The 56,573-nt window shown below is 71.5% G+C and carries 56 protein-coding genes (2 of these 56 cut by a window edge); 35 read left to right on the top strand and 21 right to left on the bottom strand.

Features of this window, described 5'->3' with window-relative positions; translation table 11 throughout:
• The 5 genes in view from ACFYO8_RS10500 to ACFYO8_RS10480 are tightly spaced (at most 15 nt apart) and all read right to left on the bottom strand, a layout consistent with a single transcriptional unit that may run on beyond the window.
• On the bottom strand, nucleotides 1-40 hold the start of the coding sequence (locus ACFYO8_RS10500) for an endonuclease/exonuclease/phosphatase family protein (protein ID WP_387257087.1). 773 nt of this gene lie to the left of the window's left edge; 40 of the gene's 813 nt are visible here — the first part of the coding sequence; its start codon is at nucleotides 38-40; its stop codon lies beyond the left edge, outside the window.
• Nucleotides 41-55: 15 nt separating this feature from the next.
• Nucleotides 56-655: a dTMP kinase gene (gene tmk / locus ACFYO8_RS10495; protein WP_387257085.1), complete on the bottom strand. Its 600-nt coding sequence runs from the start codon at nucleotides 653-655 to the stop codon at nucleotides 56-58.
• Complete coding sequence (locus ACFYO8_RS10490; RefSeq protein WP_387257084.1) at nucleotides 652-1,755, bottom strand: radical SAM protein; 1,104 nt, start codon at nucleotides 1,753-1,755, stop codon at nucleotides 652-654. The genes tmk and ACFYO8_RS10490 overlap by 4 nt, the downstream gene beginning before the upstream one ends.
• Complete coding sequence (locus ACFYO8_RS10485; protein ID WP_387257083.1) at nucleotides 1,752-2,723, bottom strand: phosphotransferase; 972 nt, start codon at nucleotides 2,721-2,723, stop codon at nucleotides 1,752-1,754. Before ACFYO8_RS10485 ends, ACFYO8_RS10490 begins: the two co-directional genes overlap by 4 nt.
• Nucleotides 2,720-3,307, bottom strand: coding sequence for a metal-dependent phosphohydrolase (locus ACFYO8_RS10480; RefSeq protein WP_387257081.1), 588 nt, complete (start codon nucleotides 3,305-3,307; stop codon nucleotides 2,720-2,722). Before ACFYO8_RS10480 ends, ACFYO8_RS10485 begins: the two co-directional genes overlap by 4 nt.
• Nucleotides 3,308-3,343: 36 nt before the next feature.
• Here ACFYO8_RS10480 and ACFYO8_RS10475 point away from each other — a divergent pair, with 36 nt between their 5' ends.
• On the top strand, nucleotides 3,344-3,790 hold the full coding sequence (locus tag ACFYO8_RS10475) for a hypothetical protein (RefSeq protein ID WP_387257079.1): 447 nt from the start codon (nucleotides 3,344-3,346) through the stop codon (nucleotides 3,788-3,790).
• Here ACFYO8_RS10475 and ACFYO8_RS10470 read toward each other — a convergent pair.
• On the bottom strand, nucleotides 3,780-4,391 hold the full coding sequence (locus tag ACFYO8_RS10470) for a hypothetical protein (protein WP_387257077.1): 612 nt from the start codon (nucleotides 4,389-4,391) through the stop codon (nucleotides 3,780-3,782). The two genes, ACFYO8_RS10475 and ACFYO8_RS10470, sit on opposite strands and share 11 nt — an antisense overlap.
• Before the next feature lie 468 nt (nucleotides 4,392-4,859).
• On the opposite strand from ACFYO8_RS10470, the gene ACFYO8_RS10465 reads away from it, so the two are divergent.
• The 5 genes from ACFYO8_RS10465 to ACFYO8_RS10445 all read left to right on the top strand — a co-directional run bounded on the left by ACFYO8_RS10465 (nucleotide 4,860) and on the right by ACFYO8_RS10445 (nucleotide 10,078).
• Nucleotides 4,860-6,266, top strand: a complete 1,407-nt coding sequence (locus ACFYO8_RS10465) for an APC family permease (protein WP_387257075.1) — start codon at nucleotides 4,860-4,862, stop codon at nucleotides 6,264-6,266.
• Nucleotides 6,263-7,276: an acetamidase/formamidase family protein gene (locus tag ACFYO8_RS10460; protein WP_387257074.1), complete on the top strand. Its 1,014-nt coding sequence runs from the start codon at nucleotides 6,263-6,265 to the stop codon at nucleotides 7,274-7,276. The genes ACFYO8_RS10465 and ACFYO8_RS10460 overlap by 4 nt, the downstream gene beginning before the upstream one ends.
• 14 nt (nucleotides 7,277-7,290) lie before the next feature.
• Nucleotides 7,291-7,977: a GPP34 family phosphoprotein gene (locus tag ACFYO8_RS10455; RefSeq protein ID WP_387257072.1), complete on the top strand. Its 687-nt coding sequence runs from the start codon at nucleotides 7,291-7,293 to the stop codon at nucleotides 7,975-7,977.
• A 33-nt stretch (nucleotides 7,978-8,010) separates the two neighbouring features.
• A complete protein-coding gene (locus ACFYO8_RS10450; protein ID WP_387257071.1) occupies nucleotides 8,011-8,679 on the top strand; it encodes a GNAT family N-acetyltransferase in 669 nt (222 codons plus the stop codon).
• Nucleotides 8,680-8,965: 286 nt separating this feature from the next.
• Nucleotides 8,966-10,078 (top strand): tetratricopeptide repeat protein, encoded by a 1,113-nt coding sequence (locus ACFYO8_RS10445; RefSeq protein ID WP_387257069.1) that lies wholly within the window; start codon nucleotides 8,966-8,968, stop codon nucleotides 10,076-10,078.
• A gap of 257 nt (nucleotides 10,079-10,335) precedes the next feature.
• Here the strand turns inward: ACFYO8_RS10445 and ACFYO8_RS10440 are convergent, their stop codons facing one another.
• Nucleotides 10,336-11,160 carry a class I SAM-dependent methyltransferase gene (locus ACFYO8_RS10440; protein WP_387257067.1) on the bottom strand — a complete coding sequence of 275 codons (825 nt, stop codon included), beginning with the start codon at nucleotides 11,158-11,160 and terminating at the stop codon, nucleotides 10,336-10,338.
• Nucleotides 11,161-11,241: 81 nt separating this feature from the next.
• Nucleotides 11,242-12,702 (bottom strand): tyrosine recombinase XerC, encoded by a 1,461-nt coding sequence (gene xerC, locus ACFYO8_RS10435; protein WP_387257065.1) that lies wholly within the window; start codon nucleotides 12,700-12,702, stop codon nucleotides 11,242-11,244.
• A gap of 215 nt (nucleotides 12,703-12,917) precedes the next feature.
• Between xerC and ACFYO8_RS10430 the strand changes: the two genes are divergently transcribed.
• Nucleotides 12,918-14,303 (top strand): hypothetical protein, encoded by a 1,386-nt coding sequence (locus ACFYO8_RS10430; protein WP_387257063.1) that lies wholly within the window; start codon nucleotides 12,918-12,920, stop codon nucleotides 14,301-14,303.
• Between the two features lie 64 nt (nucleotides 14,304-14,367).
• On the opposite strand, the gene ACFYO8_RS10425 is transcribed toward ACFYO8_RS10430, so the two are convergent.
• The 5 genes from ACFYO8_RS10425 to ACFYO8_RS10405 form a co-directional block, all read right to left on the bottom strand.
• A complete protein-coding gene (locus ACFYO8_RS10425) occupies nucleotides 14,368-14,736 on the bottom strand; it encodes a DNA-binding protein (RefSeq protein WP_387257062.1) in 369 nt (122 codons plus the stop codon).
• Nucleotides 14,737-14,975: 239 nt separating this feature from the next.
• Nucleotides 14,976-15,368: a hypothetical protein gene (locus ACFYO8_RS10420; RefSeq protein WP_387257060.1), complete on the bottom strand. Its 393-nt coding sequence runs from the start codon at nucleotides 15,366-15,368 to the stop codon at nucleotides 14,976-14,978.
• A 316-nt stretch (nucleotides 15,369-15,684) separates the two neighbouring features.
• Complete coding sequence (locus tag ACFYO8_RS10415) at nucleotides 15,685-16,233, bottom strand: DNA cytosine methyltransferase (RefSeq protein ID WP_387257059.1); 549 nt, start codon at nucleotides 16,231-16,233, stop codon at nucleotides 15,685-15,687.
• Between the two features lie 108 nt (nucleotides 16,234-16,341).
• Nucleotides 16,342-17,346: a TRM11 family SAM-dependent methyltransferase gene (locus ACFYO8_RS10410; protein ID WP_387257058.1), complete on the bottom strand. Its 1,005-nt coding sequence runs from the start codon at nucleotides 17,344-17,346 to the stop codon at nucleotides 16,342-16,344.
• Nucleotides 17,330-18,250, bottom strand: a complete 921-nt coding sequence (locus ACFYO8_RS10405; RefSeq protein WP_387257056.1) for a hypothetical protein — start codon at nucleotides 18,248-18,250, stop codon at nucleotides 17,330-17,332. The genes ACFYO8_RS10410 and ACFYO8_RS10405 overlap by 17 nt, the downstream gene beginning before the upstream one ends.
• 840 nt (nucleotides 18,251-19,090) lie before the next feature.
• On the opposite strand from ACFYO8_RS10405, the gene ACFYO8_RS10400 reads away from it, so the two are divergent.
• The 28 genes from ACFYO8_RS10400 to ACFYO8_RS10265 all read left to right on the top strand — a co-directional run bounded on the left by ACFYO8_RS10400 (nucleotide 19,091) and on the right by ACFYO8_RS10265 (nucleotide 48,276).
• Nucleotides 19,091-19,975: a hypothetical protein gene (locus ACFYO8_RS10400; RefSeq protein ID WP_387257054.1), complete on the top strand. Its 885-nt coding sequence runs from the start codon at nucleotides 19,091-19,093 to the stop codon at nucleotides 19,973-19,975.
• A gap of 647 nt (nucleotides 19,976-20,622) precedes the next feature.
• On the top strand, nucleotides 20,623-21,039 hold the full coding sequence (locus tag ACFYO8_RS10395; protein ID WP_353899587.1) for a pilin: 417 nt from the start codon (nucleotides 20,623-20,625) through the stop codon (nucleotides 21,037-21,039).
• A gap of 2 nt (nucleotides 21,040-21,041) precedes the next feature.
• Entirely contained in the window at nucleotides 21,042-21,956 is a 915-nt protein-coding gene (locus tag ACFYO8_RS10390; protein WP_365062731.1) for a conjugal transfer protein TrbL family protein, read from the top strand.
• Nucleotides 21,953-22,915: a PrgI family protein gene (locus ACFYO8_RS10385; RefSeq protein ID WP_387257052.1), complete on the top strand. Its 963-nt coding sequence runs from the start codon at nucleotides 21,953-21,955 to the stop codon at nucleotides 22,913-22,915. The genes ACFYO8_RS10390 and ACFYO8_RS10385 overlap by 4 nt, the downstream gene beginning before the upstream one ends.
• A complete protein-coding gene (locus tag ACFYO8_RS10380) occupies nucleotides 22,915-24,735 on the top strand; it encodes a VirB4 family type IV secretion system protein (RefSeq protein ID WP_387257199.1) in 1,821 nt (606 codons plus the stop codon). The genes ACFYO8_RS10385 and ACFYO8_RS10380 overlap by 1 nt, the downstream gene beginning before the upstream one ends.
• On the top strand, nucleotides 24,732-27,242 hold the full coding sequence (locus tag ACFYO8_RS10375; protein ID WP_387257051.1) for a type IV secretory system conjugative DNA transfer family protein: 2,511 nt from the start codon (nucleotides 24,732-24,734) through the stop codon (nucleotides 27,240-27,242). Before ACFYO8_RS10380 ends, ACFYO8_RS10375 begins: the two co-directional genes overlap by 4 nt.
• A 321-nt stretch (nucleotides 27,243-27,563) precedes the next feature.
• Nucleotides 27,564-28,448, top strand: a complete 885-nt coding sequence (locus ACFYO8_RS10370) for a replication-relaxation family protein (protein ID WP_387257197.1) — start codon at nucleotides 27,564-27,566, stop codon at nucleotides 28,446-28,448.
• A 497-nt stretch (nucleotides 28,449-28,945) separates the two neighbouring features.
• Nucleotides 28,946-29,758 (top strand): hypothetical protein, encoded by an 813-nt coding sequence (locus ACFYO8_RS10365; protein WP_387257049.1) that lies wholly within the window; start codon nucleotides 28,946-28,948, stop codon nucleotides 29,756-29,758.
• Between the two features lie 422 nt (nucleotides 29,759-30,180).
• The gene (locus tag ACFYO8_RS10360; RefSeq protein ID WP_387257047.1) at nucleotides 30,181-31,026 is read left to right on the top strand and encodes a hypothetical protein; all 846 of its coding nucleotides are present in this window, start codon (nucleotides 30,181-30,183) and stop codon (nucleotides 31,024-31,026) included.
• The gene (locus tag ACFYO8_RS10355) at nucleotides 31,023-31,340 is read left to right on the top strand and encodes a hypothetical protein (protein WP_387257046.1); all 318 of its coding nucleotides are present in this window, start codon (nucleotides 31,023-31,025) and stop codon (nucleotides 31,338-31,340) included. Before ACFYO8_RS10360 ends, ACFYO8_RS10355 begins: the two co-directional genes overlap by 4 nt.
• 262 nt (nucleotides 31,341-31,602) lie before the next feature.
• Entirely contained in the window at nucleotides 31,603-32,739 is a 1,137-nt protein-coding gene (locus ACFYO8_RS10350; protein ID WP_387257044.1) for an FAD-dependent monooxygenase, read from the top strand.
• 31 nt (nucleotides 32,740-32,770) lie between these two features.
• Nucleotides 32,771-33,121 (top strand): Lsr2 family protein, encoded by a 351-nt coding sequence (locus tag ACFYO8_RS10345; protein WP_387257043.1) that lies wholly within the window; start codon nucleotides 32,771-32,773, stop codon nucleotides 33,119-33,121.
• A 180-nt stretch (nucleotides 33,122-33,301) separates the two neighbouring features.
• Nucleotides 33,302-34,303: a MarR family transcriptional regulator gene (locus ACFYO8_RS10340; protein ID WP_387257041.1), complete on the top strand. Its 1,002-nt coding sequence runs from the start codon at nucleotides 33,302-33,304 to the stop codon at nucleotides 34,301-34,303.
• Nucleotides 34,304-34,397: 94 nt separating this feature from the next.
• Nucleotides 34,398-35,045: a diguanylate cyclase domain-containing protein gene (locus ACFYO8_RS10335; protein ID WP_387257039.1), complete on the top strand. Its 648-nt coding sequence runs from the start codon at nucleotides 34,398-34,400 to the stop codon at nucleotides 35,043-35,045.
• Between the two features lie 139 nt (nucleotides 35,046-35,184).
• Nucleotides 35,185-35,631 carry a hypothetical protein gene (locus ACFYO8_RS10330; protein WP_387257037.1) on the top strand — a complete coding sequence of 149 codons (447 nt, stop codon included), beginning with the start codon at nucleotides 35,185-35,187 and terminating at the stop codon, nucleotides 35,629-35,631.
• 196 nt (nucleotides 35,632-35,827) lie between these two features.
• Nucleotides 35,828-36,274, top strand: coding sequence for a hypothetical protein (locus ACFYO8_RS10325; RefSeq protein ID WP_387257035.1), 447 nt, complete (start codon nucleotides 35,828-35,830; stop codon nucleotides 36,272-36,274).
• A 21-nt stretch (nucleotides 36,275-36,295) separates the two neighbouring features.
• Nucleotides 36,296-37,336, top strand: a complete 1,041-nt coding sequence (locus tag ACFYO8_RS10320) for a hypothetical protein (protein WP_387257034.1) — start codon at nucleotides 36,296-36,298, stop codon at nucleotides 37,334-37,336.
• Between the two features lie 103 nt (nucleotides 37,337-37,439).
• The gene (locus ACFYO8_RS10315; protein ID WP_387257033.1) at nucleotides 37,440-38,510 is read left to right on the top strand and encodes a peptidoglycan DD-metalloendopeptidase family protein; all 1,071 of its coding nucleotides are present in this window, start codon (nucleotides 37,440-37,442) and stop codon (nucleotides 38,508-38,510) included.
• Nucleotides 38,511-38,624: 114 nt separating this feature from the next.
• Nucleotides 38,625-39,287: a hypothetical protein gene (locus ACFYO8_RS10310; RefSeq protein WP_387257031.1), complete on the top strand. Its 663-nt coding sequence runs from the start codon at nucleotides 38,625-38,627 to the stop codon at nucleotides 39,285-39,287.
• A gap of 77 nt (nucleotides 39,288-39,364) precedes the next feature.
• A complete protein-coding gene (locus ACFYO8_RS10305) occupies nucleotides 39,365-40,456 on the top strand; it encodes a DUF4314 domain-containing protein (RefSeq protein WP_387257029.1) in 1,092 nt (363 codons plus the stop codon).
• A gap of 109 nt (nucleotides 40,457-40,565) precedes the next feature.
• Nucleotides 40,566-41,039 carry a hypothetical protein gene (locus tag ACFYO8_RS10300; RefSeq protein WP_387257028.1) on the top strand — a complete coding sequence of 158 codons (474 nt, stop codon included), beginning with the start codon at nucleotides 40,566-40,568 and terminating at the stop codon, nucleotides 41,037-41,039.
• A gap of 348 nt (nucleotides 41,040-41,387) precedes the next feature.
• Complete coding sequence (locus tag ACFYO8_RS10295) at nucleotides 41,388-42,554, top strand: AAA family ATPase (RefSeq protein ID WP_387257026.1); 1,167 nt, start codon at nucleotides 41,388-41,390, stop codon at nucleotides 42,552-42,554.
• Nucleotides 42,555-42,591: 37 nt separating this feature from the next.
• Nucleotides 42,592-44,229 carry a VWA domain-containing protein gene (locus tag ACFYO8_RS10290; protein ID WP_387257025.1) on the top strand — a complete coding sequence of 546 codons (1,638 nt, stop codon included), beginning with the start codon at nucleotides 42,592-42,594 and terminating at the stop codon, nucleotides 44,227-44,229.
• 294 nt (nucleotides 44,230-44,523) lie between these two features.
• Nucleotides 44,524-45,135, top strand: coding sequence for a hypothetical protein (locus ACFYO8_RS10285; protein WP_387257023.1), 612 nt, complete (start codon nucleotides 44,524-44,526; stop codon nucleotides 45,133-45,135).
• Nucleotides 45,132-45,674, top strand: coding sequence for a hypothetical protein (locus tag ACFYO8_RS10280; protein ID WP_387257022.1), 543 nt, complete (start codon nucleotides 45,132-45,134; stop codon nucleotides 45,672-45,674). Before ACFYO8_RS10285 ends, ACFYO8_RS10280 begins: the two co-directional genes overlap by 4 nt.
• 97 nt (nucleotides 45,675-45,771) lie before the next feature.
• On the top strand, nucleotides 45,772-46,164 hold the full coding sequence (locus ACFYO8_RS10275) for a hypothetical protein (protein WP_387257020.1): 393 nt from the start codon (nucleotides 45,772-45,774) through the stop codon (nucleotides 46,162-46,164).
• Nucleotides 46,157-46,618 (top strand): DUF4262 domain-containing protein, encoded by a 462-nt coding sequence (locus ACFYO8_RS10270; protein WP_355093595.1) that lies wholly within the window; start codon nucleotides 46,157-46,159, stop codon nucleotides 46,616-46,618. The genes ACFYO8_RS10275 and ACFYO8_RS10270 overlap by 8 nt, the downstream gene beginning before the upstream one ends.
• 920 nt (nucleotides 46,619-47,538) lie before the next feature.
• Complete coding sequence (locus ACFYO8_RS10265) at nucleotides 47,539-48,276, top strand: hypothetical protein (RefSeq protein ID WP_387257019.1); 738 nt, start codon at nucleotides 47,539-47,541, stop codon at nucleotides 48,274-48,276.
• A gap of 222 nt (nucleotides 48,277-48,498) precedes the next feature.
• Here the strand turns inward: ACFYO8_RS10265 and ACFYO8_RS10260 are convergent, their stop codons facing one another.
• The 8 genes from ACFYO8_RS10260 to ACFYO8_RS10225 all read right to left on the bottom strand — a co-directional run.
• The gene (locus tag ACFYO8_RS10260; protein ID WP_387257195.1) at nucleotides 48,499-49,890 is read right to left on the bottom strand and encodes an IS1380 family transposase; all 1,392 of its coding nucleotides are present in this window, start codon (nucleotides 49,888-49,890) and stop codon (nucleotides 48,499-48,501) included.
• Between the two features lie 215 nt (nucleotides 49,891-50,105).
• On the bottom strand, nucleotides 50,106-51,299 hold the full coding sequence (locus ACFYO8_RS10255) for a DUF2637 domain-containing protein (RefSeq protein WP_387257017.1): 1,194 nt from the start codon (nucleotides 51,297-51,299) through the stop codon (nucleotides 50,106-50,108).
• On the bottom strand, nucleotides 51,296-54,658 hold the full coding sequence (locus tag ACFYO8_RS10250) for a BTAD domain-containing putative transcriptional regulator (RefSeq protein ID WP_387257016.1): 3,363 nt from the start codon (nucleotides 54,656-54,658) through the stop codon (nucleotides 51,296-51,298). The genes ACFYO8_RS10255 and ACFYO8_RS10250 overlap by 4 nt, the downstream gene beginning before the upstream one ends.
• Nucleotides 54,659-54,690: 32 nt before the next feature.
• The gene (locus ACFYO8_RS10245; RefSeq protein ID WP_269740062.1) at nucleotides 54,691-55,137 is read right to left on the bottom strand and encodes a pilus assembly protein TadG-related protein; all 447 of its coding nucleotides are present in this window, start codon (nucleotides 55,135-55,137) and stop codon (nucleotides 54,691-54,693) included.
• Nucleotides 55,134-55,517: a TadE family protein gene (locus tag ACFYO8_RS10240; RefSeq protein WP_387257194.1), complete on the bottom strand. Its 384-nt coding sequence runs from the start codon at nucleotides 55,515-55,517 to the stop codon at nucleotides 55,134-55,136. Before ACFYO8_RS10240 ends, ACFYO8_RS10245 begins: the two co-directional genes overlap by 4 nt.
• 80 nt (nucleotides 55,518-55,597) lie before the next feature.
• A complete protein-coding gene (locus ACFYO8_RS10235; RefSeq protein WP_387257015.1) occupies nucleotides 55,598-56,050 on the bottom strand; it encodes a TadE/TadG family type IV pilus assembly protein in 453 nt (150 codons plus the stop codon).
• 2 nt (nucleotides 56,051-56,052) lie between these two features.
• Entirely contained in the window at nucleotides 56,053-56,241 is a 189-nt protein-coding gene (locus ACFYO8_RS10230) for a hypothetical protein (protein ID WP_041799409.1), read from the bottom strand.
• A gap of 45 nt (nucleotides 56,242-56,286) precedes the next feature.
• Nucleotides 56,287-56,573, bottom strand: the end of a protein-coding gene (locus tag ACFYO8_RS10225; RefSeq protein WP_387257013.1) for a type II secretion system F family protein. 586 nt of this gene lie beyond the right edge of the window; only the last 287 of its 873 coding nucleotides appear in the window; its start codon lies off the right edge, out of view — the gene reads right to left on this strand; it ends in the stop codon at nucleotides 56,287-56,289.

Raw genomic sequence — 56,573 nt, 5'->3', positions numbered from 1 at the left:
GCGCGGCGGCCTGCACGTTGAGCGTCAGGATGGACAGCACGGTGAGCCTCGCTGGTCAAGGGCCGTCGGCGGCTAGCAGGGCGAGAATAGTGTCCACGACCTGTTCGGGGTTGAGGCCGTGGCAGGCGACGACGTGTTGGCGCCACTGCTGCCGGTGCAGGTGGGTGGCGGCGTCGCGGTAGAGGGCGAGTTCTTTCTCGGGTGAGCCGGCCAGTTCCAGCCTGGTCAGGTGCGCCCTGGCTGCCAGTCGGGTGCGGATGACCTCTGGGTGGTCTTCGAGGTAGATGACGGTGGCGGGCAGGACGTAGCGGTTGTAGGACCAGATCTCGCCGAGGTCGAGGCCGTCGATGCGTTGCAGCACCAGCGAGGAGGCGACGTACCGGTCGGAGACGACATGCAATCCGTCGTCGAGCCGGGGGATGATCTCCGTTTCGATGTGCGCGGCGCGGTCGGCGGCCAGAGCGAGGGCCAGTGCCTTGCCGTGCAGGAAGGATTCCTGGCGGCGCAGGAGCTGGCCCAGGGGCGTGCGGGTGGGCTCGCCGGTCAGGTGGACCCCGGCCGGTCCGAGTTCGGCGAGGCGGTCGGCCAGGAGACGGGCGACGGTGCTCTTGCCGACTCCGTTGGGGCCCTCCACGGCGATGAACAGGCTGCTCACCCCTTGGCCAGGGACAGCGGGAGCAGTCGACGACCGGATGGGTCGGTGACGGGGCACTGCTCGGTATCGACGTCGCCGATGCGGCCACCGGTGGCGATGACCGCGGCAGGGCAGCCCTTGCCGCACTGTCCGGCCAGGGCGCAGGAGCCGCAGGTCGGGTTGGCGCCGAGCCGGTAGCGGCCATGGAAGTCGTAGGCGTCGAGGCCGGTGACAACCTCACTATCGAGGATGTTGCCGGTGAGGAACTCGGTATCACGGTACGCGGAGCCGGGCGTGCGAGCGGCGAAGACCAGGTAGGGGCAGACGGCGACCTGCCCGTCGACGAAGACGTAGATCAGTTTTCCCGCGTCGCATCCGCCCAGCGGCAGGTCCTCGTTGGGAAACCGGATTCGCACGAGGTCGACTTGGCCGGCGAAGCGGTCGGTCACCGCCGTGATGGCGTCCATCGCCGCCGTGGTGGCAGCGAGCTTACTGCGGCTCTTCACCCCTCGCCCGAAGGAGGACAGCGGATTCATCAGCACGTACTCGGCGCCGACGGCGACGGCGAAGGTGCACAGGTCAGCGAACTCCTCCGGCACGGTCAGCGCGTTGGGCGTGGACAGCAGGCCCTTGAGCAGGCCGGCCTCGGCAAACTTGCGGGTGGTGGCGACGGTGGTGGCGAACGACGACCGGTCGCCGCGGAACTTGCCGTGGCTGTCGGGCCGGAACCCGTCAAAGGACACGTTGACGTGAACGTTGTCCAAGGCGGCCAAGGCGGCTATATCGGCGTCGCGCGTCAGCGTCGCGTTGGTGCAGATGCCCACCGGCAGTCCCTGATCGGCCACCGCCTGACACATGGCGATCAGGTCGGGGTGGACAAAGGGCTCGCCCCCGGTGAGCGTGAGGCGTTCGACTCGGGCGTCGAGCAGCCGGGGCAACACTCGGGTGGTGAAGTCAATCAGGGACAGGTCAGACCCGACTGCGGTCGAGGAGACGAAGCAGTGGGCGCAGTGCAGGTTGCACCGTTCGGTGATCTGCACCAACGCCTTGCGTCCATCCCCGCCGACGGAGGTACGGAAGTAGCAGGACGAGGCGTGGGTGTCCACGATGAGGCGCTTCATGTGGGTCTTCCCGCGGTAGTGAGATGAACTCCGGACGCGCCAGACGGGGCGGCGTCGAGCAGTTGCGCGGCAGCGTGCAGTTGGCGGTGCACGACCTGGGCGTGAGAGCCATCGGTGTGGGGCTGGTGGTGGCCTGCGGCGGCAGTGGTCAGAAACCACCAGGCTGCCCACATGCGGTGCCATCCCAGCGCCCACTGAGCTGCCGGCAGGCCACCGCGGTCGGAGTGGGCGTCGGCGCTGCCGCCAGCCGCGACGTAGGCGCAGATCAGGCGGGTGAGTTGAGCGGGGTCTGCGGCGTTGCGGGTGCCGAACCAAGTGGCGAGGTCGAGCAGGCCGGGCCCGGTGAAGGCTTTCGCCCAGTCGACGAGACGGCATTCCGTGCGGCTGACGTGCAGCGAGCTGCGATGGAACTCGCCGTGACACCAGCCGAAGGGCTCTCGTTCGGCGCCGTCGGCACGCCGGCACGCCACGGCTTCCAGCCACCGCAGCAGGTCCTCGATCGTGCCCGTGTTGAGGAAACGGCCCTGGAGGTGTAGCGCGGCGAGTGCGGCGAGCGCCTGCTCTGGGAGGCGCGCAAGGGTCTGCTGGCCGAACACGGGCAAGGTCGGCATCGGGGGGATGGTGTGGATCGCATGGGCGGCGGCTGCAGCCTCGGCCGTGGTGGGTGGGCGGATGGGGTCGCCGAGGTCGTCCATCAGCATGCCCAGCGCCTGCGGACGAAGCGTGTAGCCGTGCAGGTGGGGCACCGCCGCGCCGTTTTCGTTGAGGGCTCGCAGCACGGCGGCTTCGCCGGTGAACGGTGATGTGGCGAGTTTGCAGATCACGCTGCTGCCATCGCTCAGGTACAGCCGCTGCACCGTCGACAGTTCCCACTCCTGGATCATTTGCTTGCCGGCCTGGTCGTGGCGAGCGGCGGTGAGCAGGTCACGGCGGAGCTGGTCCTCCAACGCGGCATCTATGGCGATCACGGTTTGCTCGCCGTCGGGATGCCGGTGGCGGCTCGCTCGAGCAGCGTCAGCGCGGTGTCGAGGCGTGCCGACATCCCCGCCGGCAGCCGGGGGTGGGCTGCCTGGTGGAAGGCCCGGAAGTGCGGCAGCAGCGTGAGCAGCGCCGGGCGCGTTCGGAGGAAGTCGGTGACGTCGCCGCTGGCATGTGCCCGTCGGAGCAGTGACGTCAACGCGACGATCTTGTCGGCGGTCGAGGCCAGCAGTACCGGCCGGTCGTCGACGCGGATAGGTGGGTCCGGCATGTCGAGGGCCTGGTGCTCGGCCTGCAGGGCGGCGATGATCCGCGGTACCTGCGAGCCGTAGGCGACGGCGAGGACCTGGTAGATGTCCGGCGTGCGGGGCGCGAAGTCGGGGATGTCGTGCAGCAGCGCTGCAGCTATCAGATCCGGCGCCGGGTTCGGTACATGCTCGCCGATGGTCACCGCGACCCGGACCGCGTGGGCCAAGGCGGGACGGTCGTCGATGACCTGTCCGGCGCACCATCGCTGGGCGTCGCGTAGGGCGCGGTCGACGGTGGCGGCCCGGGGAGGGGATAAGACGGTCATGGCCTGATACCTCCTGGTTGCCGTAGCATCGGCGCCATGTCCGGGCCGCTACCGCAGTGGTGTGAGCAGACGTGCGTGGTGTGTCCCGCCCAGCAGCTCGGGCCGGGCCAGTTCGACGTCGTCGACCGGCCCGGACCCGAGTTCGCCTACAACCCGGACATCGGATGGCGAGTCACCGCCGAGGGCGTCGCGGTGTGTGTGCACCCGTACCGGGTCGGACTGCCACCAGGCCAATACGCCTCACGCGGCGAACCTGTCCCCGACCAGACCTCACGACCAGCGCCGACGCCCGCCTCCCTAGTGCTGCCTGCCGACCTGGTGGATCTGGAAGGATGGCTCGTCGCCGTGCTGCGCGACGCCCCGGAAGAGCAGATCTTCGGTGCCGTCGCCCGCGCCGAGCGCCTCGCCGCAGAGAGGTTCGACCCGAAGCAGGTGGTGGCAGCGATGCGGCGGGTGCTGTCGGTGGAGCTGGCTAACCGCTGACCCCGACCGGCGCGGTCGCCGGGTCCGGTCGGTCGAAGTCGAAGTCGTGGCTGCGTCCGTCACGTCCCAGGCCCGCGGCCTGGTAATGGGCGTTGAGCTGATCCAGCCGACGGGTCACCTCGGCGGAGTCCAGCCAGTACCGCAACGGCTGCGGCCCCCAGCCGGCGGCGGCGTAGTACGCGTCGGTCAGGCAGCCGCGGGCGTAGGTGAACTCCTCCAACTCCGTGGCGTGCGGGAAGGTGACCCCGAGGTCGCGCTGCATCCGGGACATCAGAGTGAACTGCGCCAGCACGGCATGGATCATCTCGTCGACCGGTGCCGGCACCAGCAGCTCCGCGGCCTCCTCGTCGCCGCCGGACAGCTCGAACACCGCGGCCTTGAGCGCCAGGACCCGCATCGCCTCGGTCAGCAGCGGGCCCGCGTCCCGGTCCAGGGACCACCGGCTGATCGCCGGGTAGCCGGTGAACGTCGCCCAGCAGCTGGAGTACTTCATCGACGAGTTGTGTAGCCGCTCGGACGACGGGTGCTGCGTGATCAGATCGAGGATCTCGGCGGCTCGCCGACCGACCTCAGCGGGTTCGGGCAGAGTTTGTGGGGCCATCGCACATTCCTCCTGCGGGAGCGTTGGGCACAGGCAGGCCTATCCAGTCAGCGGCCGGATCGCCCGTCACCGCTGTCCTCGTGCCGTCGACGCACGGTGATGCCCCATTAAGGGCCGGGTGCACGGATGTCGGTAAGCCGTTGCTGTGACTTCTGACAAGCTCCGACATTGACCGGCCCAGACCGTGAATGGCCCGACGGCCGAAAGCCGTGATGCAGCGTGTCAGTACGCGATATGCGCCGCCTGCGGCAGGGCGCGATAGCCGCCATCCAAGAAGACTGATGTCGGCGGATTGTCAGACGTCGACGGTAGGGCTTACCGACATCGACCGACTTCGCCTTTAGTCACCCTCGTCGCCGGTGGCGCGTGCCGCGTCCCGGACTGAACACGTCACGGCCCAAATGCCGGCATGCGGTGCCTCGATGAAGCACGTGCCGACGACTCATTGATCAACTGAAAGGATCCCGCATGTTGGATCAGCACGATCTAGAGCGTTACGGCTATCGGCAGGAGTTGAGCCGCCAACTACGGTTCCGGGACCTGGTCGCGTACGGCCTGGTGTACATGGTGCCGATCGCGCCGATGGCGATCTTCGGAAGCGTGTACGCCGGCTCCGGTGGAATGGTGGCTCTGGCGTACGTAGTCGGTGTGGTGGCGCTGGTGTTCACCGCGTTCTCGTACGCACAGATGGTGAAGGCGTTCCCCATGAGCGGCAGCGTCTACAACTACGCCGGCCGGGGTATCAGCGCGCCGGTCGGGTTCCTGGCTGGCTGGGTGATCCTGCTCGACTACGTCCTCGTACCGGGCCTGCTGTATCTGGTGGCGTCGGTGGCGATGCACTCCACCGTGCCTGCCGTGCCGGTGTGGGTGTGGTTGCTCGGGTTCGTCGCGGTCAACACGGTTGTCAACTCGGTGGGGATCCGGATGACCGCATTGGTGACCCGGGTGATGCTCGTCGGCGAGTTGGTCGTCCTGGCGATCTTCCTCGCTGTCGCCGGTTGGGCTCTCGCCTCAGGCAGGGGCCGGTTCAGTTGGGACGCGTTCTACAACTCCGAAACGTTCACCTGGTCCCTCGTGGCGGGTGCCGTGTCGATCGCGGTGTTGTCCTTCCTCGGCTTCGACGGGATCAGCATGCTGGCCGAGGAGACCAAGGGCGGCTCCCGCCAGATCGGCCGGGCGATGGCCGCCGTCCTCGTCCTGGCCGGCGTGCTGTTCATCGCCCAGACCTGGCTGGCCGCGATGCTCGTCCCCGAGCCGGCCTCGCTGCTCAGTGACGGTGATCCGAACGGCACCGCCTTCTACGATGCCGCGCAGGCCGCTGGCGGAGGTTGGCTGGCAACGTTGTGCGCGGTCGCGACCGCGATCGCGTGGGGGCTGCCGAACTCGATGGTCGCGCAGGTCGCCACGTCCCGGCTGTTGTACGCGATGGCCCGGGACCGGCAACTGCCCGCCTTCTTGGCGAAGGTGTCGATCCGCCGCAACGTGCCGATCAACGCGACCCTGCTCACCGGCGCCGTATCCCTGGCACTGGGCCTGTACATGGCCACCCGCGCCGATGGGATCACGCTGCTGTCGTCGCTGATCAACTTCGGGGCGATGGTCGCGTTCCTGGTCCTGCACGTCTCCGTGGTCGTGCACCACCTCATCCGCCAGCGCAGCCGCAACTGGTGGGCACACCTCGTCATGCCCGGTATCGGCTTCGCGATCCTCGCCTACGTGGTGGTCAACGCGAACATCGCCGCGCAGCGTCTCGGTCTGGCCTGGCTCGCCCTCGGCATGGTCGTGCTCGCCGGCCTGTACCTGTCCGGCCGCCGGCCCGCCCTGTCGGGTCTGGCGCCCGTGCAGCCGCAGGCCCGCCACGTCGAGCGGGTGTGACGACCATGGAGACGATCACCTACCGGCCAGCCCGCGACGAGCTGGCCTACACCTTCGGCGGCCGGATGCCGGTGGCCCATGTCCGCTCCGGCGACGTGTTGCGGGTGCACACCGAGGACTGCTTCGGCGGATTGGTGCGCGGCCCGGCGGACCTGCCGTCGCAGGTGTGCCGCATGCCGTACCTGAACCCGGTGTCCGGGCCGTTCTTCGTCGAGGACGCCGAGCCAGGCGACACCCTCGCCGTCCACCTCGCCTCGATCGTTCCGGCCCGCGACTGGGGAGTCTCCTCGACGTTCCCGCACTTCGGGGCACTGACCTCCACCTCACATACGGCGACCCTGCAGCCGCCTCTCGAGGAGCGGGTGTGGGTGTACGACATCGACCGGCAGGCCGGTACGGTCCGCTTCCACGCCACCGACAGCGACCACACCGTGGACCTGCCGCTGGACCCGATGATCGGCACCATCGGGGTGGCGCCGGGCGGTTTCGAGGCGCGTTCGACCATCGTGCCCGACAGCCATGGCGGGAACCTCGACACACCGGAGCTGCGCGCCGGGACCACCCTCTACCTCGGGGTGAACGTGCACGGGGCGATGCTCGCCCTCGGCGACGGCCACGCCCGCCAGGGCGAGGGCGAGGCCTGCGGCGTCGGGGTGGAGATCGCCACAACCACCACCCTGATCATCGAGGTCATCAAAGGCGTCCCGACGGTGTGGCCCCGCCTGGAGACCGACACGTCGATCATGTCAGTTGGCTGCGCCCGTCCCCTGGAAGACGCCTACCGGATCGCGCACCGCGACCTGGTCGGCTGGGTGGGTGAGCTCACCGGCCTGGAGCAGCTCGACGCCTACCAGCTGCTGTCGCAGGCGGGACGGGCGCCGATCGGCAACGTCTGCGACCCGAACTACACACTCCTCGCCGCCGTCGACAAGGTGCTGCTTCCGCAGCCGCAAGCCGCCTACGACGGGGTGCACGCCCGCCTCCGGCAGCACACCGACGGGCCGAGGTAGAGGGCGGGACCCACATGGCCTCCTCCATCCCCCAGTTGCCGTTGCGGGACGAGTTGTTCCTGCTCGGTCACGACGATGACACCGGCCAGCCGCACATCCACCGCCAGGCCCTCGCCCTCGGCCTGGCTGGTGCGGTGCTGATCGACCTGTTCCTGGCCGGGCGGATCGCTCTCGACACCACCGACGACGGCACCGGGCCGGGCGGGGAGCAGCGGCTGTGGCTGCACCTGGACCGGCCGGTCGGTGACCTGATCGCCGACACCGCCCTGGCCTCCATCCGCTACGCCCACCCGACCCCGCCGCTGCGGAGGTGGCTGCGCGGGTTCGCCGACGACCTGTACGACCGCACCCGCGCCGGCCTGCACGCCGGCGGGATCCTGCGCCACGACGTGCGCCGCCGCCTCGGCGGGCTCGCCCGCACCGACCGCTACCTGCCCACCGACCTGAAGTGGCCGGTCGTCGCCCGCGCCCGGCTGCACTACATCGCCGCCGGCCGTGACCAGCCCGACAACCACACCGCCGCCCTCGGCGGCCTCGTCGCGACCCTCGGCCTGACCAACCACCTGTACCTCGCCGACGACATCGCCGCCCTCACCGCGCAGCTACGCACCATCGCCACGCAGCACCACCGGCAGGTACGCGACATCACCGCCGCGGTCGACGCCGCCGTCGGTGACCTCGCCACCGCCACCTACCGGTAAGCCCGCCCCACCCGCTGCCCTTGGAGGCATCCCATGGACGTCATTCCGCGTATCCGTGCCGCCCGATGGGCGGACAAGGAACCGGTCGCCGCGCTGATCGCCGACGCCCTGCACTCCGGCCCGCTCGCCCAGTGGCTAGTGCCCGACCCGACCTGCCGGCGGCGGATCCTGACCGACGTGGCGGTCATCTGGGTGGAACACGCCATGTTCTTCGGCGACATCCAGATCACCGACAACCTGAGCGCCGCCGCGATGGGGTTTCACCGCTACCGCAACATCCCGCCACCGTCGAACTACCGCAGCCGCCTGGCCGACGCCGCCGGCCCGCACGCGCGGCAGTTCGAACTCCTCGACCACCTACTCATCCAGGTCCGACCCACCGAACCCCACTACCACCTCGCAGTCTTCGCCGTCCTTCCCACCGTCCGGCGGCGCGGCATCGGCGCGGCGATGCTCACCCACCACGCGAGCCGCCTCGACCGCATCGACATGCCCTCCTGGACCGAAACCACGCCCGACAGCCAGGACGTGTACCGCCGGTACGGCTACCTCCCGAGACCCGCACTCACCCTGCCCGACGGGCCGGTCCTCGCCCCGATGCGCCGCAACCCTCACCCGATCCGCGGCGCCTGGCCCGTGAACACCGCCAAGCCGGCGACCGTCACCGCCCCGGCACGCGCGCAGTCCGACGCCCAACGCTAGGCCCTGGGTTTCGGCGGCCAAGTCGCAGCTCGCACCACATCTCCCTGTCGCCGCCCCGCGTCGCCGCCCACCATCTGCGCTGGGCCCACATCGGGGCGTTCAAGCCGGTCGCCCGCCCGTAGAGGGAGGGCAGCGGCGACCGACGTGGCCGGCGACGACAGCCCCCACTGTCGTCGCCGGCCACACCCTCCGCTCACATGCGCCGTCTGCGGGTCGTATGAACTGCACAAACCCGGCGCTGCTCCCGCCACCTGAACGCATACATGAACCCTAGGAAGGAGTGCCGATGCCGACGCGGACGACAGTCCTCCCCGCGTGGACACCCGCCTTCGTCGCCGAGGTCGTCGCCGCGACCATCGAACACGCCGCCGTCCACGGTCTGCACCAAGCGCCACGGGGCGTTGCCCGCAGCCACCACCTGTCGCCGGCGACGGTTGAGGAATGGGTCTCGCGGGCCCGCGCCGTGCAGGCCGCGCCCGTGCCACCCGGCCTCCTGGCCTGCCACACCTGCGCGCGATCCATGATCCTCATCCAGCTGCCCGGCAGCGGCAGGGTCTACCTGTGCGCGCCGTCCTGCGGGCGCACACCGGTGTCGGCCGAGGAGATCCGCGACGCCGTCGCCGCAGTGATCCTGCACCGTACCCCCCACCTCGTCCCAACCGGCAAGACGACTCAGGCCGCCTCCTACGCGCTCGGCCCCATCCAACGCGTCACCGTCGGCGCGACCGGCACAGACCTGCACATCACCTGGAGAGCCGTCTCCCTACAAGTCACCGGCCCGATGATGGCCATGGCCCAGCGTCTACACCTAGCCCAGCGCCACGCCGACAACAAGCCCGAGCGTGCCATCGACGTCCTGCACAGCGGGCTCCTGCACATCGACCCCACCAGCGGCAGGCTCGCCCTGGACACCGCGACCGCCCGCGCCGCCGCGCTCCTGGCCACCCTCACCCTTACCAGCGGCGACCCAGCCGCCGCGCTCCCCTGGGCCCAGTGGGGACACCGCAGCCTGCGCCACCTCCTCCGAGACCCCACCAACCCGGAAGTCCGCGCCGCCCTGCGCGTCCTGGCCGCCGCGCACCGCGCCGCCGGGAACCTCACCGCCGCCGCCGACTGCTACAGCGACCTCATCCGCCACCACACCCAAGCCGACGGACCATACGCACTACCGACCCTCGCCACCCAAGCCACCCTCGCCGTCGTCCTGTACGAACACGGCCGCCAGGAACCGGCGCAGCAACTCCTCGCCCGCACCATCGCCGACCACCGCCGTGTCCATCCCCACCACCCCGCCATCGCGCGCATGGCAGCCGCCCTGTACCGCATGCACACCACAGCTACCGGCCCGCCGGGTCATCCCACGCGCATCGCATCGCCCGCCACGCCCGGCGCCAGCTAGACCGCCCGCACCTGACCACCCACCACCGGGACAACTTGCCTGGGCGCACTCGCGCCGAGCAGCAACACCACCCGGACGCGGGATCACCGCTGTTCGGTCCGCAGCCAGCCCAGAACGGTCCGTGCCAGCGAGAACGCTTCGGCTCAGCTCCTCGAACGGCTCGGGGAGGTTTCCCGCTTCGGCAGAGCCCCGGCTAGCTCAGGCCCTGTTGAAGGGGCATAGATCGCTGGCGCCCTTCGGGCGCCCGCTGCCCGATTTCACGGACTGGCTGGAAGGGCATCGTGGTTTCGGCGCGGCGCCGTGTACAGCGCGGTGACGTAATTGTCGATCGCCGTCGCGCCGGGCTGGCGGGCGACCACCTCGGCGACGCCGTCGAGGAACGCCTCCCGCTGGTCAGTGCTCAACTCGCGTACGTTCGGGAAGGTCCCCCACAGCCCCCGCGCGTCGTGCGGGGTCAGTCGGTGCTCCCAGCGGATCATCTCGACCTGGACGGGGTCGAACCAGTCACCTGCCCGCAGTTCCGCCGTGCGCTCGGCGACCCGCAGCGGCGCTGGCACACCGGCAGGGCCGCGCCCTTGCCCCGGTAGCCATCGTCGGTACACCGCGTCCAGCTCCGCGCGCCAGGGCGGGCTACGGTCGGGATCACCGAAGACCGTCCACCACACCGCCAGCCCTCCGCCCGGCCGCACCAGGCGGGCCAGCCGTCGCACCGCCGCGCCCGCGTTCAGCCAGTGGAAGGCGGTGGCGCAGACGGCCAGGTCGAAGGTGTCGTCGGGCAGCGGCACGGTGGTGAAGTCGCCCTCGACGACGGTCACGTCGCGGCCGGTCAGGTTCGTTCGCAGCCGGGCCGCCAGCCGGCCACCGAGTTCCACCGCCAGCACCGACGCACCGGCGTCCACGAGGGGGCGGGTCACTTGACCGGTTCCAGGTCCGATCTCCAGGACGCGCGCACCCGGTCGCAGCCCGCGCTCGGCAAGCACCTCGTACACCCGCGGCGGGTATCCCGGCCGAGCCGCCTGGTAGTTGTCCGGGTCCTCGTCGAAGCTGCCCCGCCGGCTCAGCAACTGGTCGTCACCGCTCACGTCGCGAGCGTATTCCCTCGGGCGACCGGGGCCGGCCCGGCCGCACGCGGTCGTCCGCTGCCGCTTCGCCGAGAGTGGGTTTCACCCTGCCTTGCGGCGTTTCTGGTTGATCTTCTTCGCGACAGCATCGGCGGCGTCCTGGTGCAGTTGTTTGGTGACGCTCTGGTAGGTGTCGCGGGTCAGGGTTGTGGTGGAGTGGCCGAGTTGCTCGGAGAGGACCTTGATGTCGATGCCGGCGTCGAGGGCGATGGTGGCGGCGCTGTGGCGCAGGTCGTGCAGCCGGATCGGGGGCAGCCCGGCCTTACGGACAAGCTTGCGGAACCGTTGGGTGACGGCGTTCGGGTGCCACGGCTTTCCGTCGGGGCGGACGAAGAACAGGCCGGTGTCGGGCCATGTGTCGCCGGCGGCGAGTTGCCAGGCGGCGCGGCGGGCCTTGTAGGCGGTGAGGACTTTGGTCGTGTCCGTGTCGAGGGCGACGTCGCGGTTTCCGGCCCTGCTCTTCGGTGGTTTCTGCACGGCGGTGTAGCCGTGGGTGGCGATCTGGTTGTTGATGGTGGTCTCGCGGCGGTGCAGCCGCACCTCGCTGTCCCGCAGGCCGCACGCCTCGCCACGGCGGGGTCCGCGGTAGGCCATGTAGTGCCACATGGGGTGCAGGTCGGGGGCATGAACGGCGGCGTAGTCGAGGAACTGCACGACCTGGGAGTCGGTCCAGACCATCACCGGTCCGGGGACCTCGCCGGTGGCCTTCCACCGTTGCACGCGTTCGTCCTCCCACACGATTGGTAGGGGCCGGTCGGCGGGGACCTTGACCAGGGCGGCGGGGTTGGCGCCGACGATGAGTTCGTCGGCGAGGGCATCGTTGATCGCTTTGCGCAGACAGGCGCGGATGCGCTGGCGTGTGCTGGCACCAGTGGGTCGCACGCCGGTGACCGACGCGCGGATGACTGGGTCGCTGCTCGCCTTCGCGGCGGCGATCTCGTCGTTGCGGCGCTCGATGGCGGCGAACATGGCGCGGATGTGGGTGGCGCGCAGCTTGTCCAGCGGGATGTCGCCCAGGTGTGGGATCAAGTGGACCCGCGCGATCGATTCGTAGCCGCGCTGCGTGTTCGCGTCGATCGTGAGGTGGGTCAGCCATCCGGTGAGGTACTCGGCGACGGTGGGCATGTCGGCGAGCGTGCCGTCGCCGCGCAGCCGCTGGCGGATGCGGTCGACCTCGGGCAGCGGGCGTTTGGCGCGTACGGCGGTTTGCAGGAGGTCGGCGATCTCGGTACGGCGGCGCCGGTCACCGTTGGCGAGGGCGAGCAGGTCGCGGGCGTGGTCGAGTTCGTCGGCGGCGGCACGGCGGGTGGGGAAGCTGGAGCGGCGTAGCTGCCGGCGCCCGCCGTCGGTGGTGGGTGGTAGTTCGAGCTGGTAGGCCCAGTGGCCGTGGTCGGAGCTCCAGGCGCGGTTCGCGCGGCGTAGTTTCGGGCAGTCGTTTCCCAGTGGCTTGCCGGTGTCGGGGTGGCGGCAGCCGCAGCGCTTGAAGATGCTTCCGTCTGGCATCGGTGGTGGTGCTCCCGTTCGTCTGGGTGGTGGGGCATCGGTTTGGTTGATCGACATCCACGCGTGACCGGCGGCCACGATCAAGTCGCCGCGGTTCCAGGTCCGGTGGTTGGTCCATGCGCTGGGGCCGGTGACCGGCGAAAGTCAGATGCGCCCTGCTGGGGGAGTCTGGGATCCTGTCCGGTTCGCGTGAGATCGGGCATGGAGGACGGCCAATGGTGGCGGCAGATGACGTGGCGAGGGGCCGGGTACGGCGTCCGCAGCTGCACGCGGTAGTGGGCCAGTTGATGGCGGCGGTGCTCGGCGACTTGGCCGCTTGCGACGGCGTGCCGGTGTTCGCGACCGTTCCCGACTTCGGCGAGTGGCACCGCCACGGGCAGCAGTCGTTCGTCGCGATCCGCCGCGACGTCTGGCAGATGCCGGGCCGGGTCACCGACTACCGGTTCTTGGACACCTTCGCCGAGATGGAGGCGGTGCGGGCCGTCGTGGCCGCCGATGAGGTGCTGCGCGAGCGGGTGGACTGCCTCGTCGGCGTGGAGTTCGCCCTCACGCTCCGGCAACTGGGGTGGACGCTGGTTAAGCACGTCCTGGAACCCATGGTTGCCGCCGTCGGGGGTTACCGGTTCGACCAGGACGCCTTCGACGCCGCGTACAGCAGGTTGGAGGACGGTTTGCTGGCCACGCGGGCGCGGCTGGTCGAGGTGGTCCCGCTCAACGCCTTCACCCCCACCGCAGGCATCGAGGCGGTCACGTTGCCCGACGGCCTGGTGCTGCAAGCGATGAGCGACCGGCAGGTGAGCGCCGCGATCGGCTACCTCGCGGTGCCGATCGCCTTCGCGGGCGGCCCGACCTCGGTGACCGTGTCGCGGTTCCACCAGTGGGCCCTGACCCGCTGCACCTCGTACCCGGTGTGCTCGGCCATGGACGTACCCGCCCAACCGACGGCGCCGGATTCTGGCGCGCTGGTCGAGCCAGCCAGCCGTCTCGTGGCTGCGCTTCGGCTGGTGTGCGGCGGGTCCGTCACCGCGACTCGGGCGATCAGCTGCCCACCGGACGACGACTTTCCCCAGGGACTGGGGCCGACGGCGTCACTGTCGGCGCTGCCCGCCTTCGACGAGGAACGACCGACGATCCTTGGGCGAGAGCAGGTTGAGGCGGTGCGCGAGGTGTACGGCCTCCTCGCGCATCCCGCGGTCCGGGAGAACCGGGGTCTGCAGACCGCGCTGCGCCGGCTGGTCCTGGCGGGGGCCGACCGGGTGCCGACCGACCGGCTCATCGACCTGATGGTCTGCGCCGAAGTGCTGTTCATCAAACTGCCGGGCCTGCCAGCGGATCCCCGCAAGCAGGACAAGATCGTTGACGGAGCGAACGTGCTCCTGGCGGACGACCCTGTCCTGCAGGCGCCGCCCGAGCGGCTCGAGGCCCTCCTGCGTCTGGGATACCGGCTCCGCAACGACGAGATGCACGGCGACGACCCGAGCAGGCGGGAACTGCGCACCCTCACCGGCCAGCCGACAGATGGCCTGTCAGCGGTCGTGGATGACATCGAGCGGGTGTTGCGTCGCGCCTTGGTCCGGCTCCTCTCCCGCGCCGTCGAGTAGTAGTCGGCGGCTGCACCGGCACGGCATACGGAGCCGCGCACTGGGCGTCCTACCCGCGGCGAGGTCACGGCGGAGGGCTGCAGCCCGTGGTGTCCCTGTCCCCGCCCGAATACCCGCCGTCCTCGTCGGCGCCCGCCCCGCCGGTGTCACCAGCTGTCGGTACCGGCGGGGACTCGAGGTGCAGTTTCCGCAGGATCGGGGCGGTCGGCACGCGGTAGTACGTACCGGCTCGGAACAGTGGCACCGGGAAGGCGTCGCGGGCGGCCAGCTTGTAGGCCGCCGAGCGGGAGATGCCGAGGATGGCGGCGGCGGTGGCGAGGTCCGTGGTCGCCCCAAGCGCCAGGATGCGCTCCATGGTCCAGGTACAAGCTGCGTCGTCGCTGTCGGGGTTGGCGGCAGGGGTGAGGTTGCGGGTTCGTCGTGCTGATCGCATGGGCTTGACTCCTAATCTCGGACCGCCAGCCGCAGGGGCGGTGAGGTCCTGGGTTTCAGATAAGGGCTGGCTCTCCGCAGGCGGCACCGCCGTCACGTCGGACTGGCGGTGCCGCCTGCGGAGAGAGGCCGTGGAGGCACGGAGCACGCCGATGCCGGTTAGCGGGAACTCACTGGCACCCTGGCCTCAACCGGCGCCCCATCACTGGCCACGTCGGTAGGCCAAGGAACCTTCTCCCGCTACCACCTGTGTGGGCACAGCAGCAGCCGCAGGGCGGCGACGGCCTGTTGGGGCACGACCCCGTTGCCGAGGACCCGCAGCGCGCGCGTGCGCGGCAGCCCCAGGTCGGGGCCGGTGACATGGCCTGGGTCGAGGCCCATGAGCCACTCCACGAACCGGGGCGCGAGGACGGGCTTGCCGTGCCGGCCGGTCTGCGTGGGTGCCGGTGCGGGCCGGCCGAGCAACAGCTCCCAGCGGGCGACTGCGTCGGCGTAGCCGCCCCACCGCTGCTCGTCGGGCTGCCCGAGCCCAGCAACGGTGGTGCGCAGGTCCGCGCCACCGTCGCCATGCCGCCCGGGACCGCACCCGTCGGACACGCGCGGGGTGGGCAGGAGCCGGGTCGGGACCCGCACCGCCGCGGAAGGGAGAGTCAGGTCGCCGTGTGAGCCGCGCTGCCCAGGGCAACCTTTCTCGCCGTCGGTGGCCCGCGGGGTGGGCAGCAGCACCTGCGACAGCGGGGGCCGGAACCCGGCCCCCGCACGTCGCCCGGGCGTCCCGGTGTCACTCGCCCTAGGGGTGGGCAGCAGACGCGCGCCGTCGGCCCGCGCATGCCGGTGCTCAACGTCGCGTGCGCTGCGCCTCGCGGTGGAGGTGGATAGGAGGCCGTGGGTCGAGCCTGACGGTTCGATGAGGTCGGGCAGCCCGTATGGAAGGCCGGGTCCTTTGCCGTCACGGGCGCACGGTGTCGGCAGCGTCCGCACCTCCTCCCACTCGTCCGGTGGGTGCGGCCAGCAGGAACAGCCGGTCGCGGCGGTGGGCGGCGCCGATGTCGGACGCGCGTAGGCACGTCCAGCTCGTGTCGTACCCGATCGCGGCCAGGTCAGCTTCGACGACGTCGAAACCTCGCCGCAGGAGCGCGGCGACGTTCTCCACGAACACGAGCGGCGGTCGAAGCACGCGAACGGCGTCGGCGACGGCACTCCACAGGCTGGAGTGCACTCCGGTGATACCGGCGCGCTTGCCGGCGTTGGAGATGTCCTGGCACGGGAACCCGGCCGTGAGGACGTCGACGGGTGCGACGCGGGTCCAGTCGACGGTGCGGATGTCACCGAGGTTGGGGATGCCGGGCCAGTGGTGGGCGCAGACGGTGGCGGCGTGCCGGTCAGTTTCGGCGTACCAGGTGAGATGACCGCCGAGCACCAGCTCGACGGCCATGTCGAGGCCGCCGTAGCCGGTGCACAGCGATCCGATGCGCGGTGCGGGTCGGTGGTCAATCACGCACCTCCACCGCGCCGAGCCTCGGAGTCTCACCGCGCGCGGCCGACCGCAGGAGGCAGCAGCTGTGCACTCCCGCCGCGCGGCTCGGGTGGCGGTGGGCATGCGCACTCACGCGACCACCCCTCCCCCGAGGCTGTCCCCCAGGCTTCCTGAACCCGAGTCGGTCTGGCTCTTGATGAACACGAGGACGTCCTCGTGGGCGATCAGGTGCATGGGGGTGCCGGCGGCCCGCGCCTTACGGACCGCCTGCAATTGGAAGAACGACGGCCGGGCGACGAGCCCGCCGTCGCGGACGGCGGCGAGCAGCGCCACGCACCGGTCGACGGGGGTGAGGCCCGCCCGGATACCGGCGCCGATGACCGCGCTGGGTAGGTCGACGAGTTCGCCGTGCTTGCGCCACGGTCGGGCGGTCACCACGACGACCCCACCGGGCTTGAGGAGGGTGTGGCAGCCGGCGAGGATCTGGGCGAACCCGTCGGCGAGGCCGGTGAGGTCCCGGTAGGCGAGGTTCCCGCGGTCGGTGCCGTCGTTGTAGGCGTTGTCGAACTTGGCCACGCCGTCGGCGCCGGGCCGGACAAGGCCGTGCACGGTCGGCCCGTACGGCGGCGAGGTCACCACCAGCGAGACCTGCCCGGTCAGGGCCGCCGGCACCAACGACAGGATGCTGGTGGCGTCGCCGCGGATCACACCGGCCCGGCCGGTCGCACCCTGGGTGTGGGCGTGCTTGATGTTGGCGTCGGCGATGTCGGACCAGCGCGACTCGTACTCCACCCCGATCGCGTCCCGGCCGGCGTGGATCGCCTCGACCAGCGTGGTGCCGATCCCACACATCGGGTCCAGCACCAAGTCTCCGGGTGTGGTGTAGGCGGCGACGGCGTGCGCGGCGATCGCCGGGAGCATCCGCGCCGGGTGCTGCACCGACTCACGGACGTACCGGCCGCGGCGCTGGACTGGTCCGGTGGCCTGCGCGGTCGCCCACACCGACAGGCCCTCCGGGCCGGGAGCAGCCCGATGCCGTCCGACGGAGTGGGTGCTCGTGGCGGCAGTCGTCGTGTTCTGCTCGTCGGGCTCGTTGGCGGTGGTGTGCGCGCGGTGCTTAGCCACGGCGACCACCGCTCTCACGCCCATCGGCCCGGCGCGGGGCCGGGCGCTGGGTCTGGCTGAACACCATCAGGTCCGCGTGGACCCGCAGGTGCGCCACCCGCCACCGGTCGCTCACGGCGGTGGTGAGGGCGAGCAGTTCCTCGTCGGTGACGTGGTAGACGAACGCGTCCCCGTCGGTGTCGGCGGTGACCGCGACAAGGTGCTGCAGGTAGCCCAGCCCGACGCCAGCGGCGGCCTGGACCACGCCGGAGAAGTCCTCCGGGCCGGCGGTGGTGCCGGCCGGGACGGTGACGACGAGGATCAGGCAGCCGCCCGGCTGCAGCAGCTGGGCGCAGGCGGCCAGCAGCCACGCCAACCGGACCCGGTTGGTAGCGGCGTTGAGGTCGAGGGGCCAGCAGGCGACCACGAGACTGGTTGCCTGCTGCAGGGAGCCGCCGGACGGCAGGCCGGCGCCCGTGTCGGCCGGTGGGTGCGGGTCCGGGTCGGTGAGGTCGTCCCCGAACCAGGCGCCCATCTCCGACAGGTCCTCCTCCTCGTCCGCGTCGCCGGTGATCCCGCTGGCGAGCGGGACGGGAGTGGCCGGGCCGATGATCAGGCTGGACGCGTCGGTGAACCACGCCGGGTGGTGCCGGCGGGCCCCGGCCGCACAGGCGGAGGTGAGGGCGTGGTCGGTGGTGAGGTCGACGACCGCCTCACCGGGGCGGCTGTAGGCGGCGATGAGGCGGTCGGCGAGGCGGGTGCCGATGCTGCGTCCGGCGTCGCCCGGGGTCCGGGCGGTGCGCCAGACGGTGAGCGGTACCGGCGGGTCGCCGGCGACCAGGTCGGCCGGGGTCGGGTCAACATCGGCGTCAGGGCCGGTGTCGACGGTGGGATCGGGATGCGGGTTGTGGTGCTGCGGCGTGTGCTCGCTCATGTGGTGTCGGCTCCGCGCCGCGCCGTGCTGCGCTGACACCCTCAAACCGGTGTTTGTCAGCTGTGGCGAACACCTGCCGATCTCACGGGAATCTCACGAATGTCTGACAGCCGCTTCCTGTCCGCTCGGCTGGCCTCCAGAACGCGGGATGATCCGGCTGTCGCCGGCTCGACCGGGCCGGGGTCGGCGTCGTGAGATCGTCAGAGCGATCGGCCACCCCCGGCTGTCTGACACGCACGGTCACGACCACCTCGACCATGACAGCGACTTGCATCGATGACACGGGGGCGCTGGCCGGTCTTGTCAGATCGCCGTCCGATGTCCCGGACGGCGACGGCGTCACCGAGGACGCCGGTGCTGGATTGTCATCGGAGGCGGCGACCGTGTCAGACCGTCCCCACGCCGGACGAACACTGTCAGACGGCGCGCCACCGCGGCGCGCAGGGTTGACGATGACATTCGGCTGCAGTGTCAGCCTGTCGCGATCTGACACCGTGCCGCCCGCGGGGCGCTGTTAGACGCTGTGAGACCGGCTGGGCCCCCGTTGTCAGACCCCTCGGCCGGTGTCGTGTCCCTCGCGGCCTTGTCCCGCGCCCTTCGCCTCCTGTCGTGTCAACGAGCAGGTCAACGCGGCTTTGTCAGAACGGTGACGCGCGCCAGCGCCGGTCGTCAGTCAGCGGGTGGCCGGTGGCGGCTGGTGCTGTCGAGCCGAGGATTCATGCCTGCTGGCCTGCGTTGTCAGGGGCCGGTGAGACCGAGGTGGCGCAATGGCGGTCAGGCGCGCCGGCCGTACACCTCCGGCCGTCATCGACATTCGTCTCTGACATAGGAGTTCGTGACATGACCGCGTCCGCCAAGGACTGGCCCGACTCGCCGCTGGACGCCGTGGACACCGCGTTCGCCGGTCTGACCTGTGACCCCGATCCGTTGTCCCTGGACCTCGACCCGCTGGCCGATCAGCTCGGCGACGACAGCGGTCTGCCCGGCCGTGTCATCGCCCTTCCGGCGTTGCGGCAATGGCTGCTGGAGAACCCCCACGCCTACACGGCCCGTGACGTCGTGTGGCGGGAGCTGGTCCGCCGCGCCCGTCTCGACGGTCCCGCCTGGGTCATCGCCGCGGTCGCCCTGGCGATGCCCGCGCTGCGCCGCTACGCCGGACGGCTGCACACCGGCTGGGCCGGTGACGCTCACGATCTAGACGCCGAGATCCTCACCGGCTTCCTGGGCGCCCTACGTGACCGGGTCGACCTGGCCAAGCCTGCGCCGTACGCGGCGCTGTGCATGGCCGCATGGCGGGCCGGCCACGAGCTGCGGCAACGTGACGGCGCCGAGGCCGTTCCGGTGGACGACCTCGAGCACGTCACCGGCTCGCGCACCCCGAAGCGGCCCTACGGGCATCCGGACCTCCTCGTACGCCGGGCCGTCGAGTTGGGCATCGTCGACGAGTGCGACGAGCAGCCCTACATTGACGTGCGGCTGGGCCACCGGGCCATCGAACCCATCGCCGCCCGCCTCGGCCTGGAGGTCGCCACGCTGCGGCGGCGCGTCGAGCGCATCGACGTCCGCATCGCCGACGCGCTCGCCGCCGGGATGCTCACCGAGGCGACCTCACCCCGGGCGCGGAAAGACCTCAGCGCGGCGGCCGAGCGACGGCAGCACATCCGGGCCGCCCGCGGCGGCAGCGCACGGCATCCTGTGGCGCAGGTGACGCTGGCAGCCGCCTGACCGCCGACCATCCCGCAGGCTCTCCGGACGCGGGCCCGACCATCCGGTCGGGCCCGCGACCGCGTACGGCGAACCCCTCGCGCCGCACCACTTCGACCGGCTCCCACCCTGGTGCGGGAAGGGCCGTCGTACTCACTTTCGGGCGGTCCGTCGGATCTATCACGGATCTGACAGCGGCGCCCACGAGGAGTTGAGGCGGCGGCTGTGAGACCCCGGCGCCGATGCCGACGGCGAGGTCCGCCAGCAGCGGCATGATCGTCGGACGGGCCGCTGACCAGGGTTGTCAGAGGTACGTGAGGCCGTGTCGGAGCGCTGTGGGATCGGCAGGTGTTCGCCACAGCTCACAAACGCCGGTTTGAGGGTGCGGAACTCCTCCGACGCCACCACGGCGTCACGCAGGGGGTTGATTCCGCCCGCCGCCGGGCCGGGAGGCCGGGTCGGCATGGGACCGGGTACCTCGGGTGCCGCGCCACGTTGATGCGCTGACACCTCATCGATCATCGCCAACCCGAACGGGAGGACGAGCTCCTCCCGAGGTTCACCACGGTTCCCGGCCGACGTGCGTCTTCCGAGCCCGGCGGCGGTTCTCCGCCCACCGTTTCGACGAATCGCCCCGGCTGCGAGCCGGGGCGGGAGGTGCAGCCATCATGTTCCGCCCGCTGTTGGCACGTTCACGTGCCCTGACCATCGCCCTCTCCCACGCACTGATGACGACCCGCGCGCTTCGCCTCGTCGCCCGGGTCGCCGCGCCCGCCGCGGCGGCGGCTGTGGTGACGCTGGCCGTGCCGGCCGCCGCCTACGCCGACCCCGGCGGCCCGGTCGTCCTGGCCGCCAACGACCTGCCCACCGTCATCGCCAACCTGCAGACCTGGGTGATGGGCATCCTGGCCGCAGTCGCCACCCTGTTCCTGGTCCTGGCCGGCGTGTACTGGGCCACCGCCGGCGGCGACCCGGCCCAGGTCGACAAGGCCAAGGGCGCACTGAAGAACGCCCTGATCGGCTACGGCCTGGCCGTACTCGCGCCCATCCTGCTGGAGGTCGTCCAGGGAATCGTCGGAGGCTGACGATGGCCTGGGCGCTCAACCAGATCCTGGACTGGTTCGCCGGCCTGCTGCTGGACTGTCTGAACGGGCTCATCACCGCGATCACCCACGCGCTGCTGATCACCCCGGACGTGACCAGCCTGCCGCAGGTGCAGGCGCTGACCGGGCGGTCGATCTGGGTCGTCGACACAGTATTCGTCCTGGTGTTCGTCGCCGCCGGTGTCCTCACCATGGTCGCCGGCGGCGACGAACGCGCCCGTTACACCGCCAAGGATCTGCTGCCGCGGTGCGTCGTCGGGTTCGTCACCGCCCACTTCTCCCAACTGATCGCCGGCACGCTCATCGAGTACGCCAACGCGTTCACCGCCGCACTGACCGCGCAGGACTTCAACGGCGACGGGGCGTTGAACGCCGTCAGGACCCACCTGATGGCCGCGCGTGACCAGACCGCCGGTCTGCTGTTCGTCGTCTGCCTGGCGATCATCGTGTTCCTGCTCGCCGCCACCGCCTGCAGTGTGATCGTCCGCTTCGCGGTCGCGTTGGTGCTCACCGCGGTCGCGCCGATCGCGCTGGCGTGTCACGCCCTGCCGCAGACCGACGGCGTGGCCCGCATGTGGTGGCGGTCGTACGTCGCCATGCTGGCGACCCCGGTGGTGCAGGCATTCGTACTGTTCGCCGGACAGTGGATGCTGCTGGACACCAGCACCATGCTGCCGCTGCTCGGCCTGCCGGTCGAACCGGGTGGCGTGCTCAACCTGTTCGTCGTGATGGTCCTGCTGTGGACCACGCTCAAGGTGCCGGGGCTGATGCGCCGCTACGCCACCAGCGGCGCAGGCGGGCGTGGCGGCAACGTGCTCGGCGCGGTCGTGCGGGTCGTCGTGGTGCAGCAGCTCACCCGCGGGCTGCGCATCCCCGGCCTGGGGGCGGTGCGACGATGAGCCGCGACCGGCGTGACGAACAGGCCGTCACCGCCCGCATGCCCGCCGACGTGGACGCGCCGGACAAGGTGCTCTACGGGCTGACGTTCCGGCAACTCGCGATCCTCGCCGTCGCCGCCGTCATCTTTTACGGCGCTTGGCGCGCCCTCCACGCGATCGTGCCCGCGCCGGTGCTACTCGGCGCCGCTGTCGTCCTCGGCGGCCTGGTGTTCGGCCTCACTGTCGGCCGCCGCGACGGACTGCCTATGGACGTGTGGCTGGCCTCCGCAGTCCGCCACTCCCGGGCGCCACGCGCTCTGTCCACCACCGACACCACCGCGAAGACACCCGACTGGGTGCAGGCCCCGGCGTCGAAGGTGATGCTGCCGGCGCCACTGAAACTGCCCGCCGACGCCATCGACGACCACGGGGAGATCAGCCTCGGCGGTGTGAAGGCGGCGATGGTCGCGGCAACCAGCGTCAACCTCGCGTTGCGCACCGCCGACGAACAGGCCGCCCTGGTCGACATCTTCGGCCGATGGCTCAACAGCCTGTCCACGCCGACGCAGATCGTGGTGTCGGCGCAGCCGGTCGACCTGCACTCCGCCGCCCGCACCCTCGCCCAGGCGGCGGACGCCATGCCGCACCCAGCTCTCGCCGACGCGGCAGCCGACCACGCACGGTTCCTCGACGACCTCGCCGAACGGCGGGACCCGCTACGCCGGCAGGTCCTCATCGTGACCCGCACCAACTCCGGTGAGCGCGGTGAGCACGCCGCTCGACGTCGCGCCGACCAGACGGTTCGGTCCCTGTCCGGGCTGGGCGTCACCACCCGCGCCCTGGACGGCCACGCCACCACCGCCGCCCTGGCCGCCGCGGCCGACCCCTACCGGCCGCCTCGCCCCGGCGGCCTCGCCGCACCCGACACCACCATCACCGCGCCTCCGGCGAAGAGGCCACGCACCAGGAGGACATCGTGATCACCGTCAAGCGCCGACGCACCCCGAACGACGACAGCACCAGCCCGCCGTCCGCGGGACTCGCGGCGACGGTAGCTCCGGCCTCGGTGGAGGTGACGCCGCGGTTCCTGCGAGTCGGAGACGGCTACGCCGCCACCCTGGTGGTCACCGGCTACCCGGCCGAGGTCAGGCCGGCGTGGCTGGAGCCACTGCTGTCCTGGCCCGGCCGGCTGGACCTGGCCCTGCACATCGACCCGATCCCCGCGCCGGTGGCGGCATCGCGGCTGCGCAACCAGCGGGCCCGGTTCGAATCCAGCCGGCGGGCCGACGAGCAGAAGGGCAAGCTGGCCGACCCGTACGTGGAGGCCGCCGCCGACGACGCCGCCGATCTGGCCGAACGCCTTGCTCGCGGGGCGGCGAAGCTGTTCCGCGTCGGCCTGTACCTGACGGTGCACGCCCGCACCGAGGCCGAACTCCTCGACGCGTGCGCGCAGGTGAAGGCCGCCGCCGGGTCCACCCTGATCGAGGTGCAGCCCGCGACGTGGCGGCACCTGCCCGGCTGGACCACCACCCTGCCGCTTGCCACCGACAGCCTGCAGATGCGCCGCACCATGGACACCCAGGCACTGGCCGCCGCGTTCCCTCTCGCGTCGGCGGACCTACCGGCACCGCTGCCCGGCGACCCGGCCACCACCGGTGGGGTGCTGTACGGGGTCAACCCGGACTCCCAGGGCATCGTCTGGTGGGACCGGTGGGCGCAGGAGAACCACAACAGCGTGATCCTCGCCCGCTCCGGCGCCGGAAAGTCCTACTTCGTCAAGCTCGACGTGCTCCGCAACCTGTACCAGGGAGTGCAGGTCTCCGTGGTTGACCCCGAGGACGAATACCTCCGGTTGGCCGACGCGGTCGGCGGCACCATCGTGCGGCTCGGCGCACCCGGCGTGAAGATCAACCCCCTGGACCTGCCGGCGGGGGACACCCGCCCGGACGTGCTCACCCGCCGCGGCCTGTTCCTCCACACGTTGATCAGCGTGTTGGTGGGGCAGCTGCCGCCGCCCGCAGAGCGCGCCGCCCTGGACCGGGCGATCCTCGCCGTCTATCGGCAGGCGGGCATCACAGCCGACCCGGCCACCCACCACCGGCCCGCGCCGCTGCTGAAGGATCTGGCCGCGACACTGCGGGCCGACGACAACGCCGCCGCCCACGAGTTGGCCGCCCGGCTGGCACCGTGGGTGGCCGGCTCGTTCTCCGACCTGTTCGACTCACCGACCACGACCCGCCCGGGCGGGCATCTGGTCGTCTGGAGCCTGCGGCACCTGCCGGACGAACTGCGCACCGTCGGCACGCTCCTCGCCCTGGATGAAATCTGGCGGCAGGTCGACCTCCCGCGGCAGTACCGCTCCACCTCCTCGCCGCAGGCGCGGCGGCTGGTCGTGGTGGACGAGGCATGGCTGCTGATGCGCGACGGTGAAGGCGCCCGGTTCCTGTTCAAGATGAGCAAGGCCGGCCGGAAACGCAACGCAGGCCTGTCGGTCATCACCCAGGACGTCGCCGACGTGCTCGGCACCGACCTCGGCCACGCCGTCGTGTCCAACGCGGCCACGCAGGTGCTGCTGAAGCAGGCTCCGCAGGCCATCGACCAGGTCGCCGACGCGTTCGGGCTGACCGCCGGGGAACGCCGGATGCTGCTGTCCGCCCGAGTCGGGCACGGCCTGCTGATATCCGGCACGAACCGGACGGCGTTCGAGTCGATCTCCTCCCAGGCCGAACACCTTCTCGCGACCACGAAGCCGGCCGACCTAGCCGACCTCGACCCCGACGATGGGGAGGAGGACCTGTGACGCCACTGCATGCCCTGTCGCCGACGCCCAGTCCTTCCGGGCCGGGCGCCGGGGTCATTGCCCCGCCGAGCGCGCCCACTCGGTGGGTTCTGTACGTCGCGGATTGGGCGGTGGACCGGCCGTGGCTGCTCGGCGTCGCCGCTGCCCTGCTGGTCGCCTATGTCGCCGGGCGGAACCTGGTCGACGGGTGGCGGCACCGCCGCCACGCCGACGGCGCCCGCCTCGTCACGGTCGCCCCACCGCCGGAGGTCGACCCGCACAGCGCCGCCGCGCTGTGGGCGAACCTGCACGGCACCCTCACCCCATCCCGCCGACGCCGACTGCTGTACGGCAGCCCGCACGTGGTGTGGCACTACACCTGGACCGGCCGCCAGCTCCTCATCAGCATCTGGGTACCCGGCACAGTGCCGCACGGGGCGGTCGAGGCCGCCGTCCGGGCCGCCTGGCCCGGCGCCGCCTGCACCACCGACGACCAGGCATCACCGCCGATCCCACTGGACGTGCCGGCCGCCGTCGGCGGGCACCTGCTGCCGACCGCAGCCGAGTGGCTGCCTTTCGAAACCGACCACGACAACGACCCGCTCCGAGCACTCATGTCGGCCGGGTCGCAGCTCAAACCGGACGAGTACGCCTGCGTGCAGGTCCTCGCCCGCCCCGCCACCCCCCGCCGCGCCGCACGGGCCCGCCGCGCCGCCGGCCGGCTACGCGACGGTAAGACGGCTGTCCCGGCCATCAACCCCGCCGCGCCGCTGCTGTGGGTCCTCGATGGGTTCCTGTCCGGCCGCACCACAACCACCCGCAGCGGCGGCGGCCAGCCGGCCGGCCGCCGGGACCCCGGCGTGGAGCGCGACGTGCGGGCGATCCTCGACAAGACCACCCACCCGCTGTGGACCATCGGCATCCGCTACGCCATCGCGAAGAACAACCACCGCAACGGCTCCCGGCCGGAGGCCAGGCTGCGCGGTGTCGCGGACGCGGTCGCCTCGTCGTTCGCCGTCTACGCCGGCCGTAACCGGCTCGCCCACCGGGCCCGGATGGCGCAACCGGTGGCCGTGCTGGCCACACGGCGGCTCGGAGCGGGGTTCCTGGCCTCCACCCCCGAACTGGCCGTCCTCGCCGCCCTGCCGCGGGATCTGGCCGTACCGGGCTTGGATCGGGCGCGGGCGAAGTCCATGCCCGCCCCAGTAGCGGTGCCGACCGGCGGCCGCGGGATGAAGGTCCTCGGCGACGCCGAAGTGGGTGGCCACGCGGTGGCCCTGTCCGTCGCCGATGCGAGGTATCACATGCATGTGGTCGGATCGACGGGCTCCGGGAAGACGACCCTGCTGGTCAACATGGCCGTCGAGGACATCAAAGCCGGCCGGGGCACCGTGGTCATCGACCCGCACGGCGACATGGTCCTGGACATCCTCGACCGGCTCCCCGCCAGCGTCGCCGGCCGGGTGGTGCTGTTCGACCCCGACCAGCCCAACCCGCCCACCCTCAACCCGCTGTCCGGCGACGACCCCGACCTGGTCGTCGACAACCTCGTCAGCATCTTCGGGAACATCTTCGCGAAGGCGTGGGGGCCGCGGATGGACGACGTCATGCGGGTGGCCTGCCTGACCCTGCTGCGGCACGCCAACGTCACCCTCCAACACATCCCACCCCTGCTCAACAGCGCCCAGTTCCGGTCGGCGATGACCGTCGGCCTGGACGACCCGGCCGGCCTGTCCGGGTTCTGGCAGTGGTACGACGACCTCAACCCCGCCCTGCGCTCCCAGGTCATCGGCCCCGTCCTCGCGAGGCTGCGGGCGTTCCTGCTGCGGGACTTCGTCAAGCGCACCATGCGCTACCCGCGCTCCAGCTTCGACATGGGCAAGGTCCTCGACGGCGGCGCCCTCCTCGTCAGAATCCCGAAGGGCCAGCTCGGCGAGGACACCAGCAAGCTCCTCGGCTCCCTCGTGCTGGCGCAGGTGTGGCAGGCGGCCACCGCCCGCGCCGCCGTGCCGGCCGACAGACGCCGGGACGCCACGCTGATCATCGACGAGTGTCAGAACTTCCTGACCCTGGCCAACAGCCTCGACTCGATGCTGGCGGAGGCGCGGAAGTACCGGCTGTCGATGGTCCTCGCCCACCAGGACCTGGCCCAGTTCCCGAAGGACCTTCTCGCGGCGGCGTCAGCGAACGCCCGTAACAAGCTGTACTTCTCCGTCGCACCGGAGGACGCCCGCGTCCTCGCGAGGCACACCTTGCCCGAACTCGACGAGCACGACCTGACCCACCTGGACGCCTACACCGCCGCCGGGCGGCTCGTCGTCGGTGGGCGGCAGACACCGGCGTTCACCCTCAAGACCCGACCGCCGAAGCCGGTCGTGGGCGAGGCGACGGCAATCCGGCAGGCCGCCACGGAGGCGGTGCCGGCGCAGGACACCAGCGCGATCGACGACCTCGTCGACCGGTTCTCGACCCGCCCCGACGACAACCGCCGGTCCTGGGGCAAGAGCGGTCCGAAGGCGAACGCCTGAACGCCGCAGGGCGGTTGACGTGAGATCGACAGACCGGGTCGGCCGGGGGCGACCGGGTCTACTGCGTCCCGGTCACCCCTTCCGTGAGGGCTTCACCAGCCCTTCACCACCGATCACCACACCGCACCGACAGATTCCGGCTCTCCGGGTCTGTCAGTGCCGCTCACCGGCGGTCACCAGCCTCTGGTGACCACCTCACCGAACTCAGACACCCTCCCCTCGGAGGGAACTCCTCTTCCGCTTGGAGCATCCACCGTGCCCACCAACAACTCCGTCTCCCGGTCGTCGTCCGGTTCTCGTTCGTCCTCTCGTCTCGCTCGTCTGGACCGGCTCCGTCGACTCACCACCCGCGATCATCAACTTCTGCGGCTGCTCGCCGAGCACTACGTGCTCTCCACCGACCAGATCACGGCGGCGCTGTTCCCGTCCCGTCGCTCTGCCCGGCTCCGCCTCGCCCAGCTGCACCAGATGGAGGCGGTCAGCCGGTTCGTGGACGTCACCACCGGCACCGGCCAGCACCTCTACACCCTCGGCCCACTCGGTGCTGTGGTCCACCCGACCCAGTTCAACGACCCGAACCAGGCCGGTGCCCGAGCGCCTCGGACCAGCATCGAACGGACTGAACGCATCATCGGCAGCCGCCGCTTGGCCCACCTGCTCGGCACCAACCAGCTGTTCATCGACCTGATCGGCTACGCCCGCACCGACGAGCACGCCCGGCTGGCGCGGTGGTGGTCCGAACAGCACACCACCGCCGCCTTCGCCGCCGCCTCGTACGCCGCCGGCAGCGGCACCGGGGTCCAGCCCGACGGGCACGGCATCTGGCACGCAGGCGGGCGCACCGTCGGGTTCTTCCTCGAACACGACAACGGCACCGAACCCCTCGGCACCGTGCTGCGCAAGCTGCGCGCGTACGAGCAGCTCGCCCGCTACGGGCCCCGCTACCCGGTGCTGCTGCGCGTCCCCGGCCGCCGACGCGAGCAGCACCTCCTCGACGCCCTCGCCGGAGTGCCCACCGCCATGCCCGTCGCCACCGGCATCCACAGCGAACACCCCGCCGGACCCGCCTGGACCCTCACCACCGACCCAGGCCCACGCCGCTGGCTGCACGAACTGCCCTCCGACCACGGCCCGGACAACCCGACCACCAACCCGCACCGCTTCACCGACACCGACCTCAGCGGCCCCGCCGACCCGGAGCCCTGACGCCCACCTTCACCACACGCGGAGGGAGGTCGTCCACCGTCGTGGGCGACTGTGAGACCGACCAGATCTCACAGCCTCCCCGTTCCTCACCCGCGGAATCGAGCGGTCGTCTGACAGTACAGGTCAACCGCACTACTGACGATCATGACGGCGGCCGGCGCTGACAGATCCGGCCGCTACCTTCATCGGCACCACCTTCACCCATATATCGCTCCACCCGGTCCGGTCCCACCTCGGGAACCACCGCCGCACCCAACGGTGCGCTCCGCCCACCCGCCTCCGGGCCGGTCGGCGCCCGCGCCGCGCGGCGACCCCCAGGTCGCACCGCACCACCCGCACCACCAGCACCAACCCGCACCGCCAGCACCAGCCCGCTCCACCAGCAGCGACTCTGCTGCACCCATTCCCTGTTCGTCCCGTGAGTCGACCCATGTACCCGGTGGGCCGACCACTTCCGCGCGCCCAACAACGCGCCCAAACCGAAGGAGGAACCCCTCATGACCGCAACCAACGGTGCCGCGACTCCGCTGAGCCGCTACGGCACCCGCGTGCCAACGGTGACGCCCCGCCCGGGCCGCAAGCCCGCCCCCGCGGCCACCACCGCCAGCACCACGGCGCCCACCAGCCCGGTGGTCACGCCGACCGCGACGATCAACAACCTGATCGTCTGCCTGCCCGACGGCCTCCCGTCGCAGGCCCTTACCGCCACCCAGCTCGACCGGCACTTCGGCGTGTCCGGCACCCTGCAGTCCCGGTTCTGGGCCATCCCAGACATGTGGCTGTGGCAGCGGCGCGACCTGGTCGCACCGCGCAAGGGACGTCCGGTGTACTGCGCCGGCGGACCGGTCAAGCTGCTCGACCTGAACGCCATGCGCCACGCCGCCGGCGTCGGCGCCGGCATCCGCCACCAACTGTGGCAGCAGGTCGTGCACGGCACCCGGCCGGCCACCCCGTGGCCGACCCTGCTGGCCCGCCACCTGGCGGAACCCGCCAAATACCCGCGCGAGCGGGCCGAGGCGGACTTCAACAACCAGCCCCGCGTCAATGCGATGCGGATGCACAACGCGGCCAGCTACGGCGCCGCCCACCTCAGCCCTGGTGAGCTGGAGATGTTCCAGGCAGGCCCGATGGCCTACCAGCACTACAGCGCCACCACCGCCGTGTGCGGCGACGCCCTGCTCACCCCGGACGGGCACAAGTTCGCACCCGCGAGCGACGCCCTCACCCACCGGGTGACCTACCTCGAGCAGGCGAACCGGTACCTCGACACCATCGAGGCCGACCAGCGACTGCTCGCCGTCGCCCTGTAGCACCACCGGATCCGGAACCGGTCGGGCACCGCCACCCATCCCTTCTTCCCTGGGGATCGGCGGCGGCCCGACCGGCTCCACCCCATTGCACCCACGCCGCGCCGGCCACCAGCAGCAGACGCGAGCTCTACAGCCGCGTCCCTTGAGCGTCCCGGCCCCTGCGACGCACACACCCGCCGCGACGAGTGCGGCCACACCCCCCACACGACATTGACCACCACCTGAACCACGCCCGCCTGGGACTACATCCGACCCGCTCCAGCGGGCGATCCGCCGTACCCACGGGGGGCCAAGCGGCGTGGCGTGGACCCACTGCCGGCCCCCGTGCGGCAACCGCCCGGCGCCCCGGGCTGGGGCCCCCGCAAGCCCGGCCAGCGAACGGCCGACCTTTCCCTCTTCCCCCATCAGGAGGTTCCTTCGCCATGTCCGACCGACTGTGGTTCCGCGTCGACGACGTCCTACCCCTCGCCGAACACGCCGCCGCCACCAACGCGCACCTGCGCACCCGGCAGCAGTACCGGGCCGGTGTCCCGGACCAGGCCGCACTCATCTGGTCCCACGACACCGACGGTGACTGGCTGTCCTGCAACGGGATCCCCCGCTGGTACGACGCCGACGGCACCGACCACCGGGCCCTCGCCGAAACCTGGACCCACACCGCCACCGGCGCCACCGGCAACCCGGTCCCCGCCGACGACGGGCACGGATTCCTGCCCCTGCACACCGACCACGTCGACGGCCGGCGGGACCTGCTCGACCTGCTCCGCTACGCCCGCCACCACGGGATGCACTGGTTCGGACTGCACCCGGACCCGGCGAGCGACGACACCAACGACCGCTACCGCATCTCCCGCCACCGCGGCGACATCGCCCCGCCGCTGTCCACCTGGACCCCGGCGAGCGTGACCTGCGACGTGGTCGGCGGCGGCGCCTACCGCGCCATGGTCGCCCCGGGCTACACCACCCTCTCCCGCGCCGGGGTGCTGTGCCGCTTCCCTCTGTTCGCGGTGCAACGTATGGCCACCCACCTCGACGGCCTCTACCCCGGTGACATGCCGGTCGAGCACCCCCGGCTGCGGTTCGACGGCGACGAGGTCGTCGTCGAGTGGGAGCACGACGACGGCCTGGACGGCCGCTGGATCGAGGACGACCGGGTCACCGCCGACGCCAACGGCTGCTACGCCATCGGCGCCTACCAGTGGCCGTGGACCCTCGTCGCGTCCGAGACGACCTTCCGCGCCGCCGACCCGAAGGACCGGTCGCGGTGATCGTCGACGAGGCGTTCCAGCTGGGCGGCCCCGGCTGCTACGAGCTGACCCGCGTGCACCATACCGACGGGTACGTCCTGCGGGTGCGGGTCTACCGGGACAGCTACGCCAAGCAGAGCACGGCGGTCGCCGAGGTCCTCACCCCGCTGTTCACCTGGACCATCATCGCCAGCAGCCCCGGTCACAGCTGGCACCGCACCACCCCGACCACCGCGCCGAACGCGACGCCGTTGATCCCGGTCGCCGACGAGTTGCTGCAGCGGGCGCGGCGGATACTTCCCGTGCCGCCGCCGGCCGCCATACCCGGCCGGTAACCCCGCCAAGGGCCGCACCCTTTCGCGCTGCCCTGCCCGCCTGGTCGCCCTTCGCGCACCAGCCGGCGCAGCCCGGCCCCCGGGTCCTCGAAACGTCCATCCGACCGCCGCACCACGGCGGCTGACCTGCGCGTCCACGGCCCACCGCCGTTGACGCGCTTTCTCACTGGCACGACCTGGCCGATGCCCGGCCACCCGCGCACTCGCGCACACCCGGGCACGGCCGTGCCCGGGTTCCCACCCCTGTCAGAAGGGAACCCTCATGACATCCACCAGCAGGCCCCGCATCGCCGTCGTCGGTGGCAGCATCACCGGCCCCGTCGCCGCGCTGCTGTTGCTGCACGCCGGATTCGACGACGTCACCGTCTACGAGGCGGCGCCGGCGTCCGCGCCCCTGGGCGGCGGCCTCATCGGCCTGGAACACCCCGCCCTCGACGTCCTCGACCGCCTCGACATCAGCCAGCACGAGTTCGTCGCCCACGATTCCGAGGCCATCGTCCAGATGACCATCCGCGACCGCCACCCCGCCGAGACGATCAGGCGCACCTACCCGGGCCGCAACACCACCTGGACGCTGCTGCACCAGGCACTGACGCGCCGCCTACCCGCCGGTGTCCTGCACACCGGAATGAAGGTCACCGCCCTGGCCGAACAGACCGGCCAGCCGGAACTGCGGTTCCGCGACGGCCACACCGAGGCCGCCGACCTGGTCGTATTCGCCGACGGCCGATCCTCCACCGGCCGCCGGCTCCTCGACCCCGACCGGACCCTGCGGTACGCCGGCTACGTCGCCCACCGCGGCATCGCTCCAGTCACTCCCGAGCCCGGGCTGCGGGACTTCCTGCGGCTGCAGCCCTGCCCGGGCGCGCAGTTCAACCTCGCCCCGATACCCGGCGGCTGCGACTGGACCTTCTACCTCAACTGCACCAGCACCCAGTACGCGCAGCGGTTCGGCGCCGATCCCACCCGCCGGGTCTTCGCCCTACCCCGGCACGTCAGCCCCGCCGCCCGCCACCACGTCGACACCCACGCCGACCTGCTTCTGCCGGCCGACCACGCCACCGTCGTCCACGCCACCACCACCCGCATGGCAGTGCCGGTCCTCGACATCACCCCACCGCACCGCATGGTGTGGCCTGTTGGCGCCGGCCACGCCGTGCTGCTCGGCGACGCCCTCGCCCCCGTCCGCCCGCACACCGCCCGTGGCGCCAACAACGGCATCGAGCAGGCCGCCGGTCTCGTCGCCGCCCTCACCCAACACCGCAAGTACCGGGCTGACCTCACCGCCGCCCTGCACGGCTGGCAACGCCGTCATCTGCCCGACGCCGTCGCCGCCGTGCACCGCGGGCCCGTCGTCGGCCACCAGCTCGGCCTCGGCACCCAAGAACTCGCCCAGTAACCCATCCCGAGAGAAAGGAGGTGGCCCCCTCGTGGCCACCAAGACCACCGCGATCGTCGTCGACGACCTCGACGGCTCCACCGACGACGTCGGCACCTACCAGTTCGCCTTCAACGGCGTCACCTACGAGATCGACCTGTCCGCCGGCAACTTCGACCGGATGGCCGCGGCGTTCGGCCCGTTCATCACGGCCGGGCGGCGCCTGCCGAAACAGCCCCGGGCACCACGGCGGCAGCGCGGCACCACGACCGGCCGCACCCAGAGCCAGGAGATCCGCACCTGGTGGTGGACCGCGAACTGGGAGGAGCTGAATCTGCCCCGGCCACGAACCGGGGGCGTCATCCCCGCCGCGGTGCGCGACGCCTACCACGCCGCGCACTGACCCCGGGTCACCAATGTGCCGCCCGGCGAGCGATCACCGGGCGGCACACCTGTGCGCGTCGGCGCAGTCCCGCACTCCGGGCAGACGACTTGCTCAATACCCGAATCGAAGCGTGCATCAGTGCACAACGCCTCACTCACCAGCCCCTGCCGACGGCAGGAGAAAGGGGGCCACGCGCCCATGAGCAGCACCCCAACCAACACGACCACCGATACGGCCGCGACAGCGCCACTGGCACCCAGCGTCGCGAAGGTCCTCGCCGCGCTGCACCGGCTCGGCGAGGCCACCGCCGCCGCCATCGCCACCGAAGCTGGCCTCGGCTACTCGACCACCACCCCGAAACTGCGCACCCTGGAAACCGCGAAACTGGCCGAGCCCACCCGAAGCAACACCGGACGCAGCCTGTGGCGGCTGACCGACACCGGCCGCTCTCACGCCGAACAGTGCGGCGGTCACGGCCAGCCCGCACCGGAGCCCGCCGCCCGCGACACCGACACACCCGACAACGCCGCAGAACACGGGCCGCACGGCGACGACCCGCAGGAAACCGGAGAGGCCGCCGGGCAGGACCACGGCCAGCGGCCAGCGGCCGAGGTTCCCGCCGACGGGCAACTGGACGCCGCCCAGGAGCAGGCATCGCCGGCTGCTGGTGACGTCGAGGTCGCACCCGACGAGGCCGCTGAAGCCGAGGACACCGAGACCGACCACGGCGACGATGACGCCCGCTCGACTGCCGGACCTGAGGTGCCGGTCATGGCCGACGACACCGACCCGGCCACCGGAACGCCGAGCGCAGCGATCGATGCGGACGCCGGACCGGCCGCGCCGGACATTCCCCCTGCCGGCGGGGCCACCGACAGCACCACGGGCGACCCCGCTACGGAAGCACCCGCCGCACCGCCAGCCACGGAGGCGCCGGGCGAGGAGGCACAGTCCTCTACCCGGCGGGCGTCGGGCACCCTGCGCGGCGCGATCCTCGACATTCTCGAGGCCAACCCCGGCCAGCAGTACAAGGTCAGCGAACTGTGCAAGCTGGTCGACCGGGCTAACGAGGGATCCGGCGCGAAGAAGGCCAGCGCGGGCGCGGTCCACAACGCCGCCGTGAAGCTCGTCGGGACCGGGCGGGCGGTCCTGGCCGCCGAGAAGCCCGCCACCTTCGCCCTCGCCGACACCACCGCCTGAACGACCCCGCCAGCCGGTAGCCCGGAGGCGGGCGTCGAACTTCCCGGAACCACGCCCGCCCCCGGTGCTCCTTCAGTGACAAGGAGCTCCCGAAGTGTCTCCCATCCTGACCTCGATCGTCACCGCCGCCGGTGGAGTCCTCGCCGGTCTCGCCCTCGCCGCAGCGCTGCTGTGGCGCCAGCAGCAGGCGCTGACCCGCGCCCGCTACGCCGCCGACCACGACGACACCACCGGTTTGCCCAACCGGCGGGCCCTGCTCGCCGCCCTCACCAGCGCCACACGCGCAGATGCCCCGTTCGGGCTCGTCCTGCTCGACCTCGACGGCTTCAAAGCCGTCAACGACACCCTCGGCCACGAGGCTGGCAACGACGTCCTCACCGAGGTCGGCCGACGGCTGGCCGCCCTACGAGGGCCGGTGCGGCTCGCCGCGCGGTTGTCGGGCGACGAGTTCGCCCTGCTGGTCGACGGCGGCCCCGACGACGTCGCCGCCGCCGCCCGCGCCGCCTGGCGGGCGGTCGGCCGCCACCCCGTCGACCTCGGCGACCACGCGCTGGTCGTACGCGCCAGCGTCGGGTACACCAGCGCCGCCCTCGGCGTCGGCCCGCGCACCCTGCTGTACCAGGCGGACACCGCCATGTACCAGGCCAAACAAACCGGATCCGGGGTGCACGGAGCCACCGCCACCACCGGCCACACCGGACCGCCGCCAGGTACCCGCCTACGGGACCTGCGCCGCCGCTGACCGCTCACGGACACACCAAGAGGACCTCGCGCCCGCCGACGTGCGTGAGGTCCTCACCGTGCCCGCTTCCATCCGCCCAGCCCTGCTTTCCCCGTCCTCGGCGACGGTCGCCGAGACGCAGATAAGGAGCGCATCCGCCATGAGCAGCCCTCACACGTACTCCATCGGCGACCGGGTGACCATCGACCCGGCGGTGGCCCGCGCCAGCACCCGGGGCGTCACCTACCGCGTCACCCGGCTGCTGCCGGTCAACGTCGTCGTCGAACCCGTCGACGGTGGCCGACCGGTAAAGGTCAACCCCACCTACCTGCGGCCCGCCTCCCCGGCGGACACCACCACCGGCCGTGAGCTGACCATGGTCCACGAGGCGCCGCTGCATCCGGGCACCCTCGTCACCGTCGCCGGCGCGGGCTGGAAGCAGCCTCCGGGCGAGCTGTACGTGGTGCTGCGCGACACCGGGACCGGCCGCGTCTCCCTCGTCCCGCTCGGCGGCAACAACGGCCGCTACTGGCGCGGCGTCTCCCGCCACCTGCTCACCACCATCGACCCCACCCGCGTACGCCTCGACCCCGAACAGACCACCTGAACCACGGACTCCACGCTGCCGTGCCGGGCGGGCAGAACCTTGCCCGCCCGACATGACTTGACCTTCATCGAGAGATGAGCGTCGATCATCGCTGGTCGTTGTCCGTCGTCCGGACATCAGCATTTCCAAGGGCTCCGACGCGAGTCGGGCGGCGACCGCGCATGCCCGCGATCCGCCGACCGAAGGGCCACCCGCCATGGCACACCCCGCACAGCCCGAGGGCCGCAACCGGCGCCCCAGCGACCGCACCGCCGTACCGGACGACGTCACCGACAGGCTCCTGTGGGCCCTCGCGGTCGACGTCGCCGCCGCCCACCAACCCGGACCCGACGGCACCTGCACCAACCTGCAGTGCCGCGGGCAGCATGGCCCCTGCTGGGCGCTGCGCACCGCGCACCGCGCCGAACAACACGCCCGCCGCGCCCCTGCCACCCTCACCCCGGCGCCCCCGCCGCCGTCGCCGCGCCCGGTCGGGGTCGTACGGGGACGCGCCCCCGTGCCCGCCCCGCTGCGCCGCTTCACCGGCTGGTTCACCCCCGCCCGCCCGCCGGCACCCCTGACGCGGCCCGCGCCCGCACCGGACGCGGTGCCGCCGCAATCCCGGCCTTACCGGCGTCCACCCGTGGCGGCGCTGGCCGCCTGAGCACGCACCTGGAGGCAACCAGTGAATTTCCTACCGAACGACACACTCGCCGGCTACGCCCGCACCGCCGTCGACCTGCGCACCCGCATGGTCGACTACCACCGCAGCCCGCTCGCGGCGCAGTACCTGCAGGCGTTCTTCGGCAGCCGACTCGCCAACCACCCCAGCCCCAGCCCAGCGGGCATAGCGAAGGTCCTCGACGCGGTCCGCGCCATCACCGCCAACCCGTGGCGATCCGGCGAGCCGTACGTCATCGCCCCCGCGATGACCGCGATCATCGCCGCCGCCGCGACGGCCCTCGATCTGACCGGCGAGGTGCTCCCCGCCGACATCGCCCCCGATAACGGTGGGGTGCTGTTCCTCCCCGAACCGATCTACCACCGCAGCCTCAGCGGCGAGGTGTCCTCCATCGGTGCGATCACCTGGGCCCGCACCACCACCACCACCGGCAGCGGCCGATCCTTCTGGGCCATCGCCGGCTGGGCCGACCACCACGACCCGCACGACCCAGCGGCCGTCCGCCGCCGGCAGCAGCTCACCGACCGGCCCGACCTCGCCCGCCAGTTCGGCCCCTACGTGTTGACCGACTTCACCGAGATCCCCATCGGCCAGCCCGTCGACCCCCGCCCCGACCTGCCGGTCCTCGACGGAGACGACCGCGACTGGGAACCGGCACCCGACGGCCGGTTCTGCATCGACGAGACCACCACCCCGATGCGCGCCTGCGCCGCCGTCGCCTACGCCTTCTGGCGCATCCAGGCCCAACCCCTCGCCACCGTCGCCGCCGCCCCCCTGGACCGCGCGGCGCGCCGCCGCGCCGTACGGGCCAACATCCGCCACGACACCCGCGTGGTCATACTGCGCCGCACCAGCCCTCTCGCCGAACCCACCGACGGCGAGCCCAAATGGCACTACCGGGTGCGGTTCGTCGTCCGCGGCCACTGGCGACGCCTGATCGACCGCGACGGCCACCCCTACCGCATCTGGATCAACGCCCACATCAAAGGCCCCGACGGGGCACCCCTGCTGCACGGCGAGAAGGTGGCCGTCCTCGCCCGCTGACCTCGCACCCACCCCGAAGGCCGCGCGACGCCTCCCACTGGCCCGCGCGGCCTTCGCCGTCCCCGCCCACCACCCGGCCGCCGCTTTGAAGGAGTGACCAGTCATGACCACCCGCGTGCTGTCCGGGATCGCCATCGCGGTCGTCGGCGTCCTGCTGCTGTGCTCCGGACTGGCCGCCACCCTAATCTTCGGCGGCGGCGCCGGCGTCTGCGGTACGGCAACCAGCGTCACACCCACCGCCTCGTCGGCGACGCGCAGCCCGGCCCCGGGCGGGATCGGTCCGATCGGTGACTGGAACACCGAGCAAGTCGGCAACGCCGCCACCATCACCGCCGTCGGCATGCGCCTCGGCGTCCCGCCCCGCGGCTGGGTCATCGCCGTGGCCACCGCGATGCAGGAATCCTCCCTGATCAACGCCCCCGGTGGGGACCGGGACTCGGTCGGCCTGTTCCAACAGCGGCCATCCCAGGGCTGGGGCACCCCCGAGCAGCTACGGGACCCGCAGTACGCGGCGACGAAGTTCTACCAGAGGCTGCTGGCCGTCGACGGCTGGCAGGCGATGCCCCTAACCGAGGCCGCCCAGGCGGTGCAGCGATCGGCCTACCCGGACGCCTACGCCAGGTGGGAACCCGACGCCTCCCGCATCGTCGCCGCCCTGACCGGGGTCACCACCGGCCTGGCTGCCTGCGGCGTGACCGTCAGCGCGCAGGGTTGGACACAGCCTGTGCACGGGGACGTCGGCTCCGGTTTCCGCACCCCGGGCCGGCCTGGGCACGACGGTGTCGACCTGATCGTGGGCAAGGGCACCCCGATTCACGCCGCGTCCGCCGGCACCGTCACCGTTGTGCGCTGCAACGCCGTCGACGTGCGCACCGGCCGGGACTGGGGCTGCGACCGCGACGGCGACCCCGCTCTCACCCGCGGCTGCGGCTGGTACGTCGACATCACTCACCCCGGTGGGGTGATCACCCGCTACTGCCACATGCTCACCCACCCGGCCGTCGCTGAGGGCCAACAGGTCGCGGCCGGTGACGTCATCGGCGTCTCCGGCAGCTCCGGCCACTCCTCCGGACCGCACCTGCACTTCGAGGTGCACCTCGGTGACCACACCTCCGGCACGGCCGTCGACCCGGTCGCCTTCATGGCCTCCGTCGGCGCGCCCCTCAACCAGTAGTCGCCATCGCGAACGCCGGCGGCGGCTGCGTGATCCACCCCCAGCTCGGAGGTCGGCCCGCCCCGGGACGACCACCGCAACCCCCATCCACACAACCCCGAGGAGGGAAAGCCCGTGAGTACACCCACGCTCATCGGTGTCGCCGCGCTCGGCGGCAGGTACACCGCCCGCTTCATCCAGTTCGGCGAGGACCCGCAGGTTCTGGTGCCGCTATTGCGCCGGATCTGGACCGACACGTTCAGCCGCGACACCGACGCCATGGCCACGGCGCTGCTGGCCCGCAACTGGTGGTCCCTCGCCGTCAACCCCAAGCCCCGCCGCTGGGACCAGCAGCCGCCCGTACGGGGCCTGGGCTACCCCGCCGACAACGACACCGTCCGGCAAGGCGCGCTGCGCGAGGACGTTGACGGGGCCCTCGAATGGCTGTACCTGCTGCACCTCGACCAGCGGCGACTGGTGGTGTACGAGGCGACGGTCCACGGCCGCTGGCTGCGGCACAGCGCCCACCACCTCGACCCCGTCGAGGACCTGTTCGTCACCGCACCCGCTGACGACGGCGGTGGCCCGGAGATGACGGTGTGCACCGTCTGCGGCGCGGTCGACGAGATCGACCATGTCGAGGTGCCGTCCATGGCCGGCTACGGCTACGACACCGCCACCAGCTGCACCCGCTGCGGCTCTTCGGTCGCCACCGACCCGATGTTCGGCGACCACGTCACCCGCAAGCCCTGGCCGCCGCACAACCCCACGACGGGTGACGCGACGGGCAGCGCCTGATGAACAGACCCGACCCCACGCCGTCGCCGCCCACCAGCGGCAGTGATGGCCCGTCCACTCACCGATCGGAGACCACCATGAGGTACCAGCCTGGCCAGCGCGTCGCGCTGGTCCACACCAGCGACCCACATAGCCGGCTGCGTGCCGGCGACACCGGCACCGTCCGCCGTCACGACCAGCGGCAGAACATCGTCGAGGTCGCCTGGGACAGCGGCTCGACGCTGTCGATGTGCCTCGACGACGGTGACCGCATCGCACCAGCCACCACCCCGCCGCCCACCGGCGATCCGGTCGGCGAGGCCACCGGATGGGCCGCCGCGCTGCGGCGGATGCGGGCCGCCGGCACCGAGGCCGGCCAAACCGCAGCCGAGTGGTGGGCGCAGGACACCATCGGCGCCCGGGTCAGCGGCGACAGCCGCCTGGCCGCCCGCCGGATCCTGGCCGGCATCCATGACGGCGATCCCGCCGTCCTCGACACGTTGCCCCACTTCTCCTCGGCTGGAGACTCGGTTGATGCCGCCGGGTGGGAGCTGTTCGCCGACGCCACCGGCGATGTCTCCGGCTGGTTCGGGCTGCGCATCCAGCAGCGCGACGAGGCGATGACCGTCTACCGCGACGCCTTCGACACCGCCGCCGAAGAGCGTGTCGCCGCACTGTGTCACCTCGCGGCCAGCCCCACCGGCCGCGACGTGTCCCACCTGCACCCCGACCGGGTACACGTCGGCGACGTCGGCGTGTTTTCCGGCGAGTGGGCGATGACCGTCGGCCCGGACGGCGATGACCGCTTCGAGATCGGCTTCGTCGGCACACTGATCGACCACTGGAACGGGTGGGCGGTGTTCTCCTGCACTCGCCCGGTGGCGGAGGCGATCGTCGCTGACCAGCACCGGCTCCGCGACCAGCACCGCCGCAGCCTGCGCGAGCAGGGCGTACCGGAGGACGACCTGGATCGCCGGGTCGACGCGGATCTGGCCGACCTGTCCTTCGACGGAGACGTCCTCGTGGTCGACCAGCGCGCCCTATCAGACGATCCGGAAGCCATCGAACGCGTCGCCCCGGATGGTGACGGCCGGTACGTGGTGATGGGCCGCAGCTGGTGCTGGGAGGCCGTCGACCCGTACGCCTGCGACCGGATCGTCGGCGACCTGCCCGAACCCGACCAGGCATAGGCCCAGCGACCCCCGGCCAGGCCGCGCCGCGTCACCCGGAACCGAGCCGTCTCCGTCAGCGGCACCCGACACCACCACGACAGGTAGGACCAACAGGAAGGAAAGCCACGTGACCATCCGTACGCAAGAGGAGATCGTCACCCGGGTTTGGGCTCTCCGTGCCAACCGACAGGACATCCTCGGCTTCCGGGAGGACGTGCTCGTGGAGGCACTTGACCTCGACCACGCCCGCCAGGTCATCACCCCCCGCCGCCCGGTTGAGTGGACCCAGCGGGTCGACCACGAGACCTACGCCCGGGACTACCTCGAGTTCGCCATCGGGAAGATCCTCGACCACCGGGGCAACTCGGCGAGCCGGTCGATGGACAAGCTGAGCGAACTGGCCTGGCTCCTCGGGCGCGACGACATCGTGGCGGCGATGGACCACGCCGGCTACCCGATGTACGGGGCGCCCAAGGTCAAGGCTTTCGCCGACGGGTTCGGCTGGCCGTTCCTCGACGGCGACGACGGGCTGGCCCTGGCCCGGATGGCTGACGGTCAGCAGTGCGACCCGCAGGGCTGCGAACGGGGCTGCGCCGACTGACCACGACCTGGCCACCGGCCCAGCTCCCGACCCTCGACGTGCCCGCGTAGACAGCCGGCACGTCAGCGATCCCGCGCCCCGCACCAATTCGACTTGATCGATTGGGCTGTGGGGCGTTCCATCGTCGGCGCAGACACCGCCCGCGCGGCGTCGACACCGACCAGCACGCACCGGCGGCGACCCACGTGTCGCCGTAATTCTTCAGCACTACCGGGGTGTGGTCGCCCACCTGCCCGGCCCGACCAGGCCGGCACGGGGTTGGCCCCACCCGTCTCCGCTGTGCGGTACCCACCGCCCGCGCACCCGGAGACGGGTGCGCGGGCTCGACCTTGGAATCGAGGCATCACCATGACCACACCAATCCCACCGGCCCCCCAGGCCGGCGCGCCGCAGAACAACCCGGCCGCGACCGACACGCCCACCGCCGAGGCCGCCCCCGGCCGGTCCGGCTACCTGTACCGGAAGGTGGCCCTGCACCTGGCCGACCACCCCGACGACATCTTCAAGACCGGTGAGATCACCCGGGCGATCGGCGCGCCGTCCTCCGGCGCGGTGTTCGAGGTGCTGAAGAAGATGGCCGCCGCCGGGCACGCCACCCACCACCGCGACCCGCACCACCGCTTCCAGATCACCCAGGCCGGCATCGACGCCGCCGGCACCCTGCCACCCGCCGCACCCCGCACCCGCACCGCCAGCGGCAGTGCTGGCGGACGGCAGTCGCGGCCCGCGCCGGTACCGCGCCCGAACGGGACGCTGTACCACCCGCGCCGGCTCGGAAAGGGATGGGACGTCGAGGAACTACGGCGGCTACGCACGCAACAGGTGCCGGTGCTGCTGTACGGGCCGCCCGGCACCGGGAAGACAGCCATGGTCGAGGCAGCGTTTCCCGACCTGCTGACCGTCGCCGGTACCGGCGACACCGTGGTCGATGACTTCCTCGGTTCCTACAGCCCGATCCCCGGCGGCGGCTACGAGTTCGTCCACGGCCCCCTCGTCACCGCGATGCGGGAGGGTCGCGTGCTGCTGGTCGACGACGCCACCCTCATCCCACCCCGCGTCCTGGCAGTCCTGTACCCGGCCATGGACGGCCGCGGGGTCATCACCATCCCCGCAAACGGCAACGAGACCGTGCAGGCCGTCGACGGGTTCTACATCGTCGCCGGCCACAACCCGGGCGTGCACGGCGCGGTCCTCACCGAGGCCCTGGCCTCCCGGTTCACCGTCCACCTGCACGTCACCACCGACTGGGACCTCGCCCGCCAACTCGGCGTCCCCAAGCCGGTCGTGGCCGCCGCGATCGACCTCAACGCCGACCTCAACGCCGGCAAGACCGTGTGGGCGCCGCAGCTGCGCGAACTACTCGGCTTCGTCAAAGTCCGCGACCACCTGGGCATGACCGCCGCCCTGGCCAACCTGGCCGGCATCGCCCCCGAGGACGCCCGCGACGACGTCACCGCCGCCCTGTCCCGACACACCGGCACGCCCATCACCGCGCTCGCCCTCGGCAAGCGCTAACCGCCGCCCACCTCAGATTTCTGGAAGGAGCCAATCCGTGTCACACCCCAGCACCCACCTACAGCAGGGCGCACCGCCGACGCCGGCCGGCGCCAGTGACTGGCATGACTGGTCCGCAGCGTGGACCCAGCACGTTCCGCTGCTGACCGGCCGTACCGACCTCACCGTCCTCGTCGCCCCCGGCGCCGCCGGGGACGCCCCCGAGTGCTTCTACCCCGCCCTCAACCGGATCGAGGTCGACGCCACCTACATCGCCGACAGCCCCGACGTCACCGACCCGACGAAGGCCCGGCACAAGCGGATCGTGCCCACCGGATACGGGCTGCTCGTGCACGGCGCCGCGCACGCCGCGTACAGCCGCTGGACCACCCCGCCCGGCACCCCGCCGATCCTCGCCGCAGTCGCCGCCATGCTTGAGGAATCCCGGGCCGAGGGACGCCAACGCGCCCGCCGCCGGGGCGACCGCCGTTGGCTGCGCCACGTCGTGACGACCCTCCTCGACCCCGAGGACGCGGCCGTCGACGACGCGTGGCACGCCGGGCAGCTCGCCGCCCTGCTGCTGGCCCGCGTCGACGCCCGCATCGTCACCAGCAAAGACGTCCGCCCGGTCCGGGCCGCCGTCACCGGCGTCCTCGGACGCAAACGCCTGCGGCAACTGCGGGACATCTGGCGCGAGGCCCACACCTGCGACGACACCGACGCCGACACCATGATCGCCCTGGCGCGCCGGTGGTGTCAGGTCCTCGGCATCGACCCCGACCAGCAGTACGACACCCCCGTACCGGACGCCGGCCTGTTCCCCGGCCGCCTCGCCGCGGCCCTCGTCGACTACCTCGCCGTCGCCGCCGGTGTCACCGCGGCCGAGTACGCCGCGGCGCTGCTGGCCCACCGGCACAGCCCACCAGCAGAGTGGGACCGCACCGACCCGACCGAGCAGGAACACCGCGCGGCCCGCGACCTCGCTAACCGGCTGCGGCAGGCCCGCACCCGTCACCCCGAGCCCGGCCGGCGCCCCTCGGCGATTCCACCTGGTCGGCTGCGGACCAGGCAGGCCATCACCGCCGAAGCACAGACCGCCGCCGGGCAAATGCCGACCGCCGCCCCGTGGCAGCAGCGCGCCCAACTGCCACCGGAGAAACCCCGCCTGCACCTGGCGATCCTGGTCGACCTGTCCGGGTCGATGAGCCGCTACACCGAGGCGATGTCCTCCGCCGCGTGGATCTTCGCCAACGCGGCACGCCGCGCCGACGCAACGACCACCACCATCGGTTTCGGCGACCGCACCACCGTCCTGGTGCCCCCACGCACCTACCCCAGGCAGGTGCTGCACATGCGCACCGGCCTCGCCACCGCCACCTTCCCGGAAGCGGTCAAGGTCGCCGACCAACTCCTCGACCTGCGCCACGGCCGCGCCCTGCGGATGCTCGCCGTCGTCTCCGACGGCTACCTCGACGACATCCCCGCCGGCCAGCAACTCGTCACCACCCTGCACCGCGCCGGCTGCGCCGTGCTGTGGCTCCACCCCGCCGACCCGCCCACCGGCGGCGAGCCGACCGGCCCGGACCAGATCTGGGGGCACACCTTCACCCAGGCCACCACCCTGACCGTCACCGACCCGACCGAGGCCATCGCGGCGATCGCCGACGCCGCCGTCATCGCACTCGCCCAGGCCTGAATCCCGGCCGAGCGGGTCCCGAGCCGGCGGCCAACCAGTCCCACTCCGCGCCGCGGCGCTGCGCCGGCTGCGGCCCGCGCAGCACGGTGCGCCGGGATCCACGACGTACCCGGGCCTGGAATGGAAAAGGGCTGCCCCAGGCGGCCCCACTCGCATCTCGCGGAGGGCCGATGCCGAACGGCCTCGCTGCTGCCCCGCGACTTGACCATCCCGCGCCATCGAAGCGTGCATGCATCGCGTCCTGACCAACCCGGGTCCGGACGCGGTACGACGCTGCCCATCAAGGAGTTCCTCATGCGTTACGGCACCGACGACGAACACCCCTTCGACACCGACAACCGCGCCTGGCGGCGCCTGCGCGACGTCACCAGCGAACACTTCGACGCCATCATTTGGAACCGGGACCCGGACGGACGGCCGGTCCTGCTCACCCTGCGCGACATGCGCACCGGAGACACAGTCACCCTCGCAGTCCTCGACTCCCTGGAGATCCGCGACCCACACGCGCTGCTCGCGGTCCACACCAGCGGCGACCTCGGCGCCCACGGCCCCACCAGCGGCGCCGAAGCAGCCCACTCCCACGCCGCCACGCTCGCGCTCGACAGCACCACCCTCGCCGTGACCAGGCCCGTACCGCTGCACGACCCCGCCGTCACGGATCTGCCCGCCACCAGTTGGGTCGACCTACCGCCCGGCCTCGCCCCGGTCCTGCGGCCGGCCCTCGACGACGCCCGCACCGCCGCCCTCGTGCTGCTCGACCGCACCGAAGGCTGGCTCGCCGCCATCGGCCCGTTCCCCAACCACGCCGCCGCCGATACGTGGCAACCCGCCGACGGACCCGGCCGCACCGCCGACCGGCTCACCGTGCCCCTGCACCCGATCACCATCGAGCAGGCCCAGCCATGACCAGCGCCCGACCGCTGGCATACCCCGCGTCCTCACCGATCGTGGCCATCGACGTTGACGGCGTCCTCTACCCCGCCAACCCCGCCCACGCCGAGACACTCGGCTACCGACCGCACCGCTACGACGGGCCCGGCCCGGACGGTCGGCGCGTCACCGGCACCGTCTGGCTGAACCCCGGCCACGGGCCGTGGCTGCGGGAACTGGCCGAGCGCGCCCAACCGGTGTGGTGCACCAGCTGGAACCATCTGGCCGCCGCATGGATCGCGCCACGGCTGGCCCTACCGACGGCCTGGCCGCATGTCCCCGTCCACGCCGGCGGGGTCCGTTTCGGCCACCAGAGCAAACTCACCGACCTGTATGCCTGGGCCGCGCGACGGCCACTCGCCGTCCTCGACGACGAGTTCGGCGGCAAGGACCCCACCCCCGCCGACCAGCGCACCGCCGACGGCGCACCCACCCTGCTCCACCGGGTCGACCCGTACGACGGGCTGCGCCGTGCCGACGTCGACACGGTGCTGACCTGGCTGCGCCGGCTCTGACCAGGCCTTACCGGTGCCGAGGCACTCCGTTCACCCGGATTCGCGGGGCCCGCATCCACGGATGCGGGCCCCGCGCCGCAACGACAAGGAGTTGACTATGGACAGCATGTTCGATCCCGCCGACGATCCGGGTAGCGACCGGTCACCCCGACTCAGCGTCGGCGACCCGGAACTGCGCAAGACCCGACGGCTCGCCCGCGAGTGCGCCACCTGCATCTTCAAGCCCGGCAACCCGATGCACCTCGACCCCGGCCGGCTCAAGCAGATGGTGGCCGAGGCGCGCGGCGATGCCGGCTACATCATCTGCCACTCGACGCTGCCCTACGCCGGCAGTCCGGTCCCGCCCGCGGTCTGCCGTGGCTTCGCCGACCGCTACCGCACCTGGCAACTCCAGGTCATGGAACGACTCTGGGGCTTCGTCGACGTCGAGCCATCCGGCCCGAACCTCGCACCTACCGCCGACTGCCCAGGAGACACCCCCCATGCGTGACATCAACGACTTCCTCCGACGCCAAGACCAGGTCATCGACACCACCGGCTGGGCCGTCACCCACGTCCTGCCCACCGACGACGACCCCGACACCACCGCCCCATTCGCCTACACCGTCGGACTCACCGCCCACGACTACCCCGAACTAATCGCCGCCGGACTGCCACCCGAGGTAGCCCACAGCCTCCTCAACGACCTGGCTCGCCGGGTCTACGACAAGGCCGAACGGTTCGCCCACGGCCAGCGCATCAGCGATCTCATCGCCGGCTACGACGCGATCATCATCGATGGACCACCCACCGACGAGCTGCTACCCGCGATGGCGATCAACCGCTACGGCCGCGACCAAATCCGCCTCCAGCAGCTGGTATGGCCCGACCAGGAGGGCCGGTTCCCCTGGGACCATGGGTACAACTTCGCCCCGCAGGCACAGCCGCTCATCGCCCAGCTGTAAAAGGGCACGCCAACTGCGGTCCGCCGGGATCCGGGCGCCCCTATCGGCGCTCGGTTCCCGGCCACCATCGGATGCGCTCGCCTACCCGCGGCTCTGGCTGTGTCGCCACCGATGTCAACGCCGTCACTGGGGTCAACCTCGTTAGCCAGTCACTGAGCGTTAGCGAGTGCCCGTCCTTTCCCGGCGGTTCGGTGGGCATGGAGTGAGAAAACGGCGCCTTTCGTCGTCCGCAGTGCCGTGCGTTTCGGATAGTCCGCGTTGTCTCGGCCAGCTCGCTGCCGTAGTCACCCTGCAGCCGCCCGGATCCTCGCCGACGCGGCAAGAACCGGCTACCCATAGCGATGGGGCTCTGACCGCCCGCACGCTCGAGCGGCAGCAAGTCTGTTCGTCGCTGCTTGGCGCCTCTTGCTCTACTCTCCGTTCACAGCGATACTGCGGTTCGACCGCAGAGCGCGGCGAGACCTGGCATCTGCGGAGGCCTTTCGTGCCTAATCACCATGACGACGATCTCCAGGCGTTTGCGACTCTTGAGTCCGATTTCGGGCGGTATGTGAGATCGCGATCGAGACATGCCTCCGCCTCTCTCCGCCCTACCGGCCAACGGCATGGAAAGGGATGATTTCCACTCTGGGTGCAGCGGAGGCTGCGCGACGCCTGGTCGTTAGCGGGGACATCCAGACAGGCTTCGGTCGGCTTGTTCAAGCTGGACGACCCGAGCTGACTATCGAATGGGAGATCCTTAACCCGAGGTGGGATCCGTTATTCAGCGAGCAGCACCGAGCAGCCGCACGCTGGCGGCTTCAGCAAGCGGGCATCGAGCCGCCGAACCGCTAGTCGCCGCCAGCACAGTTCGGCGCGTGGCAGCGGGGGGCGCCGAGCTGGATGATCAATCCCAACAGTGCAGTAAGCGCATGTGAGAGATGTCCGACTACTACAAAGTCATCGTCGATGCCGGTCACGAACTTGCAGCGTCAACCAGGAACCTCGGCGCTTTAAGCTCGAATACTTTCAATGCTGCTCGCAGCCTCGGGCGCGTCGACTTGCTTTCGGCGGATGCTGAAATAGCGAAGCTACTTGCGCAAAGCAGGTTGAAAGGCGTGATCATCGGGGTCGTCGCCACTGGCGGGATCATCGCAGTCGCCACCGGCGGGATCATCGCAGCAGTGAAGTCCGCGCCATACGTCAAGGGCTGGTTCAACGATCTGAAGTCGAAGTCGAGTGGGAACTCCGAGATGAGCGAGGGCGAGAGCCAACCCGCCCTGGACGGCACCGCCGCGACGAACTTCTCGCAACAGGTAGAGGCCTCACTGGACGACCTTCGGACTAATATGAGCAGCGAAGAAGCGCAACGGCGACTCGCGATTATCATGATCGCTGCGGCGTTCATCGCCGATCAGATGCGGACCCTGTCCCGTGCTCGCGTCGAAGACGCCGACGCTCCGCCGGAACTGAAGAGCGCGCTGGAGAGACTCTCCGCCCTAGACCTCACGGACACCCTCAACCGGATGCTGGAGGCGAACTCCTCCCTACTCAGCGACGAGACCACGGCCGCGCTCATGAAGATCTTCGAAGGCGGCCGTTTCGTCGAGGGCGAATACCTGCCCCTGCGCAACGACAAGATCAAGGACGCGCTTCGCCTGACCGACGGCGAGGAGTGAAACCCGGAAAGACTCCGAAGGATCTGGCAGCACCGCCCCGCACTTCGTGCCGCACCCTGCCGGCCTCGATTCGTCAGAGGGGTCTGATCCTCCGGTAGGGCTTTCGGCTTGACCGTTTTGTCCCTTGCGGTGTGGGGTGGGGGCGTCGTCTGTCACGACGGTGGTGCCGGGTCTCCGATCCCGGGAACGCCCTCTCTGGCTCGCTGAGACGGTTGTTGCTGGTCAGGTGGGTGCGGGTAGGGCGGTGAGGCGTTGCCAGCAGAGGATGAACGCGTCGGTCCAGGGCCAGGTTTCGGGGATTTTCAGGGTGCGTTGCCGGGCGTGGCTGCTCAGGGTGGCGGGTAGGTGCAGGAGTCGGTAGCGCAGGGTTTCGGGTTCGGCGTGGGCGAGGTCGGGTTGGTCGTGCAGGCCGAGCAGTCGGGTCCAGGCGGTGATGTCCGCGGCGATGTTCGCGGCGAGGACCCATCCTTGGTTGACGGTCCAGGATTTGCTGGGCAGGTTCCGTAGTCCCATGGCTTTGTTGGTGCGGACTCTGTCTTCGACCGTGGCGTGGCTTCGGTGTAGCGCGTCGAGCCATTGTGGATGATGCGAGCCCGCGATGCCCCACATTCGGGTGATATTGGTGGCGGTGATGGCGTACCGCCAGCCGGTGGCGCGTTCCAGGTCGGTCAGGTTCCTCTGGTGTCGTGCGGCGGGCCGGGTCCGGTGCACGATCAGCCTCAACCCGGGGAGCCACTTTTCGGCGCGGGTGTCGAGTCCGGTCAGTTCGGCGGCTGCGGCGGTCGCGGTCGCTTCGCCGTTCTGGTGCAGCGAGTCGGTCCAGGCGTCGGTGGGCAGCGCGGCGATCGCGGTCTCGTCGACCGCGGTGATGGCCCATCCGACGGTGAACCGGACCGTGCGGAAAGCACTGTTCATCTGGTGCAGGTGTTCGATGAAGTCGTGGGTGGCGCCGGCGCCGTCGACGCGGACGAGGATCTTACGGCGGTACTTCGCCGGGATCTGGTCGATCGCGTCGGCAAGGACCCGGATGTGGTCACTGACCGTGTTGGACCCGGCGTTGCCTTCTCGGAGCAGCATGGCCAGGGATTCGGTGGTGTTGGCGCACCACGCTCCCAGCGGGTGGAAGCCGTAGCCTTTCTTGAACGTCACCGCTGCGCCCTGTTTATCCGAGTGTGCGGTGATAAGGGTGGCGTCCAGGTCGATCACGATCCACCCGTGCAGGAGTTTATCCGCGACCAGCAGCCAGGGGAACCCGTCCGCCCGGCCGGCGATCAGATCCCATACCCGCCGACGGGCTTTCGCCCGGGCCTTGGCGATCTTACCCAGTATCACCTGGTCGAGGCCGGTCAGGCACCGGCGGACAGTACAGTCAGACGGCGGGTCACCGAACACCGGAGCCTGCTGTTCCAGCAGATTGATGTCGGACATGTTGGTCGCGCCGAGCGCGATCGACACCGCCAGGGATGTCAGCACGGTGCCCCGATCCCACCACCCGGGGCCCTCACCGCGGGGTATCACGGTGTTCAAGCCGCTGGTCAGACCCGCTTTGTCAGCGCATTTACGCAGCAGTACAGCACCCGCGTGGCCGACGAGGTTCTTATCTGTGGCCGTCACGGACAGCCGGTCATCCCACCCGATAGACTTGCCCACCAGAAAGGTGCACCCGATTCTACATAGGACATGGCGTAGACAACCACATCCTTGCAGGTCGGGTGCACCTTTCCTCGATCACCCTCGATACCCGCTATCTACTCTGAATAGCGGAGGCCGGGTGCTTGCGCCGGCGGGCCCACAGGTTGCCTTGGCGCCGCCCCGGGGCACGACGGCGGTCACGAGGCGCCAACTTGCTCGGCGACACGGCTGGTGTCGTGTCCGTTCGCGGTTCGCGGCGCGGGTGGCCAGTACCGGCGGACGGTGCGCTCGGACCGGCCGATTCTGGTGGCGATCTCGGCTGGGTGCAGGGACGGGTCCTGGCGGTACCAGTAGGCCACGGCCCCGGCGGTGTCGGGCGGCACCTTTGCGCTGCTTGTGCCGTCGTCCGGGTTGGGGTTATGACCCTGGCCTTCGATAAGGTCCAACTCAATCTCTTGGGAATCGCCCGGAGAGTTGACCCTGTCCTGCTCGTCGGAACTCTCGACCGGCGTGCCTGGAGAGCCAGTGGTGCCGGACCTGCTGATTCCAGATCGGTCCGTGGCGTGGTGAGAAGGGTCCGTACCCCGCAACGGCGGCGTGTGCCGGGACGGTGAGGCGTCGTTACCGGTCTGGACGCGGTGAGCGTCCTCGTGGTCGCGTGTTTCGTCCTGCGGCGGCTCCGGCGCAACTTCCTCGGTGTCGCGCACATCGGTCGGCGCGTGCGCGGTGGCGTCCGCATTCGGTTGCTCGCCCTCGTCGCTGCGGATCGCAGTCTCCGGCCTTTCCGTCGGCGATACGTCGAAGCCCCGGAACGTATGCGCTGCGCGGGGCGGCCCTGATACGAGGGCCGGTGCCCTCAGGCTCGGGGATTCGGCCGTCGGGGACGGCTTCTCCGTTGGCGTGGTGGCGGGCTGCAGGCGGTCAACCGGACTGACGGAGGGGGTGCGGATCCGTCCCGCGATCTCGACCAGGCTGATGCTAGCCACGACGACCAATCCATCGACGGAGATGGGCAGCAGGTAGGAGGCGGCGGCGCCAGTTTCGCCGTATCGAGCAGCGACGCCGACCATGTGCCAGTAACTCACCCAGGCGGCGATGCCGGCGATGACGGCGGCGGCGATCAGCCGCGCGGCGGCCAGGCCGCGGCGGTCCGCGGGGACGCGGGAGATGAGTTCGACGGTCAGCAGCAGCGCCAGGGGTGGCCACGCGGCGATGACCTGGCTGATGAGGTTCGGCCGGGCGTGTAGGACGTTCGCCGCGATCGACGCGGCGACGCCGAGGGCGAGCACCGCCCGCACGGCCCACCGCAGACGGGTCAGATGCCGGAGGTCGGCCTCTGCCAACTCCGTTGTACGGGCGGCGGTGTGCCGGGGTAGCGGTGTGGCGGTCATGCGGCGGCTCCGTCGCCCGGCCGAGGTGCCGGCCGCAGGTCTGGTCGGCGGGTGGGGCGCTGGACCTGGGCGACCAACTCGTCGGCCAGGGCGATGGTGTCGTCGCTGGGTTCGGCGTCGATCTCGCCGAGGGCGCGGGTCAGGGCTCGGCGCAGGCTGCGGATCGCGTCGAGGTGCCCGAGTGCGGCGCGGGCCCGCATCGCCTGCTGGTACAGCTCTTCGGCGTACGGGTTGTGGCCGATCGCGGCGTCGAGGACGGTGAGCTGCTCGGCGGGGTTGTCGGCGAGGGCGTCGGCGAGGGCGAGGTAGGCGTCGAGTGCCTGCTGCCGGACGGCTTCGCGGTAGGGCTCGATCCATTCGTAGTCGGCGCCGTCGGCCAGGTGCCCGCGGTAGGTGTCGACCGCGCGGCGCAGCGCGGCGAGGCGCTCGGCCGGGTCGGTGGCCTGGTTGGCGTCGCGGATCGCGGCGCGCATGCGCCACAGGTCCACGTCGACGGCGTCGCGGTTGAGGACGTACCGCTGGTGGGGGTGGGTGAGGTAGGTGCCGCGTCCTGCGGTGCGGCGCATGATGGTGCGCAGGTCGGACACGTAGGTGTAGAGCCGGCCGGGTGCCTTGTTGGCAGGGGCGTCGGGGAGCAGGTCGTCGAGGATCGCCTCGGCGGAGGCGTCGCCGTCGTGGACGGCCAGGTAGACGAGCACTTCGAGGGATTTCTTGCGCAGCGTCGGCCCGGGCGGCACGTCGACGATCGCGGCGGTGCCTAGGACGGTGACCTGCACCCTCCCGTGGCTGGTCTCCTGGCTGTTCTCGGCCGCGCCGTCGGTGTCTGGTTCCTCCACTGCGGGCGGGGGCGCACCGTCGCGGGGAGTCTCCGTGCCGCGGGCGTGGGCGTCGGCGGGCGGAGTTGTCGCCGCTGCCTGGGTGCCCGGGGTGGTCTGGCTGTCGGCGCTGCCTGGTGTTGTTGTCGGGGCGGCGGGCACGGGCTCGGGGCCGGATGACGGCAGGTGGTCACCCTCGCGGAAGGGGACGCCGGGTGGCGCCGGCTCGGTGTCGGGAGAAGGTTGCGCATCGGGTGCGGCGGTCGTGGCCCGGGCGGTGGTGACGGGTTCGGCCGGGGCGGGAGCCTGCGGCTGGCCGGTGTGGGACTCGGCGAGGGTGACGAGCAGGTCGCTGGTCTCGGAGGGGGTGAGGACGGCCAGTCGGCCGATGTCGGCCGGGTGGCCACCGTGGCGGGAGCCTTCCCCCTGGGCGCGGCTGGTGTTGCCGTCTGCGGCGACGACGACGGTGTCGCCGTCGGGCCATGCGCCCAGCAGCACGCCGTGGATGTCCAGGCGCTGGCCCTGGGCGAGGAGCGCGGCGATGCGGGTGCGCTGGTGGCGGGTGTCGGCGTCGGCCAGCAGCAGGACTGGCGGCATCGGCTCCCCGGTCGGGTCCGCCGCGCGGGCCTCGGCGGCGGTGTCGACCTCGTGGGCGTAGGCGATGCGGCTGCGGTGCAGGGTTTGGGCCTCGAGCAGGTCGAGTGCCTCGTCCAGGCCACCGGTGACGGTCAGCCGCGGGGTGCGGGGCAGCGCGACGGCACCGGCGCCGAGCAGCGTCGCCGCGGTCGCCGACGGCATGACCAGCCAGGTGCGGTCTTCTGGTGCGTCGAGGCCTCCGGCGGCCAGGGCGGCGGCCATGAACCCGCGGGCGGCGGCCTCCGCGCCGGGACCGGTGAGCCCCAGGCCGGCGGGCGGCCAGACCGCGACGAGCGGGTGCGCCATCGACGGCACCACTGGGCGGAGCGCAGCGTCGTCTCCTGCGCTCGGGTCCGCGGCAGGCGCCGGCTTTTCGCGATCGTCCTCGTCGTCGAGACCGGCGTCGTCGAGGGCGTTGTTCTGGTCGTGCCGCCCGGCGATCTCCGGACGGTCGTCGTCGAGCAGGTCGGCGTACTGACCGGAGGTGTCAGGGCTGTCCGGCACGGAGGTGCCGTCATCGGCTTCGGTGTCGGCCGGGTCGGTGAACAGGCCGAGGTCGTCGTCCGGGCCCTCGTGGTTAACCGGGTCGGTGGGGGTCGTGGTGGCGTGGCGCAGGCGGCGGCGGATCTGGTTCACCACGGGCGGCATGGGCGCCACGTTGGGGTCGTCCAGGCGCAGGTCGGCCGACACGGGCCGGCGGGTGTAGCGGCGGCGGCGGTGGGCCCAGACGAGGGCGACGGCCGCGAGGATCGCGGCGACGAGCCCGGCGTCGAGCCAGCTGCCGGTGCCGAGTGAGACACCGGGTGACGCCTCCGTTCGCGGCCCGGGTGTCTGCTGCCCGTCGACCGAGGGGCTGGGCGTCGTCGAGGCTCCGGAGGCCGACGGCTGCTCAGCGGGCGCGGTGGAGACCGGCGGCGAGGGGACGTGGACTACGCCGTCGTCCCCGTCGTGCGGTGCCGGGGTGGTGGGGCCTGTCGACGGGGTCGCGGACGGCGCGTCGGGTGGCGGCTGGGTGGGTTGGCTCGGTGGTGTCGGCGGGGGCGCGGCGGTGCCGGGTGTCGGCTGTTCGGGGCCTGCCGCCGGGGGGTCGGCGGGTGGCGGGGTCCGGGGTGTGCCGGCTGGTGGTGTGGCGTCGTCGGGCAGTTCGAGGGTCCAGCCGGGGTAGATCAGGTTCGGGTTGGTGAGGGTGCCGCCGACGTCGCGGAAGTGGGTGCCCCGGTTGAGGGCGAAGATCTCCGGCCACCGGTTGGCGTCGCCGAGCCACTGCTGGGCGATCTTCGACAGGGTGTCCCCGCGCCGCACCTCGCACGTGTAGGTCTGCCCGGACGACACGAGCGTCACGTGGCCCGCTACCAGCCGCGCCGGCACCGGATCCCCCATGTCCGGCAGGACGGACGTCGACGCGGCTGTCTGCCAGGTCGGCGTGTGGTGCCCCTCCGTGCTCACCAGCCGCACGGTGCTGCTGGGCACGGAGGTAGCCGAAGCGGTGGCGCTGGTGTGGGCGGTTGTCGCCTGGGCTGGCTGGGTGAGGGTCGGTGCGGCCTGGGCGGCGGTGGCGAGGACGCCGCCGCTGATGGCGGCCACCAGGATGGCGGCGAGCCCGCGGGCCGGGGCGATCGCTCGGGGTTGCGGCAGGCGGATGCCCGTGACGGTTTCGGCGACCTCGGCGATCAGCGACCAGATGAACGCCGCCCACACCGCCCAGAGCAGGCACACGACGGCGTTGCCGAGCATGGCGTCGGTGAGCGGTGAGGTGAGGGCGGTGCCGACGTCCTGCCAGGTGGGGACCTCGCGGGGTAGCGGCCAGCCGACGTATCGGATGAGCGCGTACGGCACGCCGGCGGTGAGCAGCACCAGGATCCCGAGCCCGGCCAGCCGGCGGGCGGTGGCGGCGAGGAATGCGAACACTGGGGCTCCCGGTCGTGGCGTGGCGGTCCTGGTCAGTTCGGTGCGGTGACGCCGGTCAGAGGGCTGGCGGTCGCGGTCGCGGACACCGGCAGGGCGCTGATCCCGACGAGGTGCAGCAGCTGCGTGGGCCGGGTGCCGCTGATGGTGACGGTGACGGCGGTGGGGGTGGCGGACGCGGTGACCTGCCCGTCGACACCGGCCTGTTGGGCGAAGCTCCGCGCGGCTGCGGCAGCCTGGGCGGGCTGGAGCTGGACAGTGCCGGTGGCCCTGTAGGTGGCGAGGTCGATCTCGCGGGCGCCGGCCCGGGCGGCGCCCTGCGCGACGTCGAGCAGCCGCACCTTGTCCGACATGCCCAGTCCCAGGTCGAGGACCAGGCCGGCGAGGACGAGGACGAGGACGACGCCGAAGATCGTCCACGGGGTGATCTGGCCTCGGTCGTCATGGCGGGCCTGCCGCAGGCGGGTACGCAGCCGGTTCATGGCGCCGTCGTCCCGCGGTAGGTGTCGAGGGGCTGGTGTGAGGTGCCGCGGATGGTGATCGTGCCGGGCAGGCCGAGGCCGTAGAGGTCTTCGAGGCGGACGGTGCACGCCACGGTGGCGCTGACCTGCCCGCCGGGGACGAACGCGCCGGGGTCGACGGTGACGGTGGACGGCTGGCAGGTGAACGCCCGCCCGGCCAGGGTGGCGGAGGCGCCATCGGCGCCTGCGGCGCGGGCCTCGCCGGGGGTGCGGGCGAGGGACGCCTGGCGGGCCGCCGCGGCGGCAGCGGAGTTGACGTCGATGGCGGCCGAGGCCAGGCGCAGGCACGCCACCACCGCGAGGGCGGCCAGGACCATCAGCGGTATGTAGCTCAGCGCCATCTCGACGCTGACCGAACCCCGGTCTCCCCGCAGCCGAGGCACCCGGCGGCGTGGATGTCGGCTGCGGCGCTGCTCGCGGGTCACGTCGAGTCTCCTCCCACTCCAGGCGGCGAGGGGGCCAGCGACAGGGTCGAGGGGCGGAAACGCTCGACCGGGGCGCTGGCCTGGGTGCTGACCTGCAGGCGCAGGAACGGCACGACGGCGGGCACCCGGCCGGCCACGGCCACCGTGGCGGTGTCGGCGGTGCGGGTGACCGACACGCGCGGGTCGACGACGACCTGCCCGGCGACCTGGTCGAGGACGGTTGCGGCGTCGGCGCGGCCGGCGGCGGCGGTGCCGCCGGACACCCTGGTGGTCTGCAGGGCGTGGTTCGCGGCGTGCTGGACGCCGAGTTGGGCCAGGGCCCACAGGGCGAACTGCACGCCGACGAGGACAAGCAGGAACAGCAGGGGCGCGTAGAGGACCACCTCGGTGGTGACCGACCCGCGGTCACCACCGAGCCGGCGTCGCCTGCCTCGTCGCGTGCGGTGCATGGCTAGAGGTTGATTCCGGTGATCTTGGTGATGATCTTGCCTTGGAAGATGGCGTAGACGGCCAGGACGAGGGTGACGAGCAGGGCGATCCACATGACCTTCTCGGTGGTCTCGCTGCCCCGGTCGCCGGAGTCGCGCAGCCGGCGGGCCCGGTCGGTGAGAGTGAGGTGTGCCAGGGTCAGCAGGGCCATCAGCTTGCTGGGGTGCACGGCGTTTCTCCTTCTGGTGTGTCGGGGTCAGAAGCTGTCGACGGCGGTGACAGCCGGGTAGAGGAGGAACAGCATGTAGGCGGCGGCCAGGAGCATGACCGGCATGGACATGCGTTCGGTGGCGGAGTTGGCTCTGGCCTCCAGGGCGGCGGCCTGGTGGGCGCGCAGGGTGGCGGCGCGGATGGTGAGGGAGTCGCGGATGCGGGCGCCTTCGGTGCCGGCGAGGCTCATCGTCGCGGCGAGTTCCTGCAGTTCGACGACGCCGGTGTCCTCGCCGAGCTGGCCGAGGGCCTGCCAGGGCGGGATGCGCAGCA

The sequence above is a fragment of the Micromonospora sp. NPDC005257 genome (assembly GCF_042872445.1).
In the GTDB taxonomy this organism is placed as follows: Bacteria; Actinomycetota; Actinomycetes; order Mycobacteriales; family Micromonosporaceae; genus Micromonospora.
Note: the sequence above shows the minus strand (reverse complement) of the source record. Positions and strands in the feature narration are given on the sequence as shown.

What these genes read in the sequence shown, in the direction of transcription:
- ACFYO8_RS10490 (WP_387257084.1), bottom strand. Translation starts at nt 1,755, where the DNA reads ATGAAGCGCCTCATCGTGGACACCCACGCCTCGTCCTGCTACTTCCGT.
- ACFYO8_RS10480 (WP_387257081.1), bottom strand. Translation starts at nt 3,307, where the DNA reads ATGACCGTCTTATCCCCTCCCCGGGCCGCCACCGTCGACCGCGCCCTA.
- ACFYO8_RS10475 (WP_387257079.1), top strand. Translation starts at nt 3,344, where the DNA reads ATGTCCGGGCCGCTACCGCAGTGGTGTGAGCAGACGTGCGTGGTGTGT.
- ACFYO8_RS10470 (WP_387257077.1), bottom strand. Translation starts at nt 4,391, where the DNA reads ATGGCCCCACAAACTCTGCCCGAACCCGCTGAGGTCGGTCGGCGAGCC.
- ACFYO8_RS10465 (WP_387257075.1), top strand. Translation starts at nt 4,860, where the DNA reads ATGTTGGATCAGCACGATCTAGAGCGTTACGGCTATCGGCAGGAGTTG.
- ACFYO8_RS10455 (WP_387257072.1), top strand. Translation starts at nt 7,291, where the DNA reads ATGGCCTCCTCCATCCCCCAGTTGCCGTTGCGGGACGAGTTGTTCCTG.
- ACFYO8_RS10450 (WP_387257071.1), top strand. Translation starts at nt 8,011, where the DNA reads ATGGACGTCATTCCGCGTATCCGTGCCGCCCGATGGGCGGACAAGGAA.
- ACFYO8_RS10445 (WP_387257069.1), top strand. Translation starts at nt 8,966, where the DNA reads ATGCCGACGCGGACGACAGTCCTCCCCGCGTGGACACCCGCCTTCGTC.
- xerC (WP_387257065.1), bottom strand. Translation starts at nt 12,702, where the DNA reads ATGCCAGACGGAAGCATCTTCAAGCGCTGCGGCTGCCGCCACCCCGAC.
- ACFYO8_RS10430 (WP_387257063.1), top strand. Translation starts at nt 12,918, where the DNA reads ATGGTGGCGGCAGATGACGTGGCGAGGGGCCGGGTACGGCGTCCGCAG.
- ACFYO8_RS10425 (WP_387257062.1), bottom strand. Translation starts at nt 14,736, where the DNA reads ATGCGATCAGCACGACGAACCCGCAACCTCACCCCTGCCGCCAACCCC.
- ACFYO8_RS10405 (WP_387257056.1), bottom strand. Translation starts at nt 18,250, where the DNA reads ATGAGCGAGCACACGCCGCAGCACCACAACCCGCATCCCGATCCCACC.
- ACFYO8_RS10400 (WP_387257054.1), top strand. Translation starts at nt 19,091, where the DNA reads ATGACCGCGTCCGCCAAGGACTGGCCCGACTCGCCGCTGGACGCCGTG.
- ACFYO8_RS10395 (WP_353899587.1), top strand. Translation starts at nt 20,623, where the DNA reads ATGTTCCGCCCGCTGTTGGCACGTTCACGTGCCCTGACCATCGCCCTC.
- ACFYO8_RS10390 (WP_365062731.1), top strand. Translation starts at nt 21,042, where the DNA reads ATGGCCTGGGCGCTCAACCAGATCCTGGACTGGTTCGCCGGCCTGCTG.
- ACFYO8_RS10385 (WP_387257052.1), top strand. Translation starts at nt 21,953, where the DNA reads ATGAGCCGCGACCGGCGTGACGAACAGGCCGTCACCGCCCGCATGCCC.
- ACFYO8_RS10365 (WP_387257049.1), top strand. Translation starts at nt 28,946, where the DNA reads ATGACCGCAACCAACGGTGCCGCGACTCCGCTGAGCCGCTACGGCACC.
- ACFYO8_RS10360 (WP_387257047.1), top strand. Translation starts at nt 30,181, where the DNA reads ATGTCCGACCGACTGTGGTTCCGCGTCGACGACGTCCTACCCCTCGCC.
- ACFYO8_RS10350 (WP_387257044.1), top strand. Translation starts at nt 31,603, where the DNA reads ATGACATCCACCAGCAGGCCCCGCATCGCCGTCGTCGGTGGCAGCATC.
- ACFYO8_RS10340 (WP_387257041.1), top strand. Translation starts at nt 33,302, where the DNA reads ATGAGCAGCACCCCAACCAACACGACCACCGATACGGCCGCGACAGCG.
- ACFYO8_RS10330 (WP_387257037.1), top strand. Translation starts at nt 35,185, where the DNA reads ATGAGCAGCCCTCACACGTACTCCATCGGCGACCGGGTGACCATCGAC.
- ACFYO8_RS10325 (WP_387257035.1), top strand. Translation starts at nt 35,828, where the DNA reads ATGGCACACCCCGCACAGCCCGAGGGCCGCAACCGGCGCCCCAGCGAC.
- ACFYO8_RS10315 (WP_387257033.1), top strand. Translation starts at nt 37,440, where the DNA reads ATGACCACCCGCGTGCTGTCCGGGATCGCCATCGCGGTCGTCGGCGTC.
- ACFYO8_RS10305 (WP_387257029.1), top strand. Translation starts at nt 39,365, where the DNA reads ATGAGGTACCAGCCTGGCCAGCGCGTCGCGCTGGTCCACACCAGCGAC.
- ACFYO8_RS10295 (WP_387257026.1), top strand. Translation starts at nt 41,388, where the DNA reads ATGACCACACCAATCCCACCGGCCCCCCAGGCCGGCGCGCCGCAGAAC.
- ACFYO8_RS10285 (WP_387257023.1), top strand. Translation starts at nt 44,524, where the DNA reads ATGCGTTACGGCACCGACGACGAACACCCCTTCGACACCGACAACCGC.
- ACFYO8_RS10280 (WP_387257022.1), top strand. Translation starts at nt 45,132, where the DNA reads ATGACCAGCGCCCGACCGCTGGCATACCCCGCGTCCTCACCGATCGTG.
- ACFYO8_RS10275 (WP_387257020.1), top strand. Translation starts at nt 45,772, where the DNA reads ATGGACAGCATGTTCGATCCCGCCGACGATCCGGGTAGCGACCGGTCA.
- ACFYO8_RS10270 (WP_355093595.1), top strand. Translation starts at nt 46,157, where the DNA reads ATGCGTGACATCAACGACTTCCTCCGACGCCAAGACCAGGTCATCGAC.
- ACFYO8_RS10265 (WP_387257019.1), top strand. Translation starts at nt 47,539, where the DNA reads ATGTCCGACTACTACAAAGTCATCGTCGATGCCGGTCACGAACTTGCA.
- ACFYO8_RS10255 (WP_387257017.1), bottom strand. Translation starts at nt 51,299, where the DNA reads ATGACCGCCACACCGCTACCCCGGCACACCGCCGCCCGTACAACGGAG.
- ACFYO8_RS10245 (WP_269740062.1), bottom strand. Translation starts at nt 55,137, where the DNA reads ATGAACCGGCTGCGTACCCGCCTGCGGCAGGCCCGCCATGACGACCGA.
- ACFYO8_RS10240 (WP_387257194.1), bottom strand. Translation starts at nt 55,517, where the DNA reads ATGGCGCTGAGCTACATACCGCTGATGGTCCTGGCCGCCCTCGCGGTG.
- ACFYO8_RS10235 (WP_387257015.1), bottom strand. Translation starts at nt 56,050, where the DNA reads ATGCACCGCACGCGACGAGGCAGGCGACGCCGGCTCGGTGGTGACCGC.
- ACFYO8_RS10230 (WP_041799409.1), bottom strand. Translation starts at nt 56,241, where the DNA reads ATGGCCCTGCTGACCCTGGCACACCTCACTCTCACCGACCGGGCCCGC.